The following is a 57,671-nucleotide window of genomic DNA, read 5'->3' on the forward strand; positions in this document are numbered from 1 at the left end:
CGTAGTGGTTGGCGTGCGCTTGCAACAGGTCGCCGGGCGCGATCGTAAAGTGGATATCAAACCGTTCGCCATTCAGGGGCTGCCGATGTCGGTACAGCCAACCGAACTGGTCACAGAAACGTTGAACGAGCGTCAAGCGCGCGTCCTGTCTCTTGCAGAGCTGAAAGATAAGCTTGAGGAGATGGAAGGCGTCCAGTTTAAGCAATTCAACTCGATAACGGATTATCACTCGCTGATGTTCGATTTGGGCATCATCGCTCGTCGTCTGCGTTCCGCTTCCGATCGAAGCAAATTCTATCGTCTGATTGAAGCCTCGCTTTATGGCGGGATTTCCAGCGCCATCACCCGTTCGCTTCGTGACTACCTGCTGCCGGAAAACGGCGGGGTGCGTAAAGCGTTCCAGGATATGGAAGCCGCGCTGCGTGAAAACCGCATGACGCTGGAAGCCATACGCGTGACCCAGTCTGACCGCGACCTGTTTAAGCACCTGATCAGCGAAGCGACCAACTACGTGGCGGCGGATTATATGCGCCATGCCAACGAACGTCGTATTCACCTGGATAAAGCGCTGGAATATCGTCGTGAGCTGCACACGTCACGTAAACAACTGGCGGCAGAGCAGTATAAGCACGTGGATATGGCGCGTGAGCTGGGCGAACATAATGGCGCCGAAGGCGACCTTGAAGCCGATTATCAGGCGGCCAGCGATCACCTGAATCTGGTGCAAACCGCGCTGCGTCAGCAGGAAAAAATTGAACGTTATGAAGCGGATCTCGAAGAGTTACAGATCCGTCTCGAAGAACAAAATGAAGTGGTGGCGGAAGCCGCCGATCGCCAGGAAGATAACGAAGCGCGGGCGGAAGCCGCCGAGCTGGAAGTGGATGAGCTGAAAAACCAGCTTGCCGATTATCAGCAGGCGCTGGACGTCCAGCAAACGCGTGCGATTCAGTATACTCAGGCGATTCAGGCACTGAGCCGGGCCAAAGAGATCTGTCATTTACCGGATCTGACGCCAGACTCCGCAGCGGAGTGGCTGGAAACCTTCCAGGCGAAAGAGCAGGAAGCCACGGAAAAACTACTGACGCTCGAACAAAAAATGAGCGTGGCGCAAACCGCGCACAGCCAGTTCGAACAAGCCTATCAGCTGGTGGTGGCGATTAACGGCCCGCTGGCGCGCGGCGAAGCCTGGAGCGTGGCGCGTGAGCTGCTGCGTGAAGGCGTTGAGCAACGGCATCTGGCGGAGCAGGCTCAGCCGCTGCGCATGCGGCTGAGCGAGCTGGAACAGCGTCTGCGCGAACAGCAGGAGGCCGAGCGTTTGCTGGCTGAATTCTGTAAGCGTCAGGGTAAACACTTCGACATCGACGAGCTCGAAGCCCTGCACCAGGAGCTGGAAGCCCGCATCGCGTCCTTGTCTGATAGCGTGTCGTCTGCCAGCGAACAGCGTATGACCCTGCGTCAGGAGCAGGAACAACTGCAATCCCGTATTCAGCATTTAATGCAACGAGCCCCTGTCTGGCTGGCGGCGCAAAATAGCCTCAACCAGCTCAGCGAGCAGTGCGGTGAAGAGTTTACCTCCAGCCAAGAGGTCACCGAATATCTGCAACAACTGCTGGAGCGCGAACGCGAAGCCATTGTTGAGCGTGATGAAGTCGGCGCACGTAAAAACGCGGTAGATGAAGAGATAGAACGCTTAAGTCAGCCGGGGGGCGCAGAAGATCAGCGCCTCAACGCACTGGCCGAACGTTTTGGTGGCGTGCTGCTGTCAGAAATCTACGATGACGTCAGCCTTGAAGATGCCCCGTACTTCTCCGCGCTGTATGGCCCGTCGCGCCATGCCATCGTGGTCCCGGATCTGTCACTGGTCACCGAACAGCTGTCTGGACTGACGGATTGCCCGGAAGATCTCTATTTCATCGAAGGGGACCCGCAGTCGTTTGATGACAGCGTCTTCAGCGTGGATGAACTGGAAGGCGCGGTGGTGGTGAAAACCGCCGAGCGTCAGTGGCGTTATTCTCGCTTCCCGACGGTACCGATTTTTGGTCGCGCCGCGCGGGAAAGCCGCATAGAAACCCTGCATGTCGAACGTGAAGGGCTGTCCGAACGCTTCGCCACGCTCTCGTTTGACGTCCAGAAAACGCAACGTCTGCACCAGGCGTTTAGCCGCTTTATCGGCAGCCATCTGTCGGTGGCGTTTGAGTCCGATCCCGAGGCGGAAATTCGCCAACTGAACAGCCGCCGTGTTGAGCTGGAGCGTGCGCTGACCAATCATGAAAATGATAACCAGCAGCAACGCATGCAGTTTGAACAGGCGAAAGAGGGCGTCTCAGCCCTTAACCGCCTGTTGCCGCGTTTGAATCTACTGGCCGACGACACCTTAGCTGATCGCGTGGACGAAATCCGCGAACGTCTGGATGAAGCCCAGGAGGCCGCGCGTTTCGTTCAGCAGCATGGTAATCAGCTTGCCAAACTGGAGCCGATGGTTTCGGTTCTGCAAAATGACCCCGAGCAGTTTGAACAGTTAAAAGAAGATTACGCGTACTCGCAGCAGATGCAGCGTGACGCGCGTCAGCAGGCGTTTGCGCTGACTGAAGTCGTCCAGCGCCGCGCGCACTTTAGCTATTCTGACTCGGCAGAAATGCTCAACGGTAACAGCGATCTGAACGAGAAGCTGCGTGAACGTCTGGAGCACGCAGAAGCTGAACGTACTCGTGCTCGTGAGGCCTTGCGCAGTCATGCTGCACAGCTAAGTCAGTACAGCCAGGTAATGGCGTCGCTGAAAAGCTCGTATGACACCAAAAAAGAGCTGCTCAACGATTTACAGCGCGAGCTGCAGGATATTGGCGTTCGCGCCGACAGCGGAGCGGAAGAACGAGCGCGTATCCGTCGTGATGAGCTGCACGCGCAGCTCAGCAACAACCGTGCGCGCCGTAACCAGCTGGAAAAAGCACTGACCTTCTGCGAAGCGGAAATGGATAACCTGACCCGCAGGCTGCGTAAGCTGGAACGTGATTATTTTGAAATGCGTGAGCAGGTGGTCATGGCGAAAGCCGGATGGTGCGCCGTGATGCGCATGGTGAAAGACAATGGCGTTGAACGTCGTCTGCACCGTCGCGAGCTGGCTTATCTTTCCGGGGATGAATTACGTTCAATGTCGGATAAGGCGTTGGGTGCGCTACGTCTGGCGGTGGCGGATAACGAACATCTGCGTGACGTACTGCGCATGTCCGAAGATCCGAAGCGTCCGGAACGCAAAATCCAGTTCTTCGTGGCGGTCTACCAGCATCTGCGCGAACGTATTCGTCAGGATATTATCCGCACCGACGATCCGGTGGAAGCCATCGAGCAAATGGAAATTGAGCTTAGCCGCCTGACGGAAGAGTTAACCTCGCGTGAACAGAAGCTGGCGATCAGCTCCCGCAGCGTGGCGAACATCATCCGTAAGACTATCCAGCGCGAGCAAAACCGTATTCGTATGCTGAACCAGGGTCTGCAAAACGTCTCCTTTGGTCAGGTTAACAGCGTTCGTCTGAACGTTAACGTGCGTGAAACCCACGCCACGTTGCTGGATGTCCTGTCCGAGCAGCACGAGCAGCACCAGGATCTGTTTAACAGCAACCGCCTGACCTTCTCGGAAGCGCTGGCGAAGCTGTATCAGCGTCTGAATCCGCAGATTGACATGGGGCAGCGCACGCCGCAAACCATTGGTGAAGAGCTACTGGACTACCGCAACTATCTGGAAATGGAAGTTGAAGTTAACCGTGGTTCAGACGGCTGGCTGCGTGCTGAGTCCGGTGCGCTGTCAACGGGTGAAGCGATCGGTACCGGGATGTCGATTCTGGTGATGGTGGTACAAAGCTGGGAAGATGAAGGACGTAGACTGCGTGGGAAAGATATTTCCCCGTGTCGTCTGCTGTTCCTTGATGAGGCCGCACGACTGGATGCACGCTCAATCGCGACCCTGTTTGAACTGTGCGAGCGTTTGCAGATGCAGCTTATTATCGCCGCGCCGGAGAACATCAGCCCGGAGAAAGGCACCACCTATAAACTGGTGCGTAAGGTCTTCCAGAATACTGAGCACGTTCATGTAGTGGGTCTGCGCGGGTTTGCACCGCAGCTTCCTGAACCGCTGCCCGGAACGGAAGATGCCTCATCACAGGCAAGTTAAGTCAGGAAGGCGGCTAAAGGGCCGCCTTCTTCTTTTCTGAAAAGGACTCAATGCCTGGTGTAATTTCTTTATATTTCTTTACATTAGGTTAGGCAAAAACGATTTGATGTTTATATACTGAAGATAAGCCCGACGCGTCACCGGGCTTGCTCGTCATACTTCAGAGCGTATTGGCGTTTTACAGGCCCGCCCCGAGATAATCGGGAGAATACAGACGGCCTGGCTATTTAAGTATGATAAAGAAAACAGGGGGCAAGGGATGTTGCTTAATAAAATGTGTGGTCGTCGGCTGTCGGCAATCAGTTTGTGCCTGGCCGTAACATTCGCTCCGCTGTTCAATGCGCAGGCCGATGAGCCTGAAATGATCCCTGGCGACAGCTCAGCGACCGTCAGCGAGCAGCCAACCGCGTTATCGCAGCCGCAGGGACAATCTTTCGCCACAGCCGTGATGGCGGGTATTCAGGCGCTGCCGGATGGCGCGTCTGTGGATAATGCCCGCGCAGAATTACGTTCTCAACTTCCAGTAGGTTATACGCCGGTTTACATGAGCCAACTGGAGTTGCTGTACGCCGCCCGCGATATGAAACCGATGTGGGAAAATCGCGATGCGGTCAAAGCCTTTCAGCAACAGCTCGCCGAGGTAGCGATTGCCGGTTTTCAGCCGCAGTTCACCAATTGGGTGGCTTTATTGACCGACCCAGGCGTAACGGGCCTGGCGCGGGATGCCGTTCTTTCTGACGCGATGATGGGCTACCTTCACTTTATTGCCAATATCCCGGTCAAAGGCAATCGCTGGCTCTACAGCGACAAGCCTTACGCGCTGACTACGCCGCCCATTTCAGTGATTAATCAATGGCAGGTGGCATTGGATAACGGCCAGTTAACCCCCTTTATAGCCAGTCTGACGCCGCAGCACCCGCAGTACGCGGCGATGCATGAATCGCTGCTGAAGCTGGTGGGCGATTCACGTCCGTGGCCACAGTTAACCAGCACAGCCACGCTGCGCCCAGGTGAATGGAGTAATGATATTCCGGCCCTGCGCGAAATTTTGCAGCGCACCGGCATGCTGGATGCGACAGTCAGTACATCTGCCCGAGAAGGGCGTAGTGCTTACGACAGTGAACTGGTTGCGGCGGTAAAGCGTTTTCAGATATGGCAGGGATTGGGGGCCGATGGTGCAATTGGTCCGGCAACGCGTGACTGGCTGAACGTGACGCCCGCGCAGCGCGCGGGTGTGCTGGCACTGAATATCCAGCGTTTACGCCTGCTGCCGGGTGAGATGTCTACCGGGATTATGGTTAATATTCCGGCTTACTCGCTGGTCTATTATCAAAACGGTAATCAGGTGCTGGATTCACGGGTTATTGTGGGACGTCCTGACCGTAAAACGCCGATGATGAGCAGCGCGCTGAATAACGTCGTCGTAAACCCACCGTGGAACGTTCCGCCGACGCTGGCGCGCAAAGACATTTTGCCTAAGGTATGGAACGATCCGGGCTATCTCGAACGTCACGGGTATACCGTGATGCGTGGCTGGAACAGTAAAGAAACTATCGATCCGTGGCAGGTGGACTGGGCGACGATTACGCCGTCAAATCTGCCGTTCCGCTTCCAGCAAGCGCCGGGTGCGCGCAACTCGTTGGGACGTTATAAATTCAATATGCCGAGTTCAGACGCTATTTATCTGCACGATACGCCGAATCATAATTTGTTCCAGAAAGATACGCGGGCGCTTAGCTCTGGTTGTGTGCGCGTGAATAAGGCCTCGGAACTGGCGAATATGCTGCTACAGGATGCGGGCTGGAATGATTCGCGGATCTCGGATGCCCTGAAACAAGGGGATACGCGCTACGTGAATATTCGCCAAAATATTCCGGTTAATCTTTACTATCTGACCGCATTTGTTGGACCCGATGGGCGTACGCAATATCGTACAGATATTTACAATTACGATCTTACAGCGCGATCCAGTGCACAAATTGTGTCAAAAGTGGAACAATTAATCAGATAAATGAAGCAGTTCGAGGAAAATGATTGTCGTAAGTTATGTTGGAAACGGGGTGAAATGGCTGCAGGCCCCGTATTTCCTGGGGTTGGGAGCCTTGACGCAGACTAGTTAGCCCGGTAAGGTTTCCCGCGTGCGCTAGAGCATACATACGATAACATTGACCTTGTAGACCTTAATACCATGGACAAATTTGACGCTAATCGCCGCAAACTGCTGGCGCTTGGTGGCGTTGCCCTCGGCGCCGCCATCCTGCCCACGCCTGCGTTTGCTACACTCTCCACCCCACGTCCGCGTATATTGACTCTGAATAACCTGCATACCGGTGAGTCAATTAAAGCTGAGTTTTTTGATGGCAGGGGCTATATTCAGGACGAATTAGCAAAACTTAACCACTTTTTCCGTGATTTTCGCGCGAATAAAGTCAAGTCCATCGATCCGGGATTGTTCGATCAACTCTTCCGTCTGCAAGGCCTCCTCGGCACGCGTAAACCCGTACAGCTGATCTCCGGCTATCGTTCTGTCGATACCAACAACGAATTACGCGCGCGCAGCCGTGGTGTGGCAAAGAAAAGTTACCACACCAAAGGGCAGGCCATGGATTTCCACATTGAAGGCGTTGCATTAAGTAATATTCGCAAAGCTGCGTTATCTATGCGCGCAGGTGGTGTAGGATACTACCCACGCAGTAACTTTGTGCATATTGACACCGGGCCTGCACGGCACTGGTGAGCCGTCGCTTAATGAAACAGGAGCTGTATGAACTATCGTATTATTCCGGTCACTGCATTCGCTCAGAACTGCTCGCTGATCTGGTGTGAACAAACGCGTCTTGCCGCGTTGGTCGATCCCGGCGGCGATGCCGAGAAAATCAAACAGGAAGTGGATGCCAGCGGTCTGACGCTTATGCAGATCCTGCTCACACATGGTCATCTTGACCACGTGGGCGCGGCGTCTGAACTGGCGCAACATTATGGTGTACCGGTTATCGGTCCGGAAAAAGAAGATGAGTTCTGGCTACAGGGACTGCCTTCGCAGAGCCGCATGTTTGGCTTGGGTGACTGCGAGCCGTTAACGCCCGATCGCTGGCTAAACGAAGGCGATCGCATCAGCGTTGGCAACGTGACGTTACAGGTGTTGCATTGTCCGGGCCACACGCCGGGGCACGTGGTCTTCTTTGATGAACAGTCAAAGCTGCTGATTTCAGGCGATGTGATTTTCAAAGGTGGAGTCGGACGCAGCGACTTCCCGCGCGGGGATCACAGCCAGCTGATCGACTCGATTAAACGCAAGTTATTACCCTTGGGCGATGACGTGACGTTTATTCCTGGTCACGGTCCGCTTTCAACGCTGGGGAATGAACGCCAGCACAATCCGTTCCTGCAGGATGAAATGCCGGTCTGGTAAATCCAGTCCGTCCGCCGGATAAGGCGCTAGCCGCTATCCGGCAAAAAAAAGCCCGCACGAATATGCGGGCTTTCTCTTTTCAGGTGAGCTTACAGCACGGCGACAATCGCTTCGCACAGCGGCGCCATGTTGTCAGGCGTCATACCCGCGACGTTCACGCGCCCGGAAGCGACAGCGTAAACGCCAAATTCCTCACGCAGACGCAGAACCTGTTCTTTCGTCAGACCGCTGAAGGAGAACATGCCGTTCTGTTTGATGATAAAGCTGAAGTCACGGTTCGCCCCTTTCTCCTGCAATGTATTCACAAACAGCAGACGCATACGCTGAATGCGCTGACGCATGTCGGTCAGTTCCTGCTCCCAGATTGCACGCAGGGCATCATTGCTCAGAATGGTGGCGACAACCGATGCACCGTGGGCCGGTGGGTTGGAATAGTTGGCACGAATGACGGACTTCATCTGGCTGAACGCACGGTCAACGGTGTCGGCATCAGCAGCAATCAGCGTACAGGCACCCACGCGCTCATTGTACAGGCCAAAGTTCTTGGAGTAAGAGCTGGCGACAATAAGCTCTTTGTGCAGCGCGGCGAATGCACGCAGGCCTTCTGCATCTTCTTCCAGACCACGAGCAAAGCCCTGATAAGCGAAGTCGAACAGTGGTAACCAGCCTTTTTCTACCGACAGCTGTGCCAGCGTTTGCCACTGCTCCAGCGTAGGGTCAATACCGGTAGGGTTATGGCAGCAACCGTGGAACAGTACCACGTCACCTGCCTGTGCTTCACTGAGGCTTGCCAGTAGCGCATCAAAGTCTAATGAATGGCTGGCCGCGTCGTAATAATTGTACTCACGAACTTCCAGACCGGCGGAGTTAAAGACGCTTTTATGGTTCGGCCAGCTTGGGTTACTTACCCATACGCGCTGCGTTGAGGTATTTTTTGCCAGGAAATCAGCCGCCACACGCAATGCACCGGTACCACCAGGGGTTTGCGCGGTACGTGCGCGTTTGTCGTTAATCAGTGCGTGACCTTTACCAAACAGTAATTCCTGAGTGCAGCGACCAAATTCCGGAATACCGTCAATGCCAAGGTAGTTTTTGGTGGTTTCATTTTCCAGTATATATTGCTCGGCTTTTTTCACGCTGGTCAGCACCGGCGTTTTGCCTGTCTCATCTTTATATACACCGATCCCGAGGTTGATTTTCCCTGGGCGGTCATCGACACGAAACAAATCAGCCAGGCCCAAAATTGGGTCGGCGGGAGCGGCGGTAATGTTCTCAAACATGACGAGGTTCCATTGTGGTTACAGAAGGGAAGTCCGCTATCAGGTTAACGGTAGATTTACAAAATGCCAACCGTTAGTGACGAAAAGATAGAGTGTTTTTTGAAGACGCAAGAATCCGCTGATGGACATAAAAAAACAGGACCGAAGTCCTGTTTTTTAGGCATTTAGCAAAGAGGTCTGCTATTAGAACTGGTAAACGATACCGAGTGCCACGATGTCGTCAGAGTTCACGCCCAGTTTGTTGTCAGAATCGATCTGGTTGATCTTGTAGTCAACATAGGTGGACATGTTTTTGTTGAAGTAGTAGGTTGCGCCTACTTCGATGTAGTCCACCAGATCTTCGTTGCCGATACCTTCTACGTCTTTCGCTTTAGATTTGTTGTAGGAGATGGACGGACGCAGGCCGAAATCGAACTGGTACTGAGCGACAACAAAGAAGTCTTGAGTTTTGTTAGCAAAACCGCTCACGTTGTTGATGCCGTTGGTGAAACGGGTAGCGTTACGGGTTTCACCGTAGTTTGCTGCCAGATAGATGTTGTTGGCGTCATATTTCAGACCGGTCGCCCACTGCTCAGCTTTTTTACCGCCGTTAGCGTAGGCAGAGTTTTCCTGCGCGTTGGTGCGGTCAGCTGCGCCGTAAGCACCGACGATACCGAAGCCATCCATTTCGTAGCTTACAGAACCGCCCACACCGTCGCCGTTAGAGCGGCTGGTGTTACCGTCACGCTCGTTTTTGCCCAGATACTGAACACCAAAGTTCAGGCCGTCAACCAGACCGAAGAAGTTGGAGTTACGGTAGGTTGCAACGCCACCAACACGACCTACGAAGAAGTTGTCGCTGTATGCAGTATCACCACCAAATTCTGGCAGCATATCGGTGTAGCCCAGTGCATCGTAAACGATACCGTAGTTACGACCGTAATCGAAAGAACCTGCGTCGCCATATTTCAGACCCGCAAAGGCCAGACGGGTTTTGTTGCCGTTCTGAGCGTCACTACCGCCTTCAGAATTGTTACCGGCAAAGTTGTATTCCCACTGACCGTAACCAGTCAGATCGGCATTAATCTGAGTTTCCCCTTTGAAACCAAGACGAGCATAAGTCTGATCGCCATCGTCACCAGCGTTGTCAGTAAAATAGTGCAGACCCACGGTTTTACCGTACAGATCCAGCTTGTTGCCATCTTTGTTATAAACTTCTGCAGCGTTAGCTGCCCCGGCTACCAGCAGAGCAGGGATAACCACTGCCAGAATATTGCGCTTCATCATTATTTATTACCCTCATCGGTTTTTATATGACACCTGCCACTGCCGCCAATAAATTCCGTCAATCAAAATTTACGGAACTATTGATGAGAGTTTGGTGTCTTTATGTGTCTGACAGGCATCTTTCCATTCAAACAACCGTTTCGCTACCGTCAAAGTGCTACAAAGATAAAGATTTGGTTTCAAAAAGAAAAAATGTGTAACTAAATGTTATTTTCATACAACTTTGTGAACAACTTCAAACTTCAGTTGTCTCCGTGCTAAAAAACAGCACTTTCATTTCTATTTATATGATTTTCTTATATTTAATTATCATAACGGCGTTTTTCTGTGCGAATAATGGAAAGTTCGATTTTTACAGTTGACTATTTTTGGCCATCCAGAATGCCATGCGAGTGATTAAAAAATGGTCTATTTAATCAGAAAATGCTAATCCACAATAAAAGAGCTGATTATTTTTTGTTCATATGTATTGCAGAGAAACATTACGTAACAGGACAAATGGAGTAAGAGGTTGTATTCAGGGAGAATGGCGAGTCTGTCTTAAGTGAAAAAACGGTGTATGGGCGATGGATATAAAAAAGGCCAGCAATGCTGGCCTTTGGCAGAATCATTCAGGATCAGAAGCTGGCGTTACGCGGTGTACGCGGGAACGGAATAACATCACGCACGTTTTGTACGCCAGTAACGTAGGCTATCAGACGTTCAAAGCCAAGACCGAAACCAGAATGTGGAACGGTGCCGTAGCGGCGCAGATCGCGATACCACCAGTAATCTTCTTTGTTCAGCCCCATCTCCAGCATACGGGCATCCAGCACGTCCAGACGTTCTTCACGCTGGGAACCACCGATGATCTCACCGATTCCTGGAGCAAGTACGTCCATTGCCGCGACGGTTTTACCGTCTTCGTTAAGGCGCATATAAAACGCTTTAATGTCTTTCGGGTAGTTTTTAACCACCACCGGCGCTTTAAAGTGCTCTTCCGCGAGGTAACGTTCATGCTCGGAAGACAGGTCCACGCCCCAGTAAACCGGGTTCTCGAACTTTTTACCGCAGTTTTCCAGAATGCTTACCGCGTCGGTGTAATCCACCTGCGCGAAGTCAGCCTCAATGAAACGCTCCAGGCGTGAAATCGCGTCTTTGTCGACACGTTCAGCGAAGAATTTCATGTCATCTGCACGCTCATTCAGTACGGCTTTGAACGCGTACTTCAGCATGGCTTCAGCCAGACCCGCAACATCGTTCAGATCGGCAAACGCAACTTCCGGCTCCAGCATCCAGAACTCAGCCAGGTGGCGGCTGGTATTGGAGTTTTCTGCACGGAAGGTCGGTCCAAAGGTATAGATTTTGGACAGGGCACAGGCGTAGGTTTCGCCGTTCAGCTGACCTGAAACGGTCAGGAACGCTTCTTTACCAAAGAAGTCTTTATCGAAATCGACTTTACCCTGATCGTTACGCGGCAGGTTTTCCAGATCCAGCGTTGAAACGCGGAACATTTCACCGGCGCCTTCGGTATCGGAAGCGGTGATCAGCGGAGTGGATACCCAGAAGAAACCCTGCTCGTGGAAGAAGCGATGCAGCGCTTGCGCCAGCGTATGACGTACGCGCGCAACTGCACCAATCATGTTGGTACGCGGACGCATATGCGCCACTTCACGCAGGTACTCAATGCTGTGACGTTTTGCCGCCATCGGGTAGGTATCAGGATCGTCAACCCAGCCGGTTACTTCAACGTCGGTTGCCTGAATTTCAAAGCTCTGTCCCTGTCCAGGAGACGCAACGACCTTACCCGTTACGATAACCGAGCAGCCCGTCGTCAGACGTAATACGTCTTGATTGTAATTGGGCAGAGAATTATTGATGACGGCCTGTACAGGATCAAAGCAGGAACCGTCATAAACGGCGAGGAAGGAGATGCCAGCTTTTGAATCTCGGCGGGTACGCACCCATCCGCGCACGGTGACTTCGCTGTCAACGGCTACGCGGCCCTGGAGTACGTCGGCTACAGGCACTACGCTCATAATAGTCTCTCTGTTAATAGTCGGATATATAAATACATGTCCACCCGAAAATGGGGGGGATACCTATGTTACCTGGCATCTGTAATCAGACAAGCAGAATTCGTAGCTGGAGTGAAAGATTTCGGAAATAAACGCGAAAAGGGAGCCGAAATGACTCCCTGGAGAGATTAACTGGCTTTTTTGATATGCGGTAGATCGAAGGCTTTGCGCAGCGCACGGACAAACGCTTTATCATGACAAATGGTTTTACCCGGGCTGTCGGATAACTTCGCCACCGGTTTGCCGTTGCATTCGACCAGCTTGATAACGATATTCAGCGGCTTGACCTGAGGAATATTGCAGGTCAGGCGTGTGCCAATCCCAAAACTCAGCTGCACGCGAGAAGAGAAGTGGCAATACAGTTCGATTGCTTTCTTCAAATCGAGATTATCGGAGAACACCAGCGTTTTGCTCAGTGGATCGATACCCAATTTCTCGTAATGCGCGATGGCTTTTTCACCCCATTCCAGCGGATCGCCAGAGTCATGGCGCAGACCCTGATAGCGGGTCGCAAACTCAACGCCGAAATCGCGTAAAAAGGCGTCCATGGTGATGCAATCGGTCAGCGCAATGCCGAGTTGATTAGGGTACTCGTGCAACCATGCGGCAAGTGCGACGCGCTGACTGGTGGCAAGTTCAGGGCTAATTTGTTGATGAGCCTGGAACCATTCGTGTGCCTGAGTCCCCATTGGAGTTAATGACAGGCAGCGGGCGAGATCGTAGTTACTGGTGCCCACAAACCATGGCTCTTGCTGGAGACGTTTAACAATCGCCTGCTGCACGTCACGCGAAAAACGACGGCGCGTACCAAAATCCATCAGATGGAAGCGGGACATATCGACATCTTTCGTTAAAGCAGAGAATTCGACTAGTTTGCCTTCCAGTTCATCCAGCGCTTGCGGCACACCGACTTCTGGCGAACGGTAGCGGTGCACCAGCTCGCTAATCACTGCCAGCAGCGGGACTTCCCACATGATGACTTCACGCCACGGACCGGTTAAACGAATATTCAGCTTACCGTTATCGTTGGTGATGCATACCTGCTGCGGGTTATAGCGGAAATCGCGAAGCCAGCTGAGGTAATCAGCTTTAAAGAAAGGCAGGCCGGAGAGCCACTGGTACTCGTCCTCCTGCAGTTGCAGGTGCTGCATAGCATTCACCTGCTCGCGAATAGAATCGGCATAAATACCGAGCAGGTCATCGCCACGGCAACGAAATTCAGCCGCTACTTGTACATCATAGTAGTGGTGAAAAACGGCTTGCTGCATATGCAACTTATAAGCATCTGTATCCAGCAGCGAGTGCAGAACAGGAGAAGCGAATTGTGTCATAGGTGCGCAGTAGCATCCTCTCACGGGAGCGTTTAGTACAATAAACAACTAAGAAAACCGCTGGAGTATACCCTGTTTAGCGATTTATTGAACCCCGATCACACCATAAGCTGACTTTCTGGTCGAGGGCAATTCGTGCCTCGTGTTATATAAATGTAGCAAAAAGGGTGTTTGTGCCTGAAAAGATGAACATTCTGCGTAGCGCGATTTACGCAACAGGAATAGACTGAACCCGAGACTCTACCATAGATGCTAAAGGTTTTTTATGACACAACAGCCACAAGCCAAATACCGCCACGACTACCGTGCGCCGGATTACCAGATTACTGATATTGATTTGACCTTTGACCTGGATGCTGAAAAAACCGTGGTCACTGCCGTGAGCCAGGCTGTCCGTCATGGTGCGTCTGATGCCCCTCTGCGCCTGAATGGCGAGGATCTGACCCTGGTGTCAATCCACGTGAACGACGAACCGTGGACAGAGTATAAAGAAGAAGGGGCGCTGGTCATCAGCCACCTGCCGGAACGTTTTACGCTGCGTATCGTGAATGAAATCAGTCCGGCGACGAATACAGCACTGGAAGGCCTGTATCAGTCCGGCGAAGCGCTGTGCACGCAGTGCGAAGCGGAGGGTTTCCGCCATATTACCTGGTATCTCGACCGTCCTGACGTGCTGGCACGGTTTACCACTAAAATTATCGCCGATAAAACCCGCTATCCGTTCCTGCTGTCTAACGGTAACCGCATTGCTCAGGGCGAGCTGGACAACGGTCGTCACTGGGTACAGTGGCAGGATCCGTTCCCGAAACCATGCTATCTGTTTGCCCTGGTAGCCGGTGATTTCGATGTTCTGAGTGACACCTTTACCACCCGTTCCGGGCGAGAAGTGGCGTTAGAGCTGTACGTCGACCGCGGCAATCTGGATCGCGCACCGTGGGCGATGACCTCGCTGAAAAATTCTATGAAGTGGGATGAAGAGCGTTTTGGCCTTGAGTATGACCTCGATATCTACATGATTGTCGCGGTGGACTTCTTTAATATGGGCGCGATGGAGAATAAAGGTCTGAACATCTTTAACTCCAAATACGTGCTGGCGCGTACCGATACCGCCACCGACAAAGATTACCTCGATATTGAGCGCGTGATCGGCCACGAATACTTCCACAACTGGACCGGCAACCGTGTGACCTGCCGCGACTGGTTCCAGTTGAGCCTGAAAGAAGGCTTAACCGTATTCCGCGACCAGGAGTTTAGCTCCGACCTTGGCTCTCGTGCCGTTAATCGGATCAGCAACGTGCGTACCATGCGCGGTCTGCAGTTTGCCGAAGATGCCAGCCCGATGGCGCATCCTATCCGCCCGGATAGTGTCATTGAGATGAACAACTTCTATACCCTGACCGTGTACGAAAAGGGCGCAGAAGTGATCCGGATGATCCACACCCTGCTGGGTGAAGCGAATTTCCAGAAGGGAATGCAGCTCTATTTTGAGCGCCATGATGGTAGCGCAGCGACCTGTGATGATTTCGTGCAGGCGATGGAAGATGCGTCTAACGTCGATCTCTCGCATTTCCGCCGTTGGTACAGTCAGTCCGGTACGCCGATTGTGACCGTACGTGATGACTATAACCCGGCCACCGAACAGTACACGCTGACGATAAGCCAACGTACGCCGGCTACACCGGATCAGGCAGAAAAACTGCCACTGCATATTCCTTTTGCCATTGAGTTGTACGACAACGAAGGCAAAGTGATCCCGTTGCAAAAAGGCGGGCATCCTGTGAATTCTGTGCTCAACGTCACCCAGGCGGAACAAACCTTTGTCTTTGATAACGTCTACTTCCAGCCGGTTCCGGCGCTGCTGTGCGAATTCTCTGCACCGGTAAAACTGGAATATAAATGGAGCGATCAGCAGTTAACCTTCCTGATGCGTCACGCGCGTAACGATTTCTCTCGTTGGGATGCGGCGCAAAGCCTGTTGGCCACCTATATCAAGCTGAACGTTGCTCGCCATCAGCAAGGGCAACCGCTATCGCTGCCGGTGCACGTGGCTGATGCGTTCCGTGCCATTTTGTTGGATGAGAAAATCGATCCGGCGCTGGCGGCAGAAATCCTGACGCTGCCTTCGGCGAATGAAATTGCCGAGCTGTTTGAGATTATCGATCCAGTAGCGATTACCGACGTGCGCGAGGCGTTAACCCGTACGCTGGCTGCCGAACTGGCAGATGAGTTCCTGGCCGTGTATAACGCCAACCATCTTGCAGAATACCGCGTTGAACATGGCGATATTGGCAAACGCACGCTGCGTAATGCTTGTCTGCGTTTCCTGGCTTTCGGCGAAACGCATCTGGCAGATACCCTGGTGAGCAAGCAGTACCGTGAAGCCAATAACATGACTGATGCGCTGGCGGCCCTGTCTGCGGCGGTAGCGGCGCAGTTGCCGTGTCGCGATGCGCTGATGCAGGCGTATGACGACAAGTGGCATCATGACGGTCTGGTGATGGATAAATGGTTTATCCTGCAATCCACCAGCCCGGCGGACAACGTGCTGGAAACGGTACGCGGCCTGTTGCAGCATCGTTCCTTTAGCATGAGCAACCCGAACCGTATTCGTTCTTTGATTGGCGCTTTCGCGGGCAGCAACCCGGCGGCGTTCCATGCGGAAGACGGTAGCGGTTATCAGTTCCTGGTCGACATGCTGACCGAGCTGAACAGCCGTAACCCGCAGGTGGCCTCACGTCTGATTGAGCCGCTGATCCGCTTGAAACGTTATGATGCCAAACGCCAGGCGAAGATGCGTGCGGCGCTCGAGCAACTGAAAGGTCTGGAGAATCTGTCCGGCGATCTGTTCGAGAAGATAACCAAAGCGTTAGCCTGAGACGTTGACCTGTCGTTTTGTAGGCCGGAGAAGGCGGTAAAGCCGCCATCCGGCAAAATGCCCGGTGGCTCAAACGCTTACCGGGCCTACAATGTCCTGAATGTTTATCCATGTAGTCGGATTGACTGTTGAGCCTCGCCACGCTGCATCACCCGATTCAACACTTCTGCTTCCAGTTCTGCCAGGCGCACTGAACCTGGTCGGCGTGGACGTGGAATATCTACCGTCAAATCCAGACCAATTTTTCCATCTTCAATCAGCAACACGCGATCGGCCATCGCCACCGCTTCGCTGACATCATGGGTGACCAGCAGTACGGTAAATCCCTGCTTTTGCCACAGCGAGACAATCAAATCTTGCATTTCCAGACGGGTTAACGCATCCAGCGCGCCCAGTGGTTCATCCAGCAACAGTAATCCGGGACGATGAATCAGTGCCCGTGCCAGCGCCACGCGCTGTTTTTGCCCACCGGAAAGGGCGGCAGGCCATTCCTGCGCCCGATTTTCCAGCCCAACAGACGTCAGCGCATCCCGGGCTGCATCTTGCCAGTGGCCATTAAGGCCCAGTCCTACGTTATCAATGACTGATTTCCACGGCAGCAGGCGTGCGTCCTGAAACATCATTCGCGTATCATGCTGAATATCTGCCAGCGGCGCGGTGCCGGCGAACAATTCCCCTGAGGTGGGTGACTCCAGACCGGCCAGCAGACGCAGCAGGGTACTTTTTCCGCCACCGCTGCGGCCCACCACGGCAACAAATTGCCCCGCCGGAACAGGCAAATCTAGCTGATTGAGCACCGTATTGGCGCCGTAGCGTTTTGTTACGCCGCTTAGCAGTAGCGGAATTCCCTGATTTAAACGCGTGGTATTCATACGGTGACCTCCTTCGCATGGTAAGCCGGGTTCCAGCGTAGCCAGCTACGTTCCAGTAGTTGCGCGCTGATGTCGGCCAACTTGCCGAGCAGGGCGTAGAGAATGATGGCCACCACGACCACATCCGTTTGCAGAAATTCGCGGGCATTCATTGCCAGGTAGCCGATGCCAGCGTTCGCTGAAATGGTTTCCGCCACGATAAGCGTCAGCCACATGAGCCCAAGGGAAAAACGTACGCCGACCATGATCGAGGGCAGAGCGCCGGGCAGGATCACATGGATAAACAGTGAAATACCGGATAACCCATAGCTGCGAGCCATTTCCACCAGCCCGCGATCGATATTGCGGATCCCGTGCCAGGTATTGATGTAAATCGGGAACAAGGTACCCAGGGCAACGAGAAAGATCTTGGCGGATTCATCAATACCGAACCACAAAATGACCAGAGGGATCAGCGCCAGATGCGGTATGTTACGCAGCATCTGCACCGAGGTGTCCAGCAACCGTTCCCCCCAGCGTGACAGGCCGCTTATCAGCCCCAACGTCAGGCCAATCGATCCGCCAATAGAAAAGCCGATCGCTGCCCGCCAGGTGCTGATCGCCAGATGCTGCCAAAGCTCGCCGCTGACGGAAAGCGTCCAGAAAGCTTCTACTACACCTTCTGGAGAGGGCAGGATGCGGGTGGACAGCCAGCCCATGGATGATGCCAGCTGCCAGAGCGCCACCAGACCAATCGGTAAAAACCACGGAGCAAAGCGAAGTAACCACTTATTTTGCGGCGTTGCCATCATCGGGCTCCTTAGCGTTGCGCGACGCTACGCGGAATAAATTCGTTCGCCACGGCTTCACCTTGTTGATGCAGGCGTTGCGGCTGCGGTATTTCTGGGATCGAGACATCCAGATGCGGGAACAGTAGCTCGCCGACCTTGTACGCCTCTTCCAGATGTGGATACCCGGACAACACAAAGCTGTCGATACCCAGCGCGGCATACTCATTAATCCGTGCCGCCACTGTTGGACCATCCCCCACCAGTGCGGTCCCGGCCCCGCCACGTACCAGTCCAACGCCCGCCCACAAGTTCGGGCTAATTTCCAGTTGGTCGCGCTTGCCGTTGTGCAGCGCTGCCATTCGGTGCTGGCCCACAGAGTCGGTTCTGGCGAAAGCGGCCTGGGCTTTGGCAATGGTGTCATCATCCAGATGGGCAATCAGGCGATCCGCTGCCTGCCATGCCTCAGCGGTGGTTTCGCGCACAATCACGTGCAGGCGAATACCAAAGCGGATCTTACGCCCAAGCGCCGCTGCTTTTGCCCGTACTTGCTCTATCTTCTCTTTCACCAAGTCGGGCGGCTCACCCCAGGTCAGGTAGAGATCAACCTGCTCAGCGGCCAGTTCCTGCGCTATGTCGGAAGACCCGCCGAAATACAGTGGCGGATGGGGTTGTTGCACGGGCGGGAAAAAGAGTTTTGCCCCACGGACGTGAACGTGTTTACCGTTAAAATCCACGGTGTCGCCCTGTAGCAAGCGTCGCCATACCTGGGTAAATTCAGCGGAGGCTTCATAACGCTCAGTGTGATCGAGAAAAACACCATCACCTGCTAACTCTTGTGGATCGCTCCCGGTTACCAAATTAAACAGCGCCCGACCGTTGGACAGTCTGTCGAGCGTCGCCGCCTGGCGTGCCGCCACCGTGGGGGACGTCACGCTGGGGCGCAGCGCGACCAGAAATTTTAACCGCTGGGTGACCGGGATCATTGAGGCGGCAACCAGCCAGGCATCTTCACAGGAGCGGCCTGTCGGGATCAGTACCCCGGTAAATCCCAGGCGGTCGGCAGTTTGCGCGATTTGTTGCAGATAACCATGATCGACCGGGCGTGCACCTTCTTCTGTTCCCAGATAATGGCCGTCACCGTGCGTGGGTAAAAACCAGAATATGTTCAGACTCATAATTTTGCTCCTGTCTGCTGAGTGGGTTGCCAGATACGCTGGCGAATGTCGATTTTTTTCGGCACCAGCCGATTGTCATAAAACAGATCGGCAGTTTGTTGCTGCAATGCGGCAACAGAAGCACTGACGGGCGTAATGGAGGTTGGCGGGCGATGGTCCAGATAGGACGCTATGACCGGCTCAGGTAGCCCCATCGTTTTCGCCAACAGGGTGATGCTCTGCTGGCGTTGGCTGAGTGTTAAGGAATCGGCCTGGCTGAAGGTGTCCAGCACGCCAGGAATAAATGCGCTGTTTTTCTCGGCATAAGGACGTGCAGCGAGATAAAACGATCCGGTCTGTTTAAGGTCGGTACCGTCTTTGAGTACGCGTACATCACCCTGCAGCAAGGCGGCGGAGTAGTAAGGGTCCCAAATTGCCCATGCATCCACATTCCCCTGTTGGAAAGCGGCACGCGCATCGGCGGGCGTCAGATAGGTGGCCTGGATATCGGTAAACTTCAACCCGGCCTGCTGCAGGGCCCTCAACAGCAGATTGTGCGCGCTGGAGCCTTTCTGGAAGGCGACCTTATGCCCTTTAAGCTCTGCGACGGTGTGGATGGGGCTGTCTTTCGGTACCAAAATCACTTCTGCATGCGGTTTTGGCGGTTCGACGCCGACATAGACCAGATCGGCCCCGGCGGCCTGAGCAAAAATCGGCGGGATATCACCAGTGCTGCCCAGATCGATGCTGCCGATATTGAGCGCCTCCAGCATTTGCGGGCCGGCTGGGAACTCTACCCAGGAGATTTTTGTTTGCGGGTAGCGTTTTTCCAGCAACTGATGGCTTTTAGCCAGCACCATGCTGACGCTGCCTTTCTGATAGCCAATGCGCAGGGCGTCTGGCGCGGTCTCTGCGGCGTGAACCAGCGTGGATAAAGACAGCAGTCCGGTCAGCGCCAGCCACGGCGTATGGCGTTTGAGTAAATTAAGCATGGGCGGTACCCCGCAGCGTGTTCACGTGCACAAATTGGACATCACGACGCTGCAACGCCTGCCAAAAGGTCTCGAGTGCACTGTCCAGGCGTAATTGCAGGTTCGGCGTAAACTGCGGCTTATGTTGATAATCAATAACCTGCGAATCATCGGCGAAAACGCCGTGCAGGATCTCCTGGGCCTTCAGTGCGCTGAGTACCGGTTTCAGGGCGTAATCGACGGCCAGTAAATGTGCTACGGTGCCGCCGGTGGCCAGTGGCAACACGACTTTGCCTTCCAGTGCTCGTTCGGGGAGCAGGTCGAGCAAGGTTTTCAATGCGCCGGAATAGGCCGCTTTGTAGACCGGCGTGGCGACAATCAGTCCGTCTGCATCCTGCAACTGTTCGATAAACGTCTTCAGTGCCGGACTGTCGAAGCGCGCATAGATCAGATCCTCGGGCTCAAAATTGTGCAGATTCCAGTGATAGACCTCGACATCCTGTCCATGCAGTTTTTCTCGCGCATATTCCAGTAGGGCGCTGGAGCGAGAGGGGAAGCGTGGGCTACCCGCCAGAGTGATAACGCGCATATTTATATTCTCTCCTTATAACCAAATATTCGTTTTTATTTAACATTGATAACAATTTGTGCAGTCTGGCAGAGAGATTTTGTTTATCGAAATGATTTATGCGGGATAGAAAAGCTGAAAACTGCATAAAAGGAGGAGAAGAAAGAAAACGTTTGCGTTTTATTGCCGCAGGTCAATTCCCTTTTTGTTCACGATCGCACATAATACGCCCCCGGTTTGCACACCGGGAATCCAGGAGAGTTCATGTACTACCCCTTCGTTCGTAAAGCCCTTTTTCAGCTCGATCCAGAGCGCGCTCATGAATTGACATTCCAGCAATTACGTCGCATTACGGGCACGCCGCTCGAAGCGCTTGTCCGCCAGAAAGTACCGGCAAAACCGGTGACCTGCATGGGGCTGACGTTTAAGAATCCGCTCGGTCTTGCCGCCGGGCTGGATAAAGACGGGGAGTGCATTGATGCACTCGGTGCAATGGGGTTCGGCTCAATTGAGATAGGCACCGTGACGCCACGTCCTCAATCGGGTAATGATAAGCCACGTCTTTTCCGTCTGGTTGACGCAGAAGGTTTGATCAACCGCATGGGCTTCAATAACCTGGGCGTTGATAACCTGGTAGAGAACGTTAAGAAATCGCATTTTGACGGCATTCTGGGGATCAATATTGGTAAGAACAAAGATACCCCGGTAGAGAATGGCAAAGATGACTATCTGATTTGTATGGAAAAAGTCTATGCTTATGCTGGCTATATTGCGATTAATATTTCCTCACCTAATACGCCAGGGTTACGCACGCTGCAATACGGCGAAGCGCTGGATGATTTGCTGACGGCAATTAAAAATAAGCAAAACGATCTCCAGGCGATCCACCATAAATATGTTCCGGTGGCGGTAAAGATCGCCCCGGATCTTTCTGAAGAAGAACTGATCCAGGTAGCCGACAGTTTAGTTCGCCATAATATTGATGGCGTCATTGCCACCAACACCACGCTCGATCGCTCCCTGGTACAGGGAATGAAAAATTGCGATCAAATGGGTGGCCTGAGTGGTCGACCGTTACAATTAAAAAGCACCGAAATTATTCGTATGTTGTCCCGGGAATTAAAAGGGCAACTGCCGATTATCGGGGTTGGCGGTATCGACTCAGTCATCGCTGCGCGTGAGAAAATAGCCGCAGGGGCTTCCCTGGTTCAGATTTATTCAGGCTTTATTTTTAAAGGCCCGCCGTTGATTAAAGAAATCATCACCAATATCTGAATACTACCTTAATCACAAACCAGGGCTTTATTTCTGGCCCTGGTTGTTTTATATTCCTTTACTGTTGCTTATTTAAACATTCTGAGCTTTTATTATTAGGGCAATAAACGAAGCGGCAAAAGGATACTGTCGTAACGACGATGATTAAGGAATGGAGAGATACTGATGCGAATTAAACCCGACGATAACTGGCGCTGGTATTATGATGAAGAGCACGATCGTATGATGCTCGATTTAGCCAATGGCATGTTATTTCGTTCGCGTTTTGCGCGCAAAATGCTCACACCCGATGCATTCTCTCCGTCCGGTTTTTGTGTTGATGATGCCGCGCTTTATTTTTCTTTTGAAGAAAAATGCCGTGATCTGGATTTAGCCAAAGAGCAAAAAGCGGAGCTGGTACTCAATGCGCTGGTGGCTATTCGTTATCTAAAACCGCAAATGCCAAAAAGCTGGCACTTTGTGGCGCACACTGTTAGTTGGTCACCGAGGATAGGTGACGCTGCCTGCGTGTATTTAAGCGATACCGAGGAACAGGTCAATCTGTTAGTGGTTGAGCCGGGGGAAAATGCGGCCCTGTGTCTGTTGGCACAGCCGGGCGTGGTTATTGCCGGGCGCACCATGCAGCTTGGCGACGCCATTAAAATCATGAATGACAGACTGAAACCGCAACTCCCTGTCGACAGTTTCAGCCTTGAGCAGGCCGTTTAACTCTCCAGCCTGACCGCTGTTTTTGGCACACAACTGCAGCAAAGAATCGTCCCGTCATCACCAATCGCTGATTTTTTCAGCGGACTGACTTCGCCCTCTACCAGCCGAATCCGGCAGCATCCGCAGATCCCCGCCCTGCACGAATAAGGAACCCGGATCCCCTGGTTTTCCAGTTGTTCCAGTAACACCTGTTGATTGTTGCCACGAAAGGTGTGCCCCTGCCAGTCGATAAGCACGCTGGCATCAGGCTGCTGCTGTTGTGCAACAGTGTCATCGGAAGCCACCGCGCCGTAAGCTCGGGCGGGCCCGGTGGACAAAATTTCAACTTCATCGCCAACGCGGATCACGCCGCTGTTGCGGGCAATGAGATTCTGACCGAAATCGACATCGCCGTTATCCACCGCGCTGCGGAAGGTTTGCAGCGTTGTCAGCGGCTCACCTGACGGATGTTTCTGGCCTTTTTCAGGGCTGATAGTGGTGAAAATACAGCGGCTACAGGGTTTTGCCACATCAAAGATGACCTCGCCAATGCGAATCACCTTCCAGGTGTCTTCCTCCCAGGCGCTAGCCCCTGAGACCACCAAGTTGGGGCGAAACTGCTCCATTCGGATACTGGCCGGGCAGCGTTGCTGCACATCGCGCAGTGAGGCTTCATTAGTCAGAAGGTAAGGAAAACCATCGGCGAACGAGAGCGGTACGCCGTCGTGGCGTTTGACCCGGCGGGTTAACTGTGGGCCAACCCAGCGCAACTGTACATCGCGCGAGAAAAAACCGCTGAGCCACTGATTGATAGCTGTTGGCGCGATACGTGCAGTAAAATGGTTTCCCCAGACTTCTGTTGGCGCATCCTGGGTGGCGAAGTCGGCAAAACGGACCAACGCACTGCTGCCGTCGGGTGCGGTTAAGTGCAACCCATCGTGTAAAGGGGAAGGGGTAAAACGGACCATCTGGGGGAACTGCCGGGCGGTGATGAACGTTCCGTCGGGTTCGGTAACCATAAAGATGCGGTCAAAGGCCAGACCGCTAACGTCTGCCAGGGCGTGCGTGAGCCCAATACCGCGCATTGATTTAACCGGATGAACAAAAAGTCGGGTTAACGTTACCACTGTACAGCCCCTCGAACGAAAATAAGCCTTCAACTTTATGACAAGGGCGCGAGATTAGCTATAATGCGCAGCAATTTTATTGGAGTAAAAGTGACATTATGAATTCTCTGTTTGCCAGTACGGCCCGTGGGCTGGAAGAGCTGTTAAAAACTGAACTGGAAAACCTCGGCGCCGCGGAGTGCCAGGTGGTTCAGGGTGGGGTCCATTTTAAGGGCGACACGCGGCTTGTTTACCAGAGCCTGATGTGGAGCCGCCTGGCCTCGCGCATTATCCTGCCGATGGGAGAGTGCAAGGTCTACAGCGATCTTGATCTGTACCTCGGTGTTCAGGCAATCGACTGGACAGAGATATTTAACCCAGGAGCGACGTTTGCCGTGCATTTTAGCGGCTTAAACGACACCATTCGTAACAGCCAGTACGGCGCATTAAAAGTAAAGGACGCGATTGTCGATTCCTTTACCCGTAAAAATATGGCCCGTCCGAATGTGGATCGCGAATCCCCGGATCTGCGTATTAACGTCTGGCTGAACAAAGATACCGCCAGCATTGCCCTCGATCTTAGCGGTGATGGTCTGCATCAGCGCGGCTATCGCGATCGTGCCGGTCAGGCGCCGATCAAAGAGACGCTGGCTGCTGCTATCGTGATGCGTTCTGGCTGGCAGCCGGGTACGCCGCTGCTCGATCCGATGTGTGGTTCCGGTACGCTGCTGATTGAAGCCGCGATGTGGGCAACCGATCGCGCACCCGGTCTGCACCGTGGCTACTGGGGCTTTAACGGTTGGGCGCAGCATGATGAAGCGGTCTGGCAAGAGGTGAAAGCGGAAGCACAGGTTCGCGCGCGTAAAGGGCTGGCGGACTATACGTCGCACTTCTATGGCTCTGATAGCGACGCCCGAGTGATTGAGAAAGCGCGCAGCAACGCCCGCCGCGCTGGGATTGCCGATCTGGTGACATTTGACGTCAAAGACGTAGCGAAACTGAGTAACCCGCTACCGCAAGGTCCGTATGGTACCGTTATCAGCAACCCGCCGTACGGTGAACGTCTGGATAGCGAACCGGCGCTGATCGCACTGCACAGCCTGCTGGGCCGCACGATGAAAAACCAGTTTGGCGGCTGGAATCTGTCGCTGTTCAGCGCCTCACCGGATTTGCTCAGCAGTCTGCAATTGCGCGCTGACAAGCAGTTTAAAGCCAAAAACGGCCCGCTGGATTGCGTACAGAAAAACTATCACGTCGCGGAAACCACCGCAGACAGTAAGCCTGCCACGGTGGCGGAAGACTACGCCAACCGTCTGCGTAAAAATATCAAAAAGCTGGAAAAATGGGCGCGTCAGGAAGGCATTGAATGCTATCGCCTGTACGATGCTGACCTGCCAGAATACAACGTCGCGGTCGACCGCTACGGTGACTGGGTTGTGGTTCAGGAATACGCGCCGCCGAAGACGGTTGATGCCCAGAAGGCTCGCCAGCGTCTGTTTGACATCATTGCCGCCACGCTGTCGGTACTGGAGATTGCGCCGAATAAACTGGTGCTGAAAACCCGTGAACGGCAGAAAGGGAAAAACCAGTATCAGAAGATGAATGAGAAGGGTGAATTCATTGAGGTGAGCGAGTACAACGCGCGCCTGTGGGTTAACCTGACCGACTATCTTGATACCGGTCTGTTCCTGGACCACCGTATAGCGCGCCGCATGCTGGGCCAGATGAGCAAGGGTAAAGATTTCCTCAATCTGTTCTCGTATACCGGCAGCGCCAGCGTACACGCCGGGCTTGGCGGTGCGCGCAGCACCACAACGGTCGATATGTCTCGTACTTATCTGGAGTGGGCGGAACGTAACCTGCGACTCAACGGGCTGAGCGGCCGCGCGCATCGTTTAATTCAGGCCGACTGCCTGGGCTGGCTGCGCGAAGCCAATGAACAGTTTGATCTGATCTTCATCGATCCACCGACCTTCTCTAACTCAAAACGTATGGAAGACTCGTTTGACGTGCAGCGCGATCATCTGGCGCTAATGAAAGATCTGAAGCGTCTGCTGCGTAAAGACGGCACGATCATGTTCTCTAACAACAAACGTGGATTCCGTATGGATCTCGACGGCCTGGCTGAACTGGGATTGAAAGCACAAGAAATTACCCAAAAAACGCTTTCTCAGGACTTTGCCCGTAACCGTCAGATCCACAATTGCTGGCTGATTACTGCAGCCTGAAAGGAAAAATAAATGTCATTAATCAGTATGCATGGTGCATGGCTGTCGTTCAGCGATGCGCCGCTTCTTGATAATGCTGAACTGCATATCGAAGATAACGAGCGCGTTTGTCTGGTTGGCCGTAACGGCGCGGGCAAATCGACGCTGATGAAGATCCTCAACCGTGAACAGGGTCTTGACGACGGACGTATTATTTATGAACAGGATCTGGTTGTGGCACGTCTGCAGCAGGATCCGCCGCGTAACGTGCAGGGTACCGTCTACGATTTCGTTGCCGAAGGGATTGCAGAGCAGGCGGTGTATCTCAAGCGTTACCATGATATTTCGCATCTGGTGATCACCGATCCGAGTGATAAAAACCTGCAGGAACTGGCGAAGGTTCAGGAACAGCTGGATCACCACAATCTGTGGCAACTGGAAAACCACATCAATGAAGTACTGGAACAGCTTGGGCTGGAGCCAGACATGGAACTGGCATCGCTTTCCGGCGGTTGGCTGCGTAAAGCCGCACTGGGCCGGGCGTTAGTCAGCAATCCACGCGTATTGTTGCTGGATGAACCGACCAACCATCTGGATATCGAAACCATCGACTGGCTGGAAGGGTTCCTGAAAACCTTCAATGGAACGATCATCTTCATTTCTCACGACCGTTCGTTTATTCGCAATATGGCAACGCGTATTGTCGATCTCGATCGCGGCAAGCTGGTGACCTATCCGGGTAATTACGATCAGTACCTGCTGGAGAAAGAAGAAGCGCTGCGTGTAGAAGAGCTTCAGAATGCGGAGTTTGACCGCAAACTGGCGCAGGAAGAGGTCTGGATCCGTCAGGGCATTAAAGCGCGCCGTACACGTAACGAAGGCCGCGTACGTGCGCTGAAGGCGATGCGTCGTGAGCGTGGCGAGCGTCGTGAAGTGATGGGTACTGCGAAGATGCAGGTCGAAGAGGCGAGCCGTTCGGGCAAAATCGTCTTTGAAATGGAGAATGTTGATTACCAGATTAACGGTAAACAACTGGTGAAAGACTTCTCGGCGCAGGTACAGCGTAGTGACAAAATTGCGTTAATTGGACCTAACGGTTGCGGTAAAACAACGCTAATCAAGCTGATGTTAGGTCAGTTACAGGCTGACAGCGGTCGTATCCATGTCGGTACCAAGCTGGAAGTGGCTTATTTTGACCAACACCGTGCGGAGCTGGATCCGGATAAAACCGTCATGGATAACCTGTCGGAAGGTAAGCAAGAGGTGATGGTCAACGGTAAACCACGTCACGTGCTGGGCTACCTGCAGGACTTCCTGTTCCACCCTAAGCGTGCGATGACACCAGTGCGTGCGCTCTCCGGTGGGGAACGAAACCGTCTGTTACTGGCGCGTCTTTTTCTGAAGCCCAGCAATCTTTTGATTCTCGATGAACCAACGAACGATCTCGACGTCGAAACGCTGGAACTTCTCGAAGAGTTGATTGACGGTTATCAGGGAACCGTGTTGCTGGTTAGCCACGATCGTCAGTTTGTCGATAACACCGTTACCGAGTGCTGGATCTTCGAAGGCGGCGGCAAAATTGGTCGTTATGTAGGCGGTTACCATGACGCACGTGAGCAGCAGTCACAGTATGTGGCGTTTAAACAGCCTGTTGCCAAAAAAACAGAGGAAGTTGCTGCCCCTAAAGCAGAAATTGTAAAACGCGGCACCAGCAAACTAAGCTATAAACACCAGCGCGAACTGGAGCAGCTCCCTGCGCAGCTTGAAGAGCTGGAAGCTAAACTGGAAACGTTGCAGGCCCAGGTTGCTGATGCTTCTTTTTTCAGTCAGCCACATGAGCAAACGCAGCAGGTATTAGCTAATCTGAGCGAAGCGGAACAAGAACTTGAGCAAGCCTTTGAGCGCTGGGAGTATCTTGAGTCTTTGAAGAATGGCGCATAATTAAAGGAGCGCATATGTGCGAACATCACCATGCCGCGAAGCATATTTTGTGCTCGCAGTGTGACATGCTGGTGGCATTACCGAGCCTGACGCATGGTCAAAAAGCGGCATGTCCAAGATGTGGCACGACATTAACCGTTGCGTGGGACGCGCCAAGACAGCGTCCCACCGCGTATGTTATCGCAGCATTGTTCATGCTGCTTTTATCGAACCTTTTTCCCTTTGTGAACATGAATGTCGCAGGGGTGAGCAGCGAAGTCACGTTGCTGGAAATCCCCGGCGTTCTGTTTTCAGAAGACTACGCCAGTCTTGGCACCTTCTTTTTATTATTCGTGCAGTTGGTTCCTGCTTTTTGCCTGTTAACCATCTTATTGCTGGTGAACCGGGTTGAGATGCCCTGGCGGCTGAAAGCGTGGCTGGCGCGGATTCTGTTTCAGTTAAAAAGCTGGGGAATGGCAGAAATTTTCCTCGCAGGCGTGTTGGTGAGCTTTGTTAAGCTGATGGCTTATGGCGATATCGGCGTGGGGAGCAGCTTTATCCCGTGGTGCCTATTTTGCGTTCTTCAGTTGCGTGCCTTTCAGTGTGTCGATCGTCGCTGGCTGTGGGATGATATCGCGCCAATGCCGGAGGTTAAGCAGGTCTTAAAACCCGGTGTACCCGGTATTCACCAAGGGTTGCGTTCCTGCTCCTGTTGTACCGCGATTCTTCCCGCTGACGAGCCGGTCTGCCCGCGCTGTCAGACAACGGGCTACGTGCGACGTAAAAACAGTCTGCAATGGACGCTGGCACTCCTGTTCACGTCGATCATGCTGTATCTGCCCGCCAATATTATGCCGATCATGATTACCGATTTGTTAGGGTCAAAACTGCCATCAACCATTATTGAAGGCGTTGTTTTAATCTGGAGCGAAGGTTCTTATCCGGTGGCAGCGGTCATCTTTATTGCCAGTATTCTGGTGCCGACGCTAAAAATGATCGCCATTGCCTGGCTGTGCTGGGATGCCAAAGGGCACGGCAAACGCGACAGTGAACGTATGCATTTCATTTATGAAGTTGTGGAATTTGTCGGTCGTTGGTCAATGATCGATGTTTTTGTTATTGCGGTACTCTCTGCGCTGGTGCGTATGGGAGGGTTGATGAACATTTATCCTGCAATGGGTGCATTGATGTTTGCTTTAGTCGTCATTATGACAATGTTTTCTGCGATGACGTTTGATCCACGTCTGTCGTGGGACCGTGAACCAGAACCAGGCCATGAGGAGTCCTGACAGCATGGAATCTAAAAGTGGGGAAGCCAAAGTGCAAAAGGTTAAAAACTGGTCGCCCGTGTGGATATTCCCAATCGTCACCGCACTCATCGGCGCGTGGGTCCTGTTTTATCACTACAGTCATCAGGGGCCGGTCGTCACGCTGATTACAACCAATGCTGAAGGTATTGAAGGTGGCAAAACCACGATCAAGAGCCGCAGCGTGGATGTCGGCGTCGTTGAGAGTGCCACGCTGACCGACGATTTGACGCATGTGGAAATTAAAGCACGCCTCAATTCTGGTATGGAAAAGCTGCTGCATAAAGACTCGGTCTTTTGGGTAGTGAAGCCGCAGGTGGGACGTGAAGGTATCAGTGGCTTAGGCACGCTGTTATCCGGGGCGTATATTGAACTGCAGCCGGGTAACAAAGGCAGCCAGCTCGCCAATTATCAGTTGCTGGACTCTCCACCGCTGGCACCGCCAGATGCGAAGGGGATCCGCGTGATTTTGGACAGCAAAAAAGCCGGTCAGCTTAGCCCGGGAGACCCGGTGTTGTTCCGCGGGTATCGCGTAGGGTCAGTTGAGACCAGCACCTTTGATGCGCAAAAACGCTCCATCAGCTATCAGCTTTTCATTAATGCGCCAAACGATCGCCTGGTCACCAGCAACGTACGTTTCTGGAAGGACAGCGGTATTGCCGTCGATCTCACCTCAGCGGGGATGCGTGTAGAAATGGGATCGCTAACCACGCTGTTTGGCGGTGGAGTCAGCTTTGATGTGCCGGAGGGGTTAGAACAAGGCCAGCCGGTTGCACAACAGGCTACGTTCAGCCTGTATGACGATCAAAAAAGTATTCAGGACTCGCTGTATACGGATCACATTGATTACCTGATGTTCTTTAAAGACTCGATTCGCGGGTTGCAGCCTGGTGCGCCGCTGGAGTTCCGTGGTATTCGCCTCGGTACGGTTAGCAAGGTGCCTTTCTTTGCCCCGAATATGCGTCAGGTGTTCAATGATGATTATCGTATTCCGGTGCTGGTGCGCATTGAACCAGAACGCCTTAAGGCGCAGTTGGGTGAAGATACTGATGTCGGTACCCATCTGGCCGAATTGCTCAAGCGTGGATTAAGAGGATCCCTGAAAACAGGGAATTTGGTCACCGGGGCGCTGTATGTCGATCTGGACTTCTATCCGAAGGATCCACCGATTACGGGCGTGCGCGAATTTAATGGTTACCAAATTATCCCGACCGTGAGCAGTGGTCTGGCGCAGATCCAGCAACGTTTGATGGAAGCATTGGATAAGATTAATAATCTGCCACTGAATCCGATGATTGTGCAGGCGACCACGACACTTTCAGAAAGCCAGCGCACGATGAAACATCTGCAAACGACGCTGGATAACATGAATAAGATCACCGGTAGCCAGTCGATGCAGCAGCTTCCTGCGGATATGCAGAATACACTGCGCGAACTGAATCGTAGCATGCAGGGCTTCCAGCCAGGTTCTGCGGCCTATAACAAGATGGTGGCAGATATGCAGCGTCTTGATCAGGTTCTGCGTGAGCTGCAGCCGGTATTGAAAACGTTGAACGATAAGAGTAACGCGCTGGTGTTTGAAGCGAAGGACAAAAAAGATCCAGAGCCGAAGAGGGCGAAACAATGAAAAAGTGGCTAGTGGTGATGATGGCGGTCTGGCTGACGTCATGCAGCTCCAACGGAGAGAATAAAAGCTATTACCAGCTCCCTATCGCCCAAGGGGGCGTACAGAGTAGCGCTAACCAGGGTAACCGCCTGTTGTGGGTTGAGCAGGTGGCGGTACCGGATTACCTGGCAGGTAATGGCGTGGTGTACCAAACCAGTGATGTGAAGTACGTTATTGCCAACAGTAATCTGTGGGCCAGCCCGTTAGATCAGCAATTGCGTAACACTCTCGTCGCCAACCTGAGCACGCAGTTGCCAGGGTGGGTGGTTGCCTCTCAACCGTTGGGCAGTACGCAGGACACGCTCAATGTGACGGTAACCGGCTTCCATGGCCGCTACGATGGTAAAGTGATCGTCAGTGGTGAATGGTTGCTGAATCACCAGGGACAACTGATTAAGCGCCCGTTCCACATCGAAGCCATGCAGACGCAAGATGGCTATGATGAGATGGTGAAGGTACTGGCCAGCGCATGGAGTCAGGAGGCGACGGCTATCGCTCAAGAACTGAAACGCATTCCTTAAGCTTAAATAATTGTAAATTACACCGCCTTCGGCTCAGCGCCCTGGGCGGTTTTTTTTATTTTTTTCGCGACTGATATAACTGTTCTGACTCATGATTTTTGTATAGATGATTTACCGGGTAGCTCACAAATATGACACTGGCGTGAATTTTGCGCATTGACGAGTCTGATGTTTCGGGGTATTCGTTTAGTGTGATTGCACACTTAGTAATCACTGTTTTCTTTTCCACCAGACCCAAAGATGAGGGAAACGAGGCATGAAGAGACAAAAACGAGATCGCCTGGAACGGGCACATCAACGTGGATATCAGGCCGGCATCGCCGGACGCTCAAAAGAAATGTGTCCCTATCAGACGCTGAATCAAAGGTCATACTGGCTGGGAGGCTGGCGAGAAGCCATGGGGGATAGGGTGTTAATGGCCTGATTCTGTCTCTTTAGATAAAAGAAACCTCCGCATTGCGGAGGTTTCGCCTTTTGTAGCATCTTATCAGGCTAACAGATGTCCGCAATTAGAACGCAGACGTATCCTGGAAAAGGCCTACTTTCAGATCGTTCGCCGTGTAGATCAGACGACCATCAACCAGCACTTCACCATCTGCCAGGCCCATGATCAGGCGGCGGTTAACGATACGTTTGAAGTGAATGCGGTAAGTGACTTTCTTCGCGGTCGGCAGAACCTGACCGGTGAATTTCACTTCACCCACGCCCAGTGCACGGCCTTTACCTTCACCACCGAGCCAGCCGAGATAGAATCCAACCAGCTGCCACATGGCATCCAGACCCAGGCAGCCTGGCATCACCGGATCGCCAATAAAATGGCAACCGAAGAACCACAGGTCCGGGTTGATATCCAGTTCAGCTTCAACATAACCTTTGTCAAAGTTGCCACCGGTTTCAGTCATCTTGATGACACGGTCCATCATCAGCATGCTTGGTGCAGGCAGTTGTGGGCCTTTTGCGCCAAACAGCTCACCGCGACCAGAGGCAAGAAGGTCTTCTTTTGTATAGGATTCGCGTTTATCTACCATGTTCTCTGTAAGCCTTATCTTATTGAAGCACGCAGGATAGCTAACACGTGTACGCTGAACAAGTCCGATCAGTTCGGAATAATCCAGTTCAGCCAACGCAGCGGCCATGGAAAACGGTGACGACCTTCCTGTTGCGTTGCCGCAGCAATACGCTCCTGGATAGTTTGCATCAACGTTGTTTGGCCTTCGCCATCCCACACCAAATTTAACAACAGTGGCAACGCATCGGTCACGTCATCCACCGCCCAAATAGTGAACTTTTCTTCTTCAACGGCCTGTAACAGGGCTGGCGGTAGGCTCAGGTGCCTGACGTTGGCTGAAGGGATAATCACGCCCTGCGTACCGGTTAATTCACGCTGCTGGCAGATAGTGAAGAAACCTTCAATTTTCTCGTTCAGGCCACCGACAGGTTGCGCCCGGCCAAACTGATCAACAGAACCGGTAATCGCGATGCTTTGATTGACAGGAACATCGGCAAGGGCGCTAATTAATGCGCACAGTTCAGCCATGGATGCGCTGTCTCCATCTACTTCGCTGTAGGATTGCTCGAAGGTTAGCGAGGCAGAGAAGGGGATTTGCTGTTCGAGCTGCAGTTCCGACATCAGGAACGCCTGCATGATCATCATACCCTTGGCATGAATATTTCCGCCCAGTTCGGCTTTACGCTCAACATCGGTAAATTCGCCATCGCCAATATGCACAACGCAGCTGATACGAGAAGGTTCACCAAACGCGCGAGGATGCCCTGGAAACTCAATCACCGACAGCGCGTTTATTTGTCCAATTTGCTCGCCTTCCGTCTCGATAAGGATCTGCTCTTGCAGGATCTCATCCTGCATGCGTTCGGCCAGGAAACCTTCCCGCCATTCGCGTTGCGCCAGCATCAGACCCAGCTGTTCTGCGCTGCAGGTTTCGCCTTCACAAAGGGGGGCCACTTCCTTGAACTGGCGGATGATCCACAGCGGATTAAGCGGTAATGTCGCCTGATCGCCGGTATAACGAACGGCCTCACGCACCAGCGTTTGCCAGGCGTCAGGGGCGGGATAGGGAAGATTGTTGCGTATGGCGGTATGCGTGACCCACTGACACCACTGGGTCATGGTTTCAGCATCCACTATCTGCAGATTATCTTCAAACTCGCTGTAAATTGCCTGTTCAGCTAATTCTGGTTCCATTTCCTGGAAATCGGCCAGCGACTCACGCTCACCGACTAACACCACTTTCAGTTTCAGCGGCATAGACGGTACGGAGACAGGAAGTGGACGAGATTCGTCGAAAGCTACCCAGTCAAAGCGCTCGTGGCTGACAATGGCTTTCAGGCGCATCCACAGCAGGGGTTGAGCCAATAGGGTGCGTAATGAGATAACCAGCACGCCCCCGTTTGCCTGATGCACCAGTCCCGGTTGCAGCGTAATTTCACCATTGAACTGACGCAAACAGCCAAACAGTTGTTCGGCTTCAACCCAGTCAGCATTGACTACCTGAGTTAAGGTCGCAAAATTGTCTTCTGCGTGCTGTGCTGCACGGTAACGGATAGTGTGCCCAGAGATGTCGTAATGACCTCCGGTTAAGCTTCCGGCATCCGTATGTAATGAGCGCGCAGCCGTGGCGATAAGATTGAGATACTCAAGCTCTTCCGGCGCTTTCACCAGCATAAAGGAGGACGTCGCCCATTGCTGAAGCAGTTGCTCAAGCGCAAATTGTAAGCGTGGTTGAGTATCACTGAGTAAGGTATCGGTTTCGTCAGTGACGTGCGGCTGTGCAAATATTTCCTGATAACTGTCAGTATCAGGAACCAGATCACGCCATGCAAGTTTCGTAATGGTCAAAGTTGATGTTTTTTAGTCTGTTGTAAAAAACGAGATTATACCGTAACCGTCAGCACTGCACACGTGGAATGCACCGCTAAACGGGGATGATGACGCGCGACAGTTCACAGGCTGGATATTCTTTTCTTCAGATGCCCAAAAAGCTGATATTCTGATAAGAGTTACACGGTAACATTGAGATCGCAATGAAATATCAACAACTTGAAAATCTTGAAAGCGGCTGGAAATGGAAGTATCTGGTGAAAAAGCATCGTGAAGGGGAGTTGATTACCCGTTACGTGGAAGCCAGCGCTGCCGAAGAAGCCGTTGATTTATTGCTAACCCTCGAAAATGAACCGGTTCGGGTGAATACCTGGATTGAAGAACACATGAATGCTGCGCTGCAAAATCGTATGAAGCAAACCATACGCGCGAGGCGTAAGCGGCACTTTAATGCAGAGCATCAGCATACGCGTAAGAAATCTATCGATCTGGAGTTCATGGTTTGGCAGCGCTTAGCAGGGCTTGCGCAGCGGCGTGGAAAAACGCTTTCTGAAACCATCGTGCAGCTGATTGAAGACGCTGAGCATAAAGAGAAGTACGCGAACAAAATGTCCACATTGAAGCAGGATTTACAAGCGCTGCTGGGAAAAGAATAGCCTGATGTCGGCTTCGGTGTGCTGAGCACCCACGTTTTTATGGTGAACCACAGGTGAAAAAAAACCCCGCATCGCGGGGTTTTTTATTAGACGAGAACTTAAGCCTGAGGCTGAGTTACAACGTCTTTGATGCCTTTAACTTCGATCTCAACACGACGATCCGGAGCCAGGCAGTCGATCAGTGCAGCGCGAGCTTTCACGTTGTCACAGGTGTTGCCAGTAACTGGGTTAGATTCGCCCATGCCACGTGCAGAGATTTTGTCAGAAGGAATACCTTTAGAGATCAGGTAATCAACAACGGACTGAGCACGTTTCTCAGACAGGCTCTGGTTGTAAGCGTCAGAACCGATACGGTCAGTGAAGCCCAGAACCACAACGGAACCATCTTTCGGATCCAGGTTGCTCAGCTGGCTGTACATCTGATCCAGAGCCTGCTGGCCTTCTGGTTTCAGAGTCGCTTTGTTGAAGTTGAACAGAACGTCAGACTTCAGAGTGAAGTGCTTGGTCTGTACTTCTGGAGCCGGAGCCGGAGCTACAACTACTGGAGCTGCTTCTTCCTGCTGGCCGAAACGGTAAGAAACACCAACGCTCAACAGGCCGTTATCCGGACGACCACCAACGGTGTTCGCGTCACCGATGTTGTTGGTCCACTGGTATTCCAGACGGGTAGCGATTTCAGGAGTAATTGCATACTCTACGCCGCCAGCGAATACTGGGGATACGCCAGTGTCGTGGTCTTTAAAGCCTTCGTTGTTTTTAGCGTCAGCACGCCAAACCATACCACCCAGACGGGTATAAACGTCCAGATCGTCAGTGATTGGGTAACCCAGTTTAGCGGTCAGTTGAACGCCCTGAGCTTTGAAAGCGCCGTTTTGATGAGTGCCGTCGGTGTAGCCTTTGTACGGCATACGACCTAACCAGTCGTAACCCATTTCAAAACCAACGTACGGGTTAACCTGATAACCACCGAACGCACCAGCACCCAGTTGGCTTTCGTGGGTAGGACCGGCGTTGTTGATCTGGTTGTTGCCTACGTCATGGAACTGAGACCAGCCCATTTTAGCACCAGCATACCAGGTGTTATCTTTCGGAGCGGCCTGCGCCACGGTAGCGAAACCAGCCAGTGCCACTGCAATTGCGATAGCTGTCTTTTTCATTTTTTGCGCCTCGTTATCATCCAAAATTCGCCATGACTATCTCCAGAGAGATAACACGGTTAAATCCTTCACCCGGGGATCAGTTCAATAGTTACTCTACCGATATCTGCGGCTTAAGCCGAGCACCCCTGGCGATGTAAAGTCTACAACGTAGTTGAAAACTTACAAGTGTGAACTCTGTCAGGCATATGAAAAAAAAAGGCTTGTATACACAATATTTAACATTTATGGCTGATTAATTGAACTCAAAACTTCTCTAAAACCGCTTCTGACAGGCGTTCACACAAAATATGCGTTATATCTCAATGGCAGATTGAGGTATGAAAAAAAATTCCAGGATTAATCCTAATTTTACTTAATGATACAAATTCGAGTGAATTTTTAGCCCGGAATGCTGTCTCCCCGCAAGTGCCTGAGCGCGAACAGGACGCATAATAAATCCCATTGCGTTCCCTTCATCTGCAGCTTTCACCAGTTCTGCATGTTCATCTTCTGTTAATTCTTCAGTCAGCCAGCCGATAACCACGCTGTAATTGCCGGTGCGCAGCGCGCGAACCATCGATTCTAACGTGTGGCAGGGAGAGAGTTGACTAATTTGCATAACTTTCGTTAATGGAAGCCCCGCTGATTGCACCCATTCACGGCTCAGCTTTTGTTGTGGCGTAAGCCAGAGCTGCCAGCGTGATTGCTGTCCTAACTGCTGAAGCAAGGGTAATAGCAGTAATTGCGTCATCATGGGCTGGTCCTCGCGATAGACCACTTCACTGATAAGCCCGGCAGTCGCATTTTCTGAAGAAACGCGCGCACTATTGCTTGATGTTGAAGAGAACGACGAAGAACGATTTGCGTAGCATGAAGTGTACATAATCAATCCAGCCCTGTGAGTTACTGTATGGATATACAGTAACCCTGCTATCACTAAAGATCAACCTTATTTTCGGAAACAGACTCGCAATTTTGAGCCGTCGTGGCGGGAAATATAAAATTCATCTTGCCCCTTGGGGCTAAGTTGCCTATCGTCGTCATTAACGGATCTGTTACTGGAAATCATTCCATTATCTTATGATTTAAAAGGACTTTTATGAAAAACCTCTCTTATGCCAGGATCTATAAATCACAAGAATATTTGGCCTCTTTAGGTACAATTAGCTACCGCTCTTTATTTGGCAGTTATAGCCTGACGGTGGGCGATACGGTCTTTGCAATGGTTGCCGACGGTGAGTTATACCTGCGGGCCTGTGAGCAAAGCGTACAGTACTGTGTCAAACATTCCCCGGTCTGGTTGACGTTTATGAAGCGGGGACGTCCCGTGATACTCAACTATTATCAAGTTAATGATGCGCTGTGGCGAAACCATCCGCAGTTGGTGTCTTTATCACGATATTCGCTGGATGCCGCAGTAAAAGAAAAGCAGACGCGTGTTTCGCAACACCGGTTACGGGAACTGCCGAACATTTCCTTTCATCTGGAGACCCTACTGAGTGAAGCCGGGATTAACGATGAGAGTACATTACGCACCCTGGGTGCTCAAATGTGTTGGCTAAAGCTTTTGCAAATTAACCCATCGCTGACAGTGAAAATTCTTTATGCGCTTGAGGGTGCAATCAGTGGGATACATGAAGCTGCACTCCCGACGGTTCGCCGCCGGGAGTTGGTTGAGTGGGTGAGTTCACTTAAGCCTGAACCGGGTTACTAATGGGTAATGCCGCGATTTGTTGCTGTAACCGACTGATTTCTGGTAACAGCGCAATCAATAATCCAACCTGTTGTACGACCAGCGGTTCTTTGGTGTCCTGGCTCGGTTCAAGATGTTGAATCCGTTGTTTAAGACTTTCCAGAGCCTGGTATACGCGCTGCTCGTCAGCGGGTTGATGATGAAGCGCATCATCAACATAGCAGACCGCGTCGTCCAGTAATGCCAGGACTTCCGGGTTAGTCAGCTGTTCCCGGTGAGCGCCGAGAGCGGAAATATAGCTGGTGAAGGTATGGTTGAGGCACAGCAAACGGAATGCCATTTCGCGCGTTTGGGCTGTAACATCTGGTTCACTCGACATGTTCGACACCACGGAAGCAAGCTCCGCATCACGGTTATGTGCATCACGGCGGGCAATTCGGTATGCCAGACGGTTATCACGGCCCTGATGATATTGCTCAAGGATAGCGTCCAGATAGCGGCAGTTAGCATCCGTTGCTCGTTCGATGACCCGCGGTAAATTACGAAAACGCCAGTCTGGCCAAATAAAACTGACGGCAGCCCAGGCAATCGCACAGCCGATCAGCGTATCGATGACTCGCGGCAGTGCGACCTCGAACCCTTCTCCCAGCAGGTTAAAGCATAATAATACCAGCAGGGTGATAAATATGGTCGCATGGGCATACTGTACGTTGCGAAAGGCGAAAAAGAGCACGCCGGTAATCACCAACAGGATGAGCTGCCCTTCCAGAGAGGGGACGAACCACAAAATGGGTAAACCAATCGCTATTCCGACTAAGGTACCAATAATTCTCAGGGCCAGGCGATGTCGGGTGGCGTTGTAGTTTGGCTGACAGACAAACAGACTGGTTAGCAGGATCCAGTATCCATGGTTCATACCGGTTATCTGGATGATGGCGTATCCGACACAGAGCACCAACGACATGCGGATAGCATGGCGAAATAGGGCTGACTCGGGGGTGAAGTTACGGCTCAGACGCAACCAGATATCGCTGAACCCATGTGGGCTGTCATCGGCAAGCTGATTTTCGGACTCATTGCGCGAAATGACCTGCGCCTGCTCGGACTCAATTGTTGCCAATTGCGCGTCGATAGCACGCAGGTTAGCGAGCAAAAATCCCAATGTTTTAAGCAAGTCTGCAGGCGCACCGTTAACACGCATGCGCTCAAGTGCGGCATCGATATGGGTGAAAACGCGCTCAAAATGTGGGTCATGTTGGTAGGGTGTGCGCAATAAAATACAGCGTGACAGCTGCATACAGGCTTGCCCCTGCATAGACATCAGGCGCTGGAAGCGAAACATCACGTCGCTGTGACGGAAGTGATCGCGTAGCGTTTGGTATTGAATATGCGAAGAGCTTGCGCGTTCGTGTATATCCTGCGCCACAAAATAGTAGTGTAACGTGCGACGTGTTCCCCGTTGCCCACGGTCACCGCGCAGGCGGGTTAGCAACGACACTTTGGTTTGGTTTAGCGTCGCCATCAGTTGCCCATTGGCCAGCGCTAAATCGTAGAGCGGTGCCTGGCTTTCATCTTCAATGTCGGGATCAAACAGACGGGATTTCAGCTCCAGATAGTGCGCTAACTGCTCATAGCTGCGCGCCAAATTATCCTGCAATGGACGGATTGGGAACAGGAGATGTCCGGTCAATGTCAGCAGGTTGTACCAGATAGCCCCGGCGAGCAGTAGTATCGGCTGCTGATACCACTGATCGTACAGTGACGTGCCCAGCATGGTGTAAATAGCGATAAGCAATGCGCCGAAGGCGATCGTCGCATAGCGCTGGCCTAATCCGCCAAGCAGAATAAAGCCGCTGGTTGAAAGCGTTAATCCAATGGCAAACAGCCACGGCCATGGGAAGAGAAGCTCGACGGACGCTGAGGCAATAAAAAAACAGATCAGCGTAATGATCAAATTGCGCAAGCGACCAGCTAGACGATCGTCGAGGTCGGTTAACGCGGCGGCCACCATGCCCAGCGTCAGCGGGATAGTCAGCTTGACGTCGCCCAGCCACCAGGGCAGCGCGGTGGTGCCACAAAGTGCAATAAAAATTCGCACGTAGTACAGCCAGGTGCTGTTCCAGGTATAGCGTTTGAGCAGAGGACTTAACATAAAGGCCATCAGTCCTGGTTATTCAAAGCGGCGACGCGCATTGGCTTCACGTGCTGCGCGGGCAGTTTCTACCGAGACCACGCGCCGACCGACGGGCCAGAGTGCAATTGCGGCGATCTTAAAGTTAGCAATCCCCACCGGAATACCAATAATCGTGATGCACTGGGCAATACCGGAGACAATATGCATCAGGCACAGCCACCAGCCGAAGAAAATCAGCCAAAAAATATTCAGTAATGTTCCGCCGGTGTTCAGAAGAACATTTTTACCTGCCGGGTTGAGTTCATCAACATGAATGGCTTCGTTGCCATAGGGAAACAGAGAAAGGCGCGTTATCTCCCAGCATGAGCGGGTTAATGGCAGGGTAAAAATAAGCACGATACTGACCAGCGTTGCCAGTAACCAGGCTAAGGTGGTGGCGAACCCCCCGAGCACAAAATTTAAAATATTCAGAACTGTACGCATAAACTCTCGGTTAACTCTGGTTTTTGGTGAATTCGGCAATTGTAACGTTTTTTTGGGCTGGAGCACGTTTTCTCTGGCGGTTACACTGATAAGTAAACCTCTTCGTGTGGATCCGCTTAAGCCTTATGGAACTGAAAGCTACTTCTATTGGAAAACGTCTGGCGCAACACCCGTACGATCGGGCCGTTATTCTTAATGCCGGGATTAAAGTTTCCGGCGATCGTCACGAGTATCTTATTCCATTCAATCAATTACTGGCTATTCATTGCAAACGGGGTCTCGTATGGGGGGAACTCGAATTTGTGCTCCCGGGCGATAAGGTTGTGCGACTGCATGGGACGGAATGGGCAGAAACTCAGCGTTTTCATCGCCATCTCAACATGCTTTGGCAGCAGTGGAGCCAGGAAATGAGCGAGGTCGCCGCCACGGTTTTGCAGGAGCAGCTCGAGACGATTGCGGCCCGTACCCATGAAAATAAATGGCTGACACGCAACCAAACGGCAGGCCTGCAACAGCAAATCCGTCGCGCTTTCGCGGCGCTGCCGTTGCCGGTTGAAAGGCTGGAGGAGTTTGACAACTGTCGCGAGGCAATACGCCAGTGTCAGGCATGGTTGCAGGATATTGAAGCCTGCCGGTTGCAGCATAATCAAGCCTATACCGACGCAATGCTGACAGAGCACGCCGAGTTCTTCCAGCAGATTGAATCTTCGCCGCTGAATCCGGCTCAGGCCCGGGCGGTGGTTAACGGTGAGCAATCGTTACTCGTGCTTGCGGGCGCGGGAAGTGGCAAAACATCTGTGCTGGTGGCACGTGCAGGTTGGCTACTGGCAAAGGGAGACGCGGTGGCCGAACAAATTCTGCTTCTGGCGTTTGGTCGCAAAGCGGCCGAGGAAATGGATGAGCGGATTCGTGAGCGACTGCATACAGAAGACATCACCGCCCGGACGTTCCACTCGCTGGCGCTGCACATCATTCAGCAGGGTAGTAAAAAGGTCCCAACGGTAAGCAAGCTTGAAAACGATACCCCCGCGCGCCATAAACTTTTTATTACCGCCTGGCGTCAGCAGTGTAGTGAGAAAAAGGCGCAGGCCAAAGGCTGGCGGCAATGGTTAGAAGAAGAGATGCAGTGGTCAGTACCTGAAGGTAATTTTTGGGATGATGAAAAACAGCAGCGTCGCCTGGCCCCGAGGCTGGATCGTTGGGTTAGCCTGATGCGTATGCACGGGGGGGGGCAAGCGGAAATGATTGCCAATGCGCCGGAGGACATTCGCGATCTATTCAGTAAACGTATCAAGCTCATGGCGCCGTTGCTTAAGGCATGGAAGAGCGCCCTGAAAGAAGAAAACGCCGTTGATTTTTCCGGGCTAATTCATCAGGCCATCGTCATTCTGCAAAAGGGGCGTTTTATCAGCCCGTGGAAACATATTCTGGTTGATGAGTTTCAGGACATTTCCCCCCAGCGCGCAGCGTTGCTGGCTGCGTTGCGACAGCAAAACTCACAGACCACCTTGTTTGCTGTAGGAGACGATTGGCAGGCTATTTATCGCTTTAGTGGCGCACAGCTTTCGTTAACTACTGCCTTCCATCACACCTTTGGCGAGGGCGATCGCTGCGATTTGGATACCACTTACCGCTTCAATAGCCGTATTGGAGAGGTAGCCAACGGTTTTATTCAGCAAAACCCGAATCAGCTTGCAAAACCGCTTAACAGCCTGACGGTTGGTGACAAAAAAGCGGTGACGCTGTTGGATGAAAGCCAGCTGGATGCGCTGCTGGATAAGCTGTCTGGTTTTGCGAAAGCCGAGGAGCGAATTCTGGTACTGGCGCGCTATCATCATCTGAAACCTGCCAGCCTGGAGAAGGCGGCGACCCGTTGGCCCAAGCTACAGCTTGAGTTTATGACTATCCATGCCAGTAAAGGGCAGCAGGCGGATTACGTCATTATTGTCGGGCTTCATGACGGTAATGATGGTTTCCCGGCACCAGCCCGCGAGTCAATTATGGAGGAGGCGCTGCTGCCGGCGGTAGAAGATTTTCCTGATGCAGAAGAGAGACGCTTGCTTTACGTGGCGCTTACGCGTGCACGGCATCGGGTATGGCTGCTGTTTAATAAAGACGCGCCGTCGTGTTTTGTCGATGAGCTTAAACAGCGGGATGTGCCAGTTAGCCGTAAACCTTGAAAGCAGGCGGCGACAGCCGCCTGTCAGGCTATTATTTGAGGCGCTCAGCCAGGTAGCGAGCGTAATCGGGGATCAGGATCTCCGTCTCGTCGCTGAAATTCGGCGACTGGATAATAAAGTCGGCCGTCGACACGTTGGTCGCTACCGGAATATTCCACACCGTTGCCAGGCGCAGAAGGGCTTTGACATCAGGATCGTGAGGCACGGCATTGAGCGGATCCCAAAAGAAGATCAGCACATCAATTTTCCCTTCAGAGATCAGCGCTCCCACCTGCTGGTCGCCGCCCATCGGGCCGCTTAGCATAGCGTTAACGTCCATACCGGTCGCGCGCTGGATTAAATTACCCGTTGTGCCTGTCGCATAGAGAACGTGTTGCTCCAGCAGTGGCTGGTGGCGTTCAACCCAGTTCATCAACATCTTTTTACAGTGATCGTGTGCAACCAGCGCAATATGCTTGCGCGCTGGCAATGTGCGAGTCGTCAATTCCATAGTACCGCTCCCAAGTTAACCTTGCTACAGAGTACTGGAAGCACTTGACGCTGCAAGAGAAAGACAAAAAAAATGCGTACGTGGACATAAATGTCATGAGGGGGGCTGCTTCTCTGCCCATTGCAGGAAGTTACTTCGCGTTTGCGCGTCGGCCTGCTGAAACCAATATTTTAACCTCTGCTCGGTGAGCGCTTGCGATTGAGGCGGCACCCGATCCAGTTCAGAAACCCCGGAGAGTAACGAACTGTCATCGGCCATCATGGTGGCAAATTGTGGTAATGAAGCATGCTTAGCCGCTTTGTTGTAGCGTTCGGTCTCCAGTTCATAATCAACGGTCTTTGCGGTGGATGTGATGGTCATTACATCCAGCTTGACCGGAATCGGCATGGCGTCACCATCCAACAGTTCTACGCGCGGGGTTTCATCGAAATGTGCCGCGTCACGCTCATTGCCCAAACGCGGAAGATGAAAATTAACCTGACTGACTAATTGGGTATCGAAGCTGATGACCAACGGGGGAGAGATATACAGCCGTTCTTCATGGCTGGACAAGCGAATGGTTTTCTCGACGCGAAAAACCAGCTGATGCCGACCATTTTCCAGCTCAATGCTTTCGGCACCGCGTAACAATGAGCTGGAGACTTTTTTTCCGTCCAGTACCAGCAGGTCAATGTCGCTTGACAGACGCAGTGAGGTCGCATAAACGGATACCGGCAAACACAGGGCAATCAAGGCTGTCACAATGCCGGCTCTCATAGGGTTCTCCTGTCCAGAAAATACCTGAGTAAGATGTATCAAAAGTTTTCGACAATCATGTTTACTAACATATAGACATAATTTCCAGTTTAGCTCTCATGCGCTGGTATGGGATGAATGGTTGCAACGTCAGGTTTGTCGTACACTTTGCAAAACAGCCTGGAGGAAGATGATGAAAGAGACCGATATTGCTGGCATTTTGACATCCACCCGCACGATTGCTTTGGTAGGGGCAAGCGATAAACCCGACCGCCCCAGCTATCGCGTGATGAAATATTTGCTCGATCAGGGCTATCACGTTATTCCTGTTTCCCCCAAGGTTGCCGGGAAAACGTTACTGGGACAGCAAGGGTATGCGACGCTGGCGGATGTGCCGGAGAAGGTGGATATGGTGGATGTCTTCCGTAATTCAGAAGCGGCCTGGGGTGTTGCGCAGGAGGCGATTGCCATCGGGGCAAAGACATTATGGATGCAGTTGGGCGTGATCAATGAGCCGGCGGCGGTGCTGGCGCGTGATGCGGGTCTGGCTGTGGTGATGGATCGCTGCCCGGCTATCGAGATCCCGAGACTGGGGCTGGCGAAATAAGAATGAGCAGTTGCCGGATGAGTTTATCGTCATCCGGCAACGGCTAAAGTCAGTTGCGCAGGCGTGGAGCCTGAAGCTGTTTACGGATGGTCCGTGCCAGTTCATCCATCGATGGTTGCTCTGGATGTTCTTCCTGTAGCTCACTGCTCAACTGTGCTTCCGCCAGATACGTATGCACTGGCAGGCCATTATCGTCTTCCATCACCACGTGATACCAGGGAGCGGCGCGAAGTTCGTCGTTAACCGCCAACTCATCAGGTGACGGGTCATCAAGCGAATATTCCGGGTCGATATCCACGACCACTCCGAGGTAACCTAACAGGGAATGGCGGACCTGCTGGCCGATACCGAATTTGCTGGCAATCATAGTCACCTCCCGGGAAATAGATACCCTCTATGTAAGGGCAATATTCCACTTTTCAAGTTACATGATGCGACAGGCAAACCCTTTCAGATACAGCCCTTCCGGGTAGGTAGCGATCACCGGATGATCGGCGGCCTGACGGAACTGCTCTATAAATTGTACATCACGACCCGCATCTAATGCGGCATCAGCGATGATTTTCTGAAATAAATCGGTCGTCATCAGTCCGGAGCACGAGAACGTCAGCAGTACACCGCCAGGATTCAGTAGCTGGATAGCCAGCATATTGATGTCCTTATAGCCACGACAGGCGCCCATTAGCTGGCTTTTGTTTTCCACAAACTTCGGCGGATCCATCACGATGACATCAAACTTCTCACCGCGATCGCGATAGGCGCGCAGCAGTTTAAAGACGTCATCGCGCACAAATTCAGCTTTGCTCAGATCCAGCTTATTCAGTTCGACGTTTTGTCTGGCGATGTCGAGCGCTTCCTGCGAGGTATCAACGCTGACGACCTGGCTGCATCCGCCCATCAGCGCAGACACCGCGAAACCGCCGGTATAGGAGAAACAGTTCAGGACACGTTTGTCTTGTACATAACGACGCGTGGCCAGACGGCTGTCACGCTGATCCAGATAGTAACCTGTCTTATGACCGTGCTGAATATCGACCAACAGCTTCATGCCGTGTTCTTCAATCGGCAGCAGGGCCGGAGGCAGTTCGCCCGTGACGGGCCCCTGGGTCAGCTCCATACCTTCTTTTTTGCGCACTGCAACATCGCTGCGATCATAAATGGCGCATTCAGGGAACACCGTTTGCAGGGCGCTAATCAGCGCGGCACGCTGATATTCAGCCCCGGCGCTGAGCAGTTGCAGGACGAGGAAACGGCCAAAACGGTCAATGGTGATACCCGGCAGGCCATCGGATTCTCCGGCGATCAGACGGTAGCTGTCCAGGCCGTCTTTCTTCGCCAGCCAGTCGCGCCACGTCTTTGCTTGCTGCAAACGGCGGGTGAAGAAGTCAATATCAATGGATTCGGACTTGTCGAATGTCCAGACGCGTGCACGGATCTGCGACGCCGGTGACCAGGCTCCGCGTGCTAACCATTTACCCTGATGGTCAACAATATCGATGGTTTCACCCAGGCTGGCTTTACCTTCCATACGGGCGACGGCACCAGAAAATACCCACGGATGGCGGCGAAGTAATGATTTTTCGCGCCCTTTGGCTAACACTAAACGTACACTCATAATTTGCTATTCTGTCGATTCAAAGAAATGGGCGCCATTGTCCTGAGTTTTTCGAGGATTTGCAACGCGCAACGCGATGATAAGGAGAACAGTAATGTCTAAAGTCTGCATCATTGCCTGGGTTCACGGCCGGGTACAGGGCGTGGGTTTTCGCTACACCACTCAGCATGAAGCACAACGGTTGGGATTAACCGGATACGCAAAGAACATGGATGACGGTAGCGTAGAGATTGTCGCCTGCGGCGAAAGCGACCATGTGGAACAACTGATGAGGTGGTTAAAGGCTGGGGGCCCGCGTAGCGCCAGGGTAGACAGAATTCTCAGCGAACCCCACCGTCCTGGCGATGATTTAAAGGGATTTAGTATCCGCTATTAAATACATTTTACCGGTTTAGGCAGGCCCGCGATTTTGGTTGCCTGTTTAGCCGGACCTTTCGGAAACAGACGGTAAAGATAACGGCTGTTACCTTTGTCTTCGCCAAACTTGTTGGCCATCGCTTTTACCAGCATGCGGATTGCCGGAGACGTATTAAACTCCAGATAAAACTCGCGTACAAAGCGCACCACTTCCCAATGCTCGGGCGTCAGGGTAATACCTTCGTTTTCGGCAATGGCAGCGGCCAGCGGCTCACTCCACTCGGTCGTGTCTTTTAAATAGCCTTCGCTGTCGGTACTTATTTCTCTACCTTCAAAGATCAACATAATCCTTCACTGCGTTAGTCAAACTGGCGGCAGTTTAGCAAAAAAGAAAGCCCCGCATAAGCGGGGCTGGATAATGCGAGTTGACAACTTAGTCGCGGCTGGCGAAGCCCAGAATGCTCAGCAGGCTGACGAAGATGTTGTACAGCGACACATACAGGCTGACCGTTGCACGGATGTAGTTGGTTTCACCGCCACGGATGATATTGCTGGTTTCGAACAGGATAGCGCCTGAAGAAATCAGAATAAACACCGCGCTGATAGCCAGATGCAGAGCCGGCAGCTGGAGGAAAATATTGGCAACCATACCAATCAGCACCACCACGATACCCGCCATCAGCATACCGCCGAGGAAGGACATGTCTTTACGGGTGGTCAGCACGTAGGCAGAACAGCTGAAGAAGACCAGCGCGGTACCGCCCAGCGCCATACCGATGACATCACCCATGCCCGCAGACAAGTAGGCATTCAGCATCGGTCCCAGAATGTAGCCCAGGAAGCCGGTGAAGGCGAAAGCTGACAGAATACCGACCGGCTTATCTGCCGTTTTATAGGTCAGGAACATCAGGCCATACATACCTACCAGCGTCAGGATAAGACCCGGGGATGGCAGCATCAGCACGGTGCTAGCCGTTGCGGTGATGGCAGAAAACGCCAGCGTCAGGCTCAGCAGAAAATAGGTATTACGCAGCACTTTGTGCGTGCTGAGTAGCGATGTACGGTCGCGCGATGAACTAATAATACGATCCATGAGTCACTCTCTTATGACAGATGTAATTAATGACGGAGGATAATGAAATCGCGGGTAATGACACAGCGGTTTTACCCATCTTTACGCATTTTAACCCGCCAGACTTAAGCATTTTATTTCAGCAAAAGTGCCTGAATCAGATGTTACCACTTAATGTTTGAAAATGTCAGATCGATATCTGATAGGTAACTGAAAAATATTGCGTTATCCCCTACATCCCTTTAAGAGTGACTGCGGTGTCATCATAAAACAGAACAATAAGGTGCAGGGAATGACTCAACAAAAATCGAAGGTATTTACGTTTTCGCTGTTGACCGCCTGTTTGATATCGATAAACGGTGCGGTATGGGCTGCCAATGTTCCTGCAGGAACAACATTGGCCGAAAAACAGGAACTGGTGAGAAATAACGGGAGTGAACCTGCATCGTTGGATCCGCATAAAGTTGAAAGCAACGTTGAATTTACTTTAATCAGCGATATGTTCGACGGTCTGGTTGCCGTCAGTCAGGATGGGGCTATCGAGCCTCGACTGGCGGCATCCTGGGAGAATAAAGATAACACCATCTGGACCTTTCATTTACGACCGGGTATTACCTGGTCTGATGGCTCTGCCATTACCGCACAGGATGTTGTCTGGAGCTGGCAGCGTCTGGTTTCACCGCAAACAGCTTCACCGTATGCCTCTTACCCTGGCAACATGCATATTGCCAACGCTGTCGATATCGCACAGGGGAAAAAAGATCCCGCCACGCTGGGTGTAAAAGCACTGAATGATACCACGCTGGAAATTATCCTGACGCGACCGACGGCGGCGTTTCTGGCTATGCTGGCGCACCCGTCACTGGTACCGCTGGATAAGGTACTGATTGGCCGTTATGGCGACAAGTGGACCCGACCAGAGCATTTTGTCAGCAGTGGACCGTACGAACTGTCGCAGTGGGTGGTGAATGAGCGAATTGTCGCGGTGCGCAATACGCACTACTGGGATAACGCGCACACGGTCATTGATAAAGTCACTTATCTGCCTATTAGCTCAGAAGCGGCAGATGTTAACCGCTACAAGGCCGGTGAAATCGATATTGTTTTGAGCGTGCCGGTGAATCAGTTTGCCCAGTTGAAAAAAACAATGGGTAATGAGCTTCACGTCTCACCGTTGTTATCAACCTATTACTACCAGTTTAATACGACCCGGGCGCCGTTTAACGACTCGCGCGTGCGTCGGGCGCTGAATATGGCGCTGGATAAAGACATCATTGCCCAAAAGGTGATGGGGCAGGGGCAGCGGGAAGCCTGGGTTATCAGCCAGCCTGAAATTGGCGGGGTGACGTTATCCGCGCCAGAATACGCGTCGTGGCCGCGGGATAAACGTATTGCGGAAGCGAAAAAACTACTGGCAGAAGCCGGTTTTGGCCCTGAACATCCGCTTTCATTAAATTTGCTCTACAACACGTTCGAAACGCATCAGCGGATTGCGATTGCGGCATCGTCGATGTGGAAGAAAAATTTGGGTGTCGAGGTGACGCTGCAAAACCAGGAGTGGAAAACGATGCTGGACACCATGCACACCGGTAATTTTGACGTGGTGCGCTATGCGTGGATCGCTGATTACGATGATGCTTCAAGCTTCCTGAATATTTTCCGTACCGGCGATAGTGAGAACACGACCCAGTACAGCAACCCTGCCTATGATGAAGCGATGAGTCATGCGGCGAGAGCAGATTCAGTGGAGGAACGTGGCAAGTATTATCAGCAGGCGGAAGCGCTTTTGGCTGAGGATGTGCCAGCCATTCCGATTTATCACTATGTTCGCGCACATCTGGTGAAGCCGTGGGTAGGGGGATTTGCGCCGGATAACCGGGGCTATTACTACACCAAAGATATGTTCATCAAAAAACACTAAGTGGTAGAAGAGCATATTTGTGCTGAATAAACGTTCAATCTGTTGTTATTTCAGTCGATTAACAACATTTTGACTGTTTTTCAGGCAAACGAACACATTGGTGCTTTACAGGTCCGTTCGGGATGTTTATAGTGCGCCTCATTGGAAGCGTGGCCGAGCGGTTGAAGGCACCGGTCTTGAAAACCGGCGACCCGAAAGGGTTCTAGAGTTCGAATCTCTACGCTTCCGCCAATTTCTTAACAAAATCAATAGCTTAGTTGTTAGTTCTGATTTTGTACTGCATAAAGTATTGCATTAAAAGCCCGTGTAAACGGGCTTTTTTTGTATCTAAAATCCCTGTTTTTCATCAAAAAACTTATCCAGTCTTCATCCCTTCCTATACAACTAAATCCTTTAAAAGCAGTAATCCGAGAGCAGGAAGCCTCTGGAAATTTAGTAATCGATGGATGATTTCACACCAATCTTAAGAACCTACCAGCAATAAGCTCAGCTGAACTACGCCATTACTGGACAACCTATTGTTCTGTCAGTTAAAACAACTAAAAATGGTAAAATGGACAGCACAGCAATGAAACGAAGCGAACTCAGGAAAGTATTGGAAGAATGGTTTGACGTTGAACGATATGAAGCGATAAAGAAACTCACCCTACAGCAATTTTATGTTGAGGTTGAGCGGCGTATCTTGGCCTACAAGATGTTGCTGAGAAGGGATACGTTACCGCCTTTGAACAGATTCTTATTGGATGATTACCGCTATAAGATCCTAAGAGGAGAAATTTTGTTTAGCGGCGACACATCCACGCAGGGACATGGGCTTGCCAGAACCTATGCAGTGGTCCCCGTAACCCGGAGCAACGCACAATTATATGCGAAAAGTTTAACACTGATTGGAACACATCCTGAAACATCCCAGATAAGTCAGTCTGAATACATGTCGGAGTATCTGAAGGAATCTGGGATCAAAAGTCTGTCCTCAATTACCGTCGATATCTTCCTGCAAGAGGCTTCAACCGAAGACATCATCGAACACCTGAAGGTGCTCATACCCCAATGGAAAAAACAGCTAAAAATGAACGATCCGGGTGTTCGGAAGTATCGTTTTGGCAAAAGCACGTTGAGAAAAATCATCGACTATCGACTCATCCCGATGATGGATCTCATTTTTTGGGGAGCAGATAATAATGACACCAAAATCTCACTTTCACTGATGTCATCGCTTCTGCATGAGAACAGCGAGAAGGATAGGGATGAGGGAATGCTTAAGGTGACTGACTATCCGCTGGCAATGGCGTTGCTGACAGACGAGAACTATCTGAAATCGTTTGAAGATTACATGATGGAAAACAATGTCTTAAAAGACACAAAGATTGTAGATCACGTCAAAGACGAGAAGAAGACGAAAGAAGACAAGTAAAAAAGGGTTACGTTCGCCGTGAGCGAACGTGATCACATCCATCCTCAACCATTTTTTTTCTGTTCACATACCCCCATTTTTTTTGAAAAACTCTTTTGCCAACATCCCTAAAACGCCATAAGCGAATTCGCTATTATTGTCCTCGTTGAAACAACAGAGGAAAAAACAAATGAGAAATGAAATCGCAGGTAAAAGATTAATCCGTGTTCCAGAAGTTCTGAGAAGAGTCGGATTTAGTCGAACCACAATGTATGAGCTTATCAAGGAAGGACGATTCCCGGATAAGGTAATCATAGGGGCAAGATCTGTAGCCTTTGTGGACAGTGAGATTGATGCATGGATTGAAAATACTATTTCCGATTCACGCAGAAATAATAAATAACATAAAATAGGAAGCGAAAATGAAAGTTCAAAAAATAGAAATAAATGTTAGTAATGATGATACGAAATACTTTGTTCTGAAAAGTGGCGAAGACTATGACTACTATTTACGATGTATGCATGAGTATATGGGGGAAAGATTCTATCATAACCTTGAAGACGATGGTTATATGGAAGGTGTTTTAAAATCAATAATAGAGAACGGTAAGAAAGATTTTAATGAGTTCTTGAAAAAATATAAATATAAAGCATCGATTAAAAAAGTATATTTTGATGAAGTGCTTGTCAACCTGAGGCAGATACATCATGTGATGAGTCACTATATTTTACATACATAATCGCTGTCGTCATCTATTCGGCCCCGCAAGGGGCTAATATAAAACGAAATGAATAAAATAAGCATTTAATTATGAGGGTATAAGTATGTCTAAAGAAACTGTTATTGAAAATAAATCAACAGAACTGTTTTATGATCTTGCTTGTAGATCGTTTACAGCAAGCTGGAATCTGTTCATGGAAGTGAATGGTGATGGAGATGCCAATGACTATCTGGATGATCCGGATTTTATGAGTCCATTTATTATTTATGTGATTGACCATATTCAGAATAACTTTGAGAGATTTACCACACAAGAAGGAAACTGCGGTGATATTCATGAGGTTAACTTTGAACAAGTCGCAGCTCTGCTGGTAGGGTATTCAGAAAACTTTAGAAAGTAAGAACTAATCTTGCCCCGGAAGGGGCCAACTATAAACAAAAGGAAAAACAGATGAAGAATGATATGACAGTAATCGTAAGTATGTTATGTGAAAAAAAACCTGAAGTGATGAGTCTTATCCAAGAAAGCTTGGATATATTTATCGCATTAAGAGGTAGCTCTGTCGAAGAAATCATGAATGATAAGACCTTGTTAGATGATTTAAATCGTTATGTAAATGAGACACTGTATGATGAGATGGATCTGGAATATGGTTCTGTAATCATCAAGATAGTATCTAATAAATAGTATTAATACCTTCTCGATATTTATCTAATATTTAACTTAATAAAAGGAATCAGTATGAAAGAGATTATTTTAAATGAAAGTAATAAAATGGTAGTGAATCTTATCTCAAATGTATTACAGGGATATTGCGAAACGATTTATAGCATCTCTGAAAAACAGCCTGAAACAGCCATGAATATTTTAACAGGGGAAATGTTATCAGAGATACTTTATGATGTTTTGATTACCTGTGAAGTTGAAGATTATGTTAAAAGAGGACGAGGCAAAGATGTATCTGAGATCAATATAGATGAGTTAAAGGAAACGATTTTATACTGGCATAAAGAGCATGTCATTGAGCTTGTATTGAAAAACATAAAACCGGATGATGCAGATGAGCATATTTACTGGAAGTTAAAAATGACTGTGAATCAGTATTGAAAATGGCAATATTCCCTCGTGCAGAGGGAAATAATCCTGTAATGAAACGGAGATAACCAATATGATTGATGAATTCCATGTTATGTATATGTATAAAAAAATCCAAGCTGAAGCTGCTACTACCGACATCAAAACACTGGAACAGCTTTTGAAGAAGTTCCGCAAAGTTGTTGCGGAGCGTCGGGAAGAATACTATCAGGAGATTGGTGAGAAGAAAGCACAAAATTTGAGGGCTAAGAGATTACAACAGTTGCTTGAGAAAATGGTGCGTGACCGTGTATCGCCGGAGGATCTTTATCACTGCCACAGGTGTTATCGACGACATCCATATTTCGCCCTCCATCGAAGTGTTCAGCGCTGAAAACGGTACAATCATACCCGTGTCTAATACATAGAGGGTAGGAATGTGATCGCAGTGCTTTTTGAAGCAGATGTTATTCCCATACAACAAGAGCGTTATCTCCAGCTCGCTGCTGAATTGAAACCGCTATTAGCCGATATTGATGGTTTTATTTCTATCGAGCGTTTCCAAAGTCTGACAACAGCGGGAAACATACTGTCATTGTCTTGGTGGCGGGATGAAGAAGCAGTATTGCTATGGAAACAAAACGTTTTGCATAAGGCGGCTCAGGCTGAAGGGCGTCAATCTATCTTCTCTTTTTATCGCATCCGTATTGCCCATGTGCTCAGAGACTATTCATCAGAAACAAGAGGTCAGGCCGATGTATGACATCCATGTTGTTTTAAATAATGCGCCGGGCGAACTGGCGGCACTGGGGACAGTATTGGGTCAAAATGGTATTGGCCTTGAAGGTGGTGGCGTATTTACTGTCGGAGACAAAGCACATGCACATTTTCTTGTTGAGAAGGGGGATGAGGCTAAAGTTGTGCTTGAAAAAGCAGGATTTCAGGTTGAAAGTGTATGCAGGCCACTGATCCGCAAACTTAAGCAAGAGCGACCCGGCGAGTTAGGAGAGATAGCAGCAGCGCTGGCTGAGAAGGGAATTAACATCCTGTGCCAATATAGCGACCATGCAAACCACCTGATCCTTGTGACTGATAATGATATGGTTGCCAGCAAAGCAACCGAGAAATGGGCTGTTGTGCCTGAGTAAAATGTTAAAACACGCCAATTCAACAGACAGCAGTGATGCTCTGGAACATTCAATGGCGGCCTTAGCTGCTGCCATGTCCGATCCGTCCCGTATAAAAATGCTTTGCGCCTTGATGGATGGACGAGCATGGACAGCGACAGAGTTAGGGGCGGTCGCTGATATCGCGGCGTCAACTGCCAGTGCACATCTTTCCCGGTTGGTTGGCGAGGGGCTGATTACCTGCCTTTCGCAGGGACGTCATCGTTATTACCGTCTGGCTGGAACAGACATTGCCGGGCTGATTGAAAATCTGATGGGCGTATCATGGCGCTCAACGTCATCAGCTAAAATCAGCACACCTTCCTCATTACGTGTTTCCCGGACATGTTATGACCATTTAGCTGGTGAGATCGCAGTGCATATCTATGATTTCATGGTTGCTGAAGGTTGGGTTACGTCAGATGGCTCGTCAATGACGCCATCAGGACAAGAACAGTTCCGGGAATTAGGTATCATGTCCAAGCCAAAGACACGACGTAAAACGTGCTGTGGCTGCCTTGACTGGAGTGAACGGCGATTTCATCTTGGTGGTGAGGCCGGTGCTGTCTTTTTTGCGCATTGTGAACAAAAAGGATGGTTAACCAGAATACCGGGGTTTAGAGAAGTAACTATTACCAACAGTGGTAAGCTGGCATTTAAAAAATTATTCGGGCTGTATAAATAATTGATATAACGCGATAACTGTAAGATAGCAGGGAAAGGAGAATGTATAAATATGCGGCAATTAACGATTGTTCCTTATGATGAACTGTAGCCCTGTTTATTTGAAGCTGAAAGCGTGCTATTAAAGATAACGCTTGGTCAGGTTATTTCACGGATTCACCATGTGGGCAGTACGGCGGTACCGGGATTGGCAGCAAAACCCGTCATCGACATATTGTTAGAGGTCGTTGATTTGAATGCACTGGACGAATTAAACGCTGCAATGGAGGATACGGGGTATACTGTACGTGGTGAGAATGGTATTTTTATGGATGATTTTTGAGTTCTTCAACTGTATTAAAATATGCTAATAAATCACTGTTGTCTAATTGTACTTTTCTCATATATACCTCGTTAATAAATAGTGGATATATTTATATGTTAAGGTATATAGAGAAGGTGTCAAATTAATGAGGGGGTAAATATTTTATTTCTGCTTTCATAGTATAAAAGTATTAAGGATGTTTATTACTTATTATTGTCCTGTTTTAGGATGCAGCTTTTAAATAGTTATCAATATCAGCCACGTCTTTTCTTGCTTCCTCATTTTCTTTTGTTCTTTTATATATTTTTCTTGGTTTATCGATCTGGATACTGTTTTTAGCATTAGGAACAGCATTATTCTTTTTCTTTTTACTAAAAACAAAAGCATCTGTGTAGATCTCTTTATTTTCAGTTTCCAAAGATAAGTTTCGTCTTTCTTTCTGTGAAAGATCTGCATAATACTCTGGATATTGTTCAATATCAGCATGGAGGCTTTTAGCATTACTCAAATGCTCTTTACGTTTCTCATCAAGTTGATGACTCATACCCTTGGCAAAAATATTCGAGTTGATATACAGGTGTCCATGATGTTCAACAAGAATACCTTTTTGTTTCAGCTTTTTGAATATGTTTGACATATTACCGGATGCGATATTCAACGCTTTACAGAGTGATGACTGTGAGAGGTTGATTAGGTTTCCAAACTCCATGTGTTCTAAGATATAAGTCAACACGCGGAATTCATTCTTAGATATATCCAGATCAGAAAAAACACGAAAGTTGGAAGTAAAAGCAAAAACATAAGGCTGTGCAAATGAGATCGCTTTATCTTCTTCTGTTGCAATGACTGTCGTTGATTTTATATCTTTGTTCTGCAGCAAGTGTTTTGCGATATCAATCTTTTGCTCAGTGGTTAATGTTTCAAATAAGCGGAGTAGTTCAGTGTCATTAGTATTCATATTATTCTCTCTTATAGTTTTTATTATGCCTATTTTAATACTATGCAGAAAAATGAAAGTCAATAGTTAAACTATAAATAAAATAGAACTTTTATTATTATGATGTTGTTATATGTTAAAAAAACTATGTTTAAACATAGATTTCGCTATGTTTAAACATAGGGCGGTTCTATGTTTAAACATAGGTATCCGCTATGTTTAAACATAGGAAAAAAAGGTGTGAAGCCTTGGTTTTATTGGGCTGGGACAGTGCTTATAATTAAATAATTAGTAAGAAGTTAAGAGAGTCTAGTTTTCCTTTTATCTTATGTGCAGAGAGTTTTACGTAAAAACATGTGGTTTTCTTGGGATGTATTTTCAGCGAAGTGATTGTTTCGTACAATCACGCAGCGCTGCTGATGTTTCAGGAATACTGCAATTGTTTTACCTTTATTTTATTGGCGGCTGTCGCCGTAATTCATTATGGATAAATCCATCATTAACAGGGATGAACCCTGTTTCAGCAATGTGATTGTCTTGAACAATCACTAAGTGCTGCTTCTATGAATATAGATTTCCTATGCGTTTAAGAGCAAATGCTATATGTTTTAGTGCTAATACTGTTATGAAATATAGGATCATATATATCTTATTATGATTAAAAGAACAAAAATTGATCATTTTAGGTTTTCCCTCAAACATAGCAAATACCATTGTCAAATCGTTAAATATATTTTACAGCGTCAGGGCGTAGCCGTGCGTCAGCACATGAGCTTTAGCTCATAAGATCAATATCATTTCAAAAGAATAATAAAAAACAGGTAAATAGTTTATTAACAATAGTTAAATTTGATTTTTACCAATTTAAAATGGTATTAAATAATAAAAAAGAAGGAAAATAAAGGATGAACAACATTAAGATTATTACGCTCTTTCATACAAATAAAAAAATACCATTTATGACTTGTATTGTTAAAGATGTTGAAGAAAATGAACAAGGAATAAAACTCACTTTGCAAAATGGTGATAATATCCATGTCAAAGATTATGACTATTTCTTCTTATCCGAATCAGCAAATGAGTGTGATCAGGAACGAATGATTAATACATACAGAAGATTGATTTCTGAACTGAGCCAAGTTAGCGAAGAAACAATAGAGTCCTTAGTTCCGAAGATATCGAATAATATGAAAACCAATTTCCCGGCAAGCGGTGTGAGTGCTTTGGAAGATGATTGAAAAATCTGAATGGTAGCTTCCATTCCATATGAAACAGCATATTAAAACATGCGTTGCATACAGGTTTTTACAACACTATATCTGAAGATAGCTACGTTACCTGAGATCTAACAATCCCTGTCTGCGTAATGGTCGACAGGGTGTCACCTGTTCCGACCTATACCTTTCTATCTCCATCCATGTGCAAACAGCTACTGACATGGCTCTTCGTGCACATTACACCACTTATTTATCGGTATAAAAGATCAATAAATTATATTTGATAGATTTTAACTATCAAATAAGCGTCAATTGATCGGTGTATCAATTGCCTATATCGATCGATTATAAATATACGATAGTTTTAATCTATCAAATGATTTGAATTCGATCGATACAAACGATATGACGAACAGAAAAATAAATTGAATCCTATCAATTGATTAATGCTTCTTTACAGCCCAGAGAGACCAACCTATGGGTAGGGCTGTCTTTGACATAAAGTTTCCACACATTGGGGATAGATATGAAATTACGGATAGTGATGCCACTGGTTCTGTCTGCTGCCGCACTGACAGGATGCCAACAGCTCAACGAAGGTGTGAATAAGGTTAATGGAGCAATCAGCTCGTCGTTGTCTTCAGTAGGTAAAGCGCTGGGGGGAACTGCCACCCCTCAAAGTCTTGGCCCGGTATCATCTGTTTCTGGTCTTGGTGCTGTTTGTAAAGACTATGAAGAAAATGCAATGGCAGCAGAAAAGAAATGGACTGGCAAAAGGATCGCTATCACCAATGCCACTGTTCTGGAAGTTACGAAGGGCAGAAGTGCCAGCGATATGATGAC

The 57,671-nt window shown here is 50.4% G+C and carries 55 protein-coding genes, 1 tRNA gene and 1 pseudogene (2 of these 57 only partly in view); 33 read left to right on the forward strand and 24 right to left on the reverse strand.

Annotated features, from left to right (window positions below; translation table 11 throughout):
• The 4 genes from mukB to M2374_RS01905 all read left to right on the forward strand — a co-directional run.
• Positions 1-4,165 carry the 3' portion of a chromosome partition protein MukB gene (mukB, locus tag M2374_RS01890; protein WP_181688318.1) on the forward strand. The gene continues 296 nt to the left of window position 1, outside the view, so 4,165 of the gene's 4,461 nt are visible here — the last part of the coding sequence; its start codon lies off the left edge, out of view; its stop codon occupies positions 4,163-4,165.
• Positions 4,166-4,424: 259 nt separating this feature from the next.
• Complete coding sequence (ldtD, locus tag M2374_RS01895) at positions 4,425-6,176, forward strand: L,D-transpeptidase (protein ID WP_181688317.1); 1,752 nt, start codon at positions 4,425-4,427, stop codon at positions 6,174-6,176.
• A gap of 177 nt (positions 6,177-6,353) precedes the next feature.
• Entirely contained in the window at positions 6,354-6,902 is a 549-nt protein-coding gene (locus M2374_RS01900) for a YcbK family protein (RefSeq protein ID WP_096757664.1), read from the forward strand.
• A 27-nt stretch (positions 6,903-6,929) separates the two neighbouring features.
• Positions 6,930-7,577, forward strand: coding sequence for an MBL fold metallo-hydrolase (locus M2374_RS01905; protein ID WP_096757663.1), 648 nt, complete (start codon positions 6,930-6,932; stop codon positions 7,575-7,577).
• Between the two features lie 89 nt (positions 7,578-7,666).
• On the opposite strand, the gene aspC is transcribed toward M2374_RS01905, so the two are convergent.
• The 4 genes from aspC to pncB form a co-directional block, all read right to left on the reverse strand.
• Positions 7,667-8,857 (reverse strand): aspartate transaminase, encoded by a 1,191-nt coding sequence (gene aspC, locus M2374_RS01910; RefSeq protein ID WP_115258934.1) that lies wholly within the window; start codon positions 8,855-8,857, stop codon positions 7,667-7,669.
• Between the two features lie 183 nt (positions 8,858-9,040).
• Complete coding sequence (gene ompF, locus M2374_RS01915; protein ID WP_115258933.1) at positions 9,041-10,123, reverse strand: porin OmpF; 1,083 nt, start codon at positions 10,121-10,123, stop codon at positions 9,041-9,043.
• Between the two features lie 617 nt (positions 10,124-10,740).
• Entirely contained in the window at positions 10,741-12,141 is a 1,401-nt protein-coding gene (asnS, locus tag M2374_RS01920) for an asparagine--tRNA ligase (RefSeq protein WP_181688316.1), read from the reverse strand.
• 167 nt (positions 12,142-12,308) lie between these two features.
• The gene (gene pncB, locus M2374_RS01925; protein WP_181688315.1) at positions 12,309-13,511 is read right to left on the reverse strand and encodes a nicotinate phosphoribosyltransferase; all 1,203 of its coding nucleotides are present in this window, start codon (positions 13,509-13,511) and stop codon (positions 12,309-12,311) included.
• Positions 13,512-13,776: 265 nt separating this feature from the next.
• Between pncB and pepN the strand changes: the two genes are divergently transcribed.
• Complete coding sequence (gene pepN / locus M2374_RS01930; protein WP_181688314.1) at positions 13,777-16,386, forward strand: aminopeptidase N; 2,610 nt, start codon at positions 13,777-13,779, stop codon at positions 16,384-16,386.
• 104 nt (positions 16,387-16,490) lie between these two features.
• Here pepN and ssuB read toward each other — a convergent pair whose 3' ends face one another.
• Genes ssuB through ssuE form a run of 5 tightly spaced genes read right to left on the reverse strand, consistent with a single transcriptional unit; the run spans position 16,491 to position 20,742 of the window.
• Positions 16,491-17,258, reverse strand: coding sequence for an aliphatic sulfonates ABC transporter ATP-binding protein (gene ssuB / locus M2374_RS01935; protein ID WP_137362382.1), 768 nt, complete (start codon positions 17,256-17,258; stop codon positions 16,491-16,493).
• Entirely contained in the window at positions 17,255-18,046 is a 792-nt protein-coding gene (gene ssuC / locus M2374_RS01940) for an aliphatic sulfonate ABC transporter permease SsuC (RefSeq protein ID WP_137362383.1), read from the reverse strand. The genes ssuB and ssuC overlap by 4 nt, the downstream gene beginning before the upstream one ends.
• Before the next feature lie 11 nt (positions 18,047-18,057).
• Positions 18,058-19,203, reverse strand: a complete 1,146-nt coding sequence (gene ssuD / locus M2374_RS01945; RefSeq protein WP_181688313.1) for an FMNH2-dependent alkanesulfonate monooxygenase — start codon at positions 19,201-19,203, stop codon at positions 18,058-18,060.
• On the reverse strand, positions 19,200-20,174 hold the full coding sequence (locus tag M2374_RS01950) for a sulfonate ABC transporter substrate-binding protein (RefSeq protein ID WP_181490380.1): 975 nt from the start codon (positions 20,172-20,174) through the stop codon (positions 19,200-19,202). The genes ssuD and M2374_RS01950 overlap by 4 nt, the downstream gene beginning before the upstream one ends.
• On the reverse strand, positions 20,167-20,742 hold the full coding sequence (gene ssuE, locus M2374_RS01955; protein WP_146717092.1) for an NADPH-dependent FMN reductase: 576 nt from the start codon (positions 20,740-20,742) through the stop codon (positions 20,167-20,169). Before ssuE ends, M2374_RS01950 begins: the two co-directional genes overlap by 8 nt.
• Before the next feature lie 243 nt (positions 20,743-20,985).
• Here ssuE and pyrD point away from each other — a divergent pair, with 243 nt between their 5' ends.
• Positions 20,986-21,996, forward strand: a complete 1,011-nt coding sequence (gene pyrD / locus M2374_RS01960; protein ID WP_096757651.1) for a quinone-dependent dihydroorotate dehydrogenase — start codon at positions 20,986-20,988, stop codon at positions 21,994-21,996.
• A 165-nt stretch (positions 21,997-22,161) separates the two neighbouring features.
• Complete coding sequence (gene zapC, locus M2374_RS01965) at positions 22,162-22,704, forward strand: cell division protein ZapC (protein ID WP_117341729.1); 543 nt, start codon at positions 22,162-22,164, stop codon at positions 22,702-22,704.
• On the opposite strand, the gene M2374_RS01970 is transcribed toward zapC, so the two are convergent.
• Positions 22,701-23,810: a YcbX family protein gene (locus M2374_RS01970; RefSeq protein ID WP_181688312.1), complete on the reverse strand. Its 1,110-nt coding sequence runs from the start codon at positions 23,808-23,810 to the stop codon at positions 22,701-22,703. The two genes, zapC and M2374_RS01970, sit on opposite strands and share 4 nt — an antisense overlap.
• Positions 23,811-23,908: 98 nt before the next feature.
• Here M2374_RS01970 and rlmKL point away from each other — a divergent pair, with 98 nt between their 5' ends.
• The 6 genes from rlmKL to rmf all read left to right on the forward strand — a co-directional run bounded on the left by rlmKL (position 23,909) and on the right by rmf (position 31,834).
• On the forward strand, positions 23,909-26,017 hold the full coding sequence (gene rlmKL, locus M2374_RS01975; RefSeq protein ID WP_117341731.1) for a bifunctional 23S rRNA (guanine(2069)-N(7))-methyltransferase RlmK/23S rRNA (guanine(2445)-N(2))-methyltransferase RlmL: 2,109 nt from the start codon (positions 23,909-23,911) through the stop codon (positions 26,015-26,017).
• Positions 26,018-26,029: 12 nt separating this feature from the next.
• Complete coding sequence (locus tag M2374_RS01980) at positions 26,030-27,937, forward strand: ABC transporter ATP-binding protein (protein ID WP_259153624.1); 1,908 nt, start codon at positions 26,030-26,032, stop codon at positions 27,935-27,937.
• A gap of 14 nt (positions 27,938-27,951) precedes the next feature.
• Complete coding sequence (gene pqiA / locus M2374_RS01985) at positions 27,952-29,205, forward strand: membrane integrity-associated transporter subunit PqiA (protein WP_181688311.1); 1,254 nt, start codon at positions 27,952-27,954, stop codon at positions 29,203-29,205.
• A gap of 4 nt (positions 29,206-29,209) precedes the next feature.
• Positions 29,210-30,850, forward strand: a complete 1,641-nt coding sequence (gene pqiB / locus M2374_RS01990; protein WP_117341732.1) for an intermembrane transport protein PqiB — start codon at positions 29,210-29,212, stop codon at positions 30,848-30,850.
• Positions 30,847-31,410: a membrane integrity-associated transporter subunit PqiC gene (pqiC, locus tag M2374_RS01995; RefSeq protein ID WP_117341733.1), complete on the forward strand. Its 564-nt coding sequence runs from the start codon at positions 30,847-30,849 to the stop codon at positions 31,408-31,410. The genes pqiB and pqiC overlap by 4 nt, the downstream gene beginning before the upstream one ends.
• Positions 31,411-31,666: 256 nt before the next feature.
• Positions 31,667-31,834, forward strand: a complete 168-nt coding sequence (gene rmf, locus M2374_RS02000; protein WP_003035871.1) for a ribosome modulation factor — start codon at positions 31,667-31,669, stop codon at positions 31,832-31,834.
• An 85-nt stretch (positions 31,835-31,919) separates the two neighbouring features.
• Here the strand turns inward: rmf and fabA are convergent, their stop codons facing one another.
• Positions 31,920-32,438 (reverse strand): bifunctional 3-hydroxydecanoyl-ACP dehydratase/trans-2-decenoyl-ACP isomerase, encoded by a 519-nt coding sequence (fabA, locus tag M2374_RS02005; RefSeq protein WP_003035875.1) that lies wholly within the window; start codon positions 32,436-32,438, stop codon positions 31,920-31,922.
• A gap of 68 nt (positions 32,439-32,506) precedes the next feature.
• Positions 32,507-34,267: a Lon protease family protein gene (locus M2374_RS02010; RefSeq protein ID WP_115258918.1), complete on the reverse strand. Its 1,761-nt coding sequence runs from the start codon at positions 34,265-34,267 to the stop codon at positions 32,507-32,509.
• Between the two features lie 185 nt (positions 34,268-34,452).
• Here M2374_RS02010 and matP point away from each other — a divergent pair, with 185 nt between their 5' ends.
• Complete coding sequence (gene matP / locus M2374_RS02015) at positions 34,453-34,905, forward strand: macrodomain Ter protein MatP (protein ID WP_096757641.1); 453 nt, start codon at positions 34,453-34,455, stop codon at positions 34,903-34,905.
• A gap of 98 nt (positions 34,906-35,003) precedes the next feature.
• Here the strand turns inward: matP and ompA are convergent, their stop codons facing one another.
• Both ompA and sulA read right to left on the reverse strand, forming a co-directional pair.
• Positions 35,004-36,062 carry a porin OmpA gene (gene ompA / locus M2374_RS02020; RefSeq protein ID WP_115259970.1) on the reverse strand — a complete coding sequence of 353 codons (1,059 nt, stop codon included), beginning with the start codon at positions 36,060-36,062 and terminating at the stop codon, positions 35,004-35,006.
• 355 nt (positions 36,063-36,417) lie between these two features.
• The gene (gene sulA, locus M2374_RS02025; protein ID WP_181688310.1) at positions 36,418-36,927 is read right to left on the reverse strand and encodes an SOS-induced cell division inhibitor SulA; all 510 of its coding nucleotides are present in this window, start codon (positions 36,925-36,927) and stop codon (positions 36,418-36,420) included.
• A 216-nt stretch (positions 36,928-37,143) separates the two neighbouring features.
• Here sulA and M2374_RS02030 point away from each other — a divergent pair, with 216 nt between their 5' ends.
• Entirely contained in the window at positions 37,144-37,758 is a 615-nt protein-coding gene (locus M2374_RS02030) for a TfoX/Sxy family DNA transformation protein (protein ID WP_117341734.1), read from the forward strand.
• On the opposite strand, the gene yccS is transcribed toward M2374_RS02030, so the two are convergent.
• Positions 37,736-39,889, reverse strand: coding sequence for a YccS family putative transporter (yccS, locus tag M2374_RS02035; RefSeq protein WP_096759437.1), 2,154 nt, complete (start codon positions 39,887-39,889; stop codon positions 37,736-37,738). The two genes, M2374_RS02030 and yccS, sit on opposite strands and share 23 nt — an antisense overlap.
• Positions 39,890-39,907: 18 nt before the next feature.
• Positions 39,908-40,354: a YccF domain-containing protein gene (locus tag M2374_RS02040; protein WP_096757638.1), complete on the reverse strand. Its 447-nt coding sequence runs from the start codon at positions 40,352-40,354 to the stop codon at positions 39,908-39,910.
• Positions 40,355-40,479: 125 nt separating this feature from the next.
• On the opposite strand from M2374_RS02040, the gene helD reads away from it, so the two are divergent.
• Complete coding sequence (gene helD, locus M2374_RS02045) at positions 40,480-42,534, forward strand: DNA helicase IV (RefSeq protein ID WP_181688309.1); 2,055 nt, start codon at positions 40,480-40,482, stop codon at positions 42,532-42,534.
• A gap of 31 nt (positions 42,535-42,565) precedes the next feature.
• On the opposite strand, the gene mgsA is transcribed toward helD, so the two are convergent.
• Together mgsA and M2374_RS02055 are read right to left on the reverse strand one after the other, a co-directional pair.
• Complete coding sequence (mgsA, locus tag M2374_RS02050; RefSeq protein WP_115258915.1) at positions 42,566-43,024, reverse strand: methylglyoxal synthase; 459 nt, start codon at positions 43,022-43,024, stop codon at positions 42,566-42,568.
• 93 nt (positions 43,025-43,117) lie between these two features.
• A complete protein-coding gene (locus M2374_RS02055) occupies positions 43,118-43,780 on the reverse strand; it encodes a curli synthesis inhibitor (RefSeq protein ID WP_096757635.1) in 663 nt (220 codons plus the stop codon).
• A gap of 172 nt (positions 43,781-43,952) precedes the next feature.
• Between M2374_RS02055 and M2374_RS02060 the strand changes: the two genes are divergently transcribed.
• Entirely contained in the window at positions 43,953-44,366 is a 414-nt protein-coding gene (locus M2374_RS02060) for a CoA-binding protein (RefSeq protein WP_096757634.1), read from the forward strand.
• Positions 44,367-44,415: 49 nt separating this feature from the next.
• Here M2374_RS02060 and hspQ read toward each other — a convergent pair whose 3' ends face one another.
• Positions 44,416-44,733: a heat shock protein HspQ gene (hspQ, locus tag M2374_RS02065; protein ID WP_005123508.1), complete on the reverse strand. Its 318-nt coding sequence runs from the start codon at positions 44,731-44,733 to the stop codon at positions 44,416-44,418.
• Positions 44,734-44,790: 57 nt separating this feature from the next.
• Positions 44,791-45,981, reverse strand: a complete 1,191-nt coding sequence (gene rlmI / locus M2374_RS02070) for a 23S rRNA (cytosine(1962)-C(5))-methyltransferase RlmI (RefSeq protein ID WP_096757633.1) — start codon at positions 45,979-45,981, stop codon at positions 44,791-44,793.
• Between the two features lie 94 nt (positions 45,982-46,075).
• On the opposite strand from rlmI, the gene yccX reads away from it, so the two are divergent.
• Positions 46,076-46,357: an acylphosphatase gene (gene yccX / locus M2374_RS02075; protein WP_181625198.1), complete on the forward strand. Its 282-nt coding sequence runs from the start codon at positions 46,076-46,078 to the stop codon at positions 46,355-46,357.
• Here the strand turns inward: yccX and tusE are convergent.
• Entirely contained in the window at positions 46,354-46,683 is a 330-nt protein-coding gene (gene tusE / locus M2374_RS02080) for a sulfurtransferase TusE (protein WP_096757631.1), read from the reverse strand. The genes yccX and tusE overlap by 4 nt on opposite strands.
• An 88-nt stretch (positions 46,684-46,771) precedes the next feature.
• Positions 46,772-47,431: an FtsH protease modulator YccA gene (gene yccA / locus M2374_RS02085; RefSeq protein ID WP_096757630.1), complete on the reverse strand. Its 660-nt coding sequence runs from the start codon at positions 47,429-47,431 to the stop codon at positions 46,772-46,774.
• Positions 47,432-47,702: 271 nt separating this feature from the next.
• On the opposite strand from yccA, the gene M2374_RS02090 reads away from it, so the two are divergent.
• The 13 genes and pseudogenes from M2374_RS02090 to M2374_RS02150 form a co-directional block, all read left to right on the forward strand.
• The gene (locus M2374_RS02090) at positions 47,703-49,331 is read left to right on the forward strand and encodes an ABC transporter substrate-binding protein (protein ID WP_181688308.1); all 1,629 of its coding nucleotides are present in this window, start codon (positions 47,703-47,705) and stop codon (positions 49,329-49,331) included.
• Positions 49,332-49,474: 143 nt separating this feature from the next.
• A tRNA-Ser gene (locus M2374_RS02095) sits at positions 49,475-49,562 on the forward strand.
• A 337-nt stretch (positions 49,563-49,899) separates the two neighbouring features.
• Entirely contained in the window at positions 49,900-50,745 is an 846-nt protein-coding gene (locus M2374_RS02100) for a DUF6387 family protein (protein ID WP_137362393.1), read from the forward strand.
• 169 nt (positions 50,746-50,914) lie between these two features.
• Positions 50,915-51,127: an AlpA family transcriptional regulator gene (locus M2374_RS02105; RefSeq protein ID WP_137362394.1), complete on the forward strand. Its 213-nt coding sequence runs from the start codon at positions 50,915-50,917 to the stop codon at positions 51,125-51,127.
• Positions 51,128-51,146: 19 nt separating this feature from the next.
• Positions 51,147-51,464, forward strand: coding sequence for a hypothetical protein (locus M2374_RS02110; protein WP_137362395.1), 318 nt, complete (start codon positions 51,147-51,149; stop codon positions 51,462-51,464).
• A gap of 85 nt (positions 51,465-51,549) precedes the next feature.
• The gene (locus M2374_RS02115; protein WP_137362396.1) at positions 51,550-51,846 is read left to right on the forward strand and encodes a hypothetical protein; all 297 of its coding nucleotides are present in this window, start codon (positions 51,550-51,552) and stop codon (positions 51,844-51,846) included.
• Positions 51,847-51,896: 50 nt separating this feature from the next.
• A complete protein-coding gene (locus tag M2374_RS02120) occupies positions 51,897-52,133 on the forward strand; it encodes a hypothetical protein (protein ID WP_137362397.1) in 237 nt (78 codons plus the stop codon).
• A 54-nt stretch (positions 52,134-52,187) separates the two neighbouring features.
• Positions 52,188-52,553, forward strand: coding sequence for a hypothetical protein (locus tag M2374_RS02125; RefSeq protein ID WP_137362398.1), 366 nt, complete (start codon positions 52,188-52,190; stop codon positions 52,551-52,553).
• Positions 52,554-52,614: 61 nt separating this feature from the next.
• A complete protein-coding gene (locus M2374_RS02130) occupies positions 52,615-52,914 on the forward strand; it encodes a DNA-binding protein (RefSeq protein WP_249354880.1) in 300 nt (99 codons plus the stop codon).
• A gap of 45 nt (positions 52,915-52,959) precedes the next feature.
• The gene (locus M2374_RS02135) at positions 52,960-53,283 is read left to right on the forward strand and encodes an antibiotic biosynthesis monooxygenase (protein ID WP_137362399.1); all 324 of its coding nucleotides are present in this window, start codon (positions 52,960-52,962) and stop codon (positions 53,281-53,283) included.
• Positions 53,276-53,668 carry an amino acid-binding protein gene (locus M2374_RS02140; protein ID WP_137362400.1) on the forward strand — a complete coding sequence of 131 codons (393 nt, stop codon included), beginning with the start codon at positions 53,276-53,278 and terminating at the stop codon, positions 53,666-53,668. The genes M2374_RS02135 and M2374_RS02140 overlap by 8 nt, the downstream gene beginning before the upstream one ends.
• A gap of 1 nt (position 53,669) precedes the next feature.
• On the forward strand, positions 53,670-54,371 hold the full coding sequence (locus M2374_RS02145) for a helix-turn-helix transcriptional regulator (protein ID WP_137362401.1): 702 nt from the start codon (positions 53,670-53,672) through the stop codon (positions 54,369-54,371).
• A gap of 51 nt (positions 54,372-54,422) precedes the next feature.
• Positions 54,423-54,674, forward strand: a pseudogene (locus tag M2374_RS02150) (GrpB family protein); the annotation flags it as partial.
• A 1-nt stretch (position 54,675) separates the two neighbouring features.
• Here M2374_RS02150 and M2374_RS22305 read toward each other — a convergent pair.
• Entirely contained in the window at positions 54,676-54,753 is a 78-nt protein-coding gene (locus M2374_RS22305) for a DUF4756 family protein (protein WP_371414756.1), read from the reverse strand.
• 144 nt (positions 54,754-54,897) lie between these two features.
• Positions 54,898-55,632 carry a DNA-binding protein gene (locus M2374_RS02155; protein ID WP_137362402.1) on the reverse strand — a complete coding sequence of 245 codons (735 nt, stop codon included), beginning with the start codon at positions 55,630-55,632 and terminating at the stop codon, positions 54,898-54,900.
• Positions 55,633-56,516: 884 nt separating this feature from the next.
• Here M2374_RS02155 and M2374_RS02160 point away from each other — a divergent pair.
• Together M2374_RS02160 and M2374_RS02165 are read left to right on the forward strand one after the other, a co-directional pair.
• Complete coding sequence (locus tag M2374_RS02160; protein WP_004199736.1) at positions 56,517-56,849, forward strand: hypothetical protein; 333 nt, start codon at positions 56,517-56,519, stop codon at positions 56,847-56,849.
• Positions 56,850-57,354: 505 nt separating this feature from the next.
• Positions 57,355-57,671, forward strand: partial view of a hypothetical protein gene (locus M2374_RS02165; protein WP_137362403.1) — the 5' portion only. Its footprint extends 250 nt past the window's final position; the window shows 317 of its 567 coding nt (coding positions 1-317); it begins with the start codon at positions 57,355-57,357; its stop codon lies off the right edge, out of view.

The sequence above is a fragment of the Citrobacter sp. JUb117 genome, assembly GCF_024809055.1.
Classification (GTDB): domain Bacteria; phylum Pseudomonadota; class Gammaproteobacteria; order Enterobacterales; family Enterobacteriaceae; genus Citrobacter; species Citrobacter gillenii.

What these genes read in the sequence shown, in the direction of transcription:
- ompF (WP_115258933.1), bottom strand. Translation starts at nt 10,123, where the DNA reads ATGATGAAGCGCAATATTCTGGCAGTGGTTATCCCTGCTCTGCTGGTA.
- M2374_RS01980 (WP_259153624.1), top strand. Translation starts at nt 26,030, where the DNA reads ATGTCATTAATCAGTATGCATGGTGCATGGCTGTCGTTCAGCGATGCG.
- helD (WP_181688309.1), top strand. Translation starts at nt 40,480, where the DNA reads ATGGAACTGAAAGCTACTTCTATTGGAAAACGTCTGGCGCAACACCCG.
- rlmKL (WP_117341731.1), top strand. Translation starts at nt 23,909, where the DNA reads ATGAATTCTCTGTTTGCCAGTACGGCCCGTGGGCTGGAAGAGCTGTTA.
- M2374_RS02110 (WP_137362395.1), top strand. Translation starts at nt 51,147, where the DNA reads ATGAAAGTTCAAAAAATAGAAATAAATGTTAGTAATGATGATACGAAA.
- matP (WP_096757641.1), top strand. Translation starts at nt 34,453, where the DNA reads ATGAAATATCAACAACTTGAAAATCTTGAAAGCGGCTGGAAATGGAAG.
- pqiA (WP_181688311.1), top strand. Translation starts at nt 27,952, where the DNA reads ATGTGCGAACATCACCATGCCGCGAAGCATATTTTGTGCTCGCAGTGT.
- yccA (WP_096757630.1), bottom strand. Translation starts at nt 47,431, where the DNA reads ATGGATCGTATTATTAGTTCATCGCGCGACCGTACATCGCTACTCAGC.
- M2374_RS01905 (WP_096757663.1), top strand. Translation starts at nt 6,930, where the DNA reads ATGAACTATCGTATTATTCCGGTCACTGCATTCGCTCAGAACTGCTCG.
- M2374_RS02105 (WP_137362394.1), top strand. Translation starts at nt 50,915, where the DNA reads ATGAGAAATGAAATCGCAGGTAAAAGATTAATCCGTGTTCCAGAAGTT.
- sulA (WP_181688310.1), bottom strand. Translation starts at nt 36,927, where the DNA reads ATGTACACTTCATGCTACGCAAATCGTTCTTCGTCGTTCTCTTCAACA.
- M2374_RS02125 (WP_137362398.1), top strand. Translation starts at nt 52,188, where the DNA reads ATGAAAGAGATTATTTTAAATGAAAGTAATAAAATGGTAGTGAATCTT.
- fabA (WP_003035875.1), bottom strand. Translation starts at nt 32,438, where the DNA reads ATGGTAGATAAACGCGAATCCTATACAAAAGAAGACCTTCTTGCCTCT.
- aspC (WP_115258934.1), bottom strand. Translation starts at nt 8,857, where the DNA reads ATGTTTGAGAACATTACCGCCGCTCCCGCCGACCCAATTTTGGGCCTG.
- M2374_RS02140 (WP_137362400.1), top strand. Translation starts at nt 53,276, where the DNA reads ATGTATGACATCCATGTTGTTTTAAATAATGCGCCGGGCGAACTGGCG.
- asnS (WP_181688316.1), bottom strand. Translation starts at nt 12,141, where the DNA reads ATGAGCGTAGTGCCTGTAGCCGACGTACTCCAGGGCCGCGTAGCCGTT.
- pncB (WP_181688315.1), bottom strand. Translation starts at nt 13,511, where the DNA reads ATGACACAATTCGCTTCTCCTGTTCTGCACTCGCTGCTGGATACAGAT.
- M2374_RS02040 (WP_096757638.1), bottom strand. Translation starts at nt 40,354, where the DNA reads ATGCGTACAGTTCTGAATATTTTAAATTTTGTGCTCGGGGGGTTCGCC.
- M2374_RS01900 (WP_096757664.1), top strand. Translation starts at nt 6,354, where the DNA reads ATGGACAAATTTGACGCTAATCGCCGCAAACTGCTGGCGCTTGGTGGC.
- ssuE (WP_146717092.1), bottom strand. Translation starts at nt 20,742, where the DNA reads ATGCGCGTTATCACTCTGGCGGGTAGCCCACGCTTCCCCTCTCGCTCC.
- M2374_RS02100 (WP_137362393.1), top strand. Translation starts at nt 49,900, where the DNA reads ATGAAACGAAGCGAACTCAGGAAAGTATTGGAAGAATGGTTTGACGTT.
- zapC (WP_117341729.1), top strand. Translation starts at nt 22,162, where the DNA reads ATGCGAATTAAACCCGACGATAACTGGCGCTGGTATTATGATGAAGAG.
- ssuC (WP_137362383.1), bottom strand. Translation starts at nt 18,046, where the DNA reads ATGGCAACGCCGCAAAATAAGTGGTTACTTCGCTTTGCTCCGTGGTTT.
- tusE (WP_096757631.1), bottom strand. Translation starts at nt 46,683, where the DNA reads ATGTTGATCTTTGAAGGTAGAGAAATAAGTACCGACAGCGAAGGCTAT.
- ompA (WP_115259970.1), bottom strand. Translation starts at nt 36,062, where the DNA reads ATGAAAAAGACAGCTATCGCAATTGCAGTGGCACTGGCTGGTTTCGCT.
- M2374_RS02145 (WP_137362401.1), top strand. Translation starts at nt 53,670, where the DNA reads ATGTTAAAACACGCCAATTCAACAGACAGCAGTGATGCTCTGGAACAT.
- M2374_RS02130 (WP_249354880.1), top strand. Translation starts at nt 52,615, where the DNA reads ATGATTGATGAATTCCATGTTATGTATATGTATAAAAAAATCCAAGCT.
- M2374_RS02155 (WP_137362402.1), bottom strand. Translation starts at nt 55,632, where the DNA reads ATGAATACTAATGACACTGAACTACTCCGCTTATTTGAAACATTAACC.
- yccS (WP_096759437.1), bottom strand. Translation starts at nt 39,889, where the DNA reads ATGTTAAGTCCTCTGCTCAAACGCTATACCTGGAACAGCACCTGGCTG.
- hspQ (WP_005123508.1), bottom strand. Translation starts at nt 44,733, where the DNA reads ATGATTGCCAGCAAATTCGGTATCGGCCAGCAGGTCCGCCATTCCCTG.
- ssuB (WP_137362382.1), bottom strand. Translation starts at nt 17,258, where the DNA reads ATGAATACCACGCGTTTAAATCAGGGAATTCCGCTACTGCTAAGCGGC.
- M2374_RS02060 (WP_096757634.1), top strand. Translation starts at nt 43,953, where the DNA reads ATGAAAGAGACCGATATTGCTGGCATTTTGACATCCACCCGCACGATT.
- M2374_RS02160 (WP_004199736.1), top strand. Translation starts at nt 56,517, where the DNA reads ATGAACAACATTAAGATTATTACGCTCTTTCATACAAATAAAAAAATA.
- pepN (WP_181688314.1), top strand. Translation starts at nt 13,777, where the DNA reads ATGACACAACAGCCACAAGCCAAATACCGCCACGACTACCGTGCGCCG.
- M2374_RS01950 (WP_181490380.1), bottom strand. Translation starts at nt 20,174, where the DNA reads ATGCTTAATTTACTCAAACGCCATACGCCGTGGCTGGCGCTGACCGGA.
- M2374_RS02115 (WP_137362396.1), top strand. Translation starts at nt 51,550, where the DNA reads ATGTCTAAAGAAACTGTTATTGAAAATAAATCAACAGAACTGTTTTAT.
- M2374_RS22305 (WP_371414756.1), bottom strand. Translation starts at nt 54,753, where the DNA reads ATGAGAAAAGTACAATTAGACAACAGTGATTTATTAGCATATTTTAAT.
- rlmI (WP_096757633.1), bottom strand. Translation starts at nt 45,981, where the DNA reads ATGAGTGTACGTTTAGTGTTAGCCAAAGGGCGCGAAAAATCATTACTT.
- ldtD (WP_181688317.1), top strand. Translation starts at nt 4,425, where the DNA reads ATGTTGCTTAATAAAATGTGTGGTCGTCGGCTGTCGGCAATCAGTTTG.
- pqiB (WP_117341732.1), top strand. Translation starts at nt 29,210, where the DNA reads ATGGAATCTAAAAGTGGGGAAGCCAAAGTGCAAAAGGTTAAAAACTGG.
- ssuD (WP_181688313.1), bottom strand. Translation starts at nt 19,203, where the DNA reads ATGAGTCTGAACATATTCTGGTTTTTACCCACGCACGGTGACGGCCAT.
- M2374_RS02090 (WP_181688308.1), top strand. Translation starts at nt 47,703, where the DNA reads ATGACTCAACAAAAATCGAAGGTATTTACGTTTTCGCTGTTGACCGCC.
- rmf (WP_003035871.1), top strand. Translation starts at nt 31,667, where the DNA reads ATGAAGAGACAAAAACGAGATCGCCTGGAACGGGCACATCAACGTGGA.
- M2374_RS02030 (WP_117341734.1), top strand. Translation starts at nt 37,144, where the DNA reads ATGAAAAACCTCTCTTATGCCAGGATCTATAAATCACAAGAATATTTG.
- pqiC (WP_117341733.1), top strand. Translation starts at nt 30,847, where the DNA reads ATGAAAAAGTGGCTAGTGGTGATGATGGCGGTCTGGCTGACGTCATGC.
- pyrD (WP_096757651.1), top strand. Translation starts at nt 20,986, where the DNA reads ATGTACTACCCCTTCGTTCGTAAAGCCCTTTTTCAGCTCGATCCAGAG.
- M2374_RS02120 (WP_137362397.1), top strand. Translation starts at nt 51,897, where the DNA reads ATGAAGAATGATATGACAGTAATCGTAAGTATGTTATGTGAAAAAAAA.
- mgsA (WP_115258915.1), bottom strand. Translation starts at nt 43,024, where the DNA reads ATGGAATTGACGACTCGCACATTGCCAGCGCGCAAGCATATTGCGCTG.
- yccX (WP_181625198.1), top strand. Translation starts at nt 46,076, where the DNA reads ATGTCTAAAGTCTGCATCATTGCCTGGGTTCACGGCCGGGTACAGGGC.
- M2374_RS02055 (WP_096757635.1), bottom strand. Translation starts at nt 43,780, where the DNA reads ATGAGAGCCGGCATTGTGACAGCCTTGATTGCCCTGTGTTTGCCGGTA.